We start from the raw sequence: 57,671 nt of genomic DNA on the forward strand, positions 1-57,671 counted from the left end.
CTCCCCTGGCCCAACTGCTCTTCGCCCAAGGCCGGGACTGTCCCGCCCCCGAGGAGGCGGCTGCCGGTTTCATCGACCCCGAGAAAGGGGTAGACAGCATTGAGGCCTCCCTCCAGGGAGCCAGCGATATCATCGCGGAGGAAATTTCTGACGACGCCGCCATCCGCAAGGAGCTGCGCTCGCTGTTCCTGCGCCGGGGTGTGGTGGTGTCCAAGGCGGCGGATAAGGAGCCGGAGGACACGGTGTATCGTCTCTACTATGACTTCAAGTGCCCGGTCAGCCGCATCCAGGGCTATCAGGTGCTGGCCATCAACCGGGGCGAGCGGGAGGACATTTTGAAGGTCTCGGTGGAGCTGGACGCGGAGACCGCCCACGTGGCGGTACGCCGCGCGGTGCTGGTCCCCGGCGCGCCCTCCATGGCCTTTGTCCGCGCCGCGGCCGACGACGCCTACGACCGTCTCATTGAGCCCTCTCTGGAGCGTGAGATCCGCAGCCACCTCACCGACCAGGCCAACGAGGGGGCCATCCACATGTTTGCCCTGAACCTCAAGCCCCTGCTCATGCAGCCCCCGGTCAAGGGCAAGGTGACCATGGGTCTGGACCCGGGCTACCGCATGGGATGTAAAGTCGCTGTGGTAGACGGCACGGGCAAGGTGCTGGATACGGCGGTGGTCTACCTCACCTATGGAGAGCGGCAGAAGCAGGAGGCCATCCAGAAGCTGTCCGCTCTGGTGAAGAAGCACCACGTGGAGCACATCGCCATCGGCAACGGCACCGCCAGCCGGGAGACCGAGAAGATGACGGTGGAGCTGATCCAGAAGCTGGGGGGCGGCGTGTCCTATATGATCGTCAGCGAGGCGGGAGCCAGCGTCTATTCCGCCAGTAAGCTGGCCGCTGAGGAGTTCCCCCAGTTTGACGTAAACCTCCGCAGCGCTGTATCCATCGCCCGGCGGCTCCAGGACCCCCTGGCCGAGCTGGTAAAGATTGACCCCAAGGCCATCGGCGTGGGCCAGTACCAGCACGACATGCCCCAGGCCCAGCTGGGCGAGGCCCTGGACGGGGTGGTGGAGGACTGCGTCAACGCGGTGGGTGTGGACGCCAACACCGCCTCTCCCTCCTGCAGCGGGTGTCCGGTCTCACCGCCACCACAGCAAAGAACGTGGTGAAATACCGGGAGGAAAACGGCGCCTTTACCACCCGCAAGCAGCTTTTGAAGGTGCCCAAGCTGGGCCCCAAGGCCTTTGAGCAGTGCGCCGGCTTTCTGCGGGTGCCCGAGAGCAAGAGCGTGTTGGATCACACCGGGGTCCACCCGGAGAGCTACGCCGCCGCCGAGAAGCTGCTGACCGCCTGCGGCTACACCCTGCAGGACGTGAGCAAGGGGGCCATCGGCGAGCTGAAGCAGCGGGCCGAGCAGAAAGGTCTGGAGAACCTGTCGGAGATCTGCGGGGCGGGTGTGCCCACCCTGGCCGACATCATCAAGGAGCTGATGAAGCCTGGCCGGGACCCCCGTGACGACCTGCCTCCCCCCATCCTCCGCACCGATGTGATGGAAGCCAAGGACCTGAAACCCGGCATGGAGCTCCAGGGCACGGTGCGCAACGTCATCGACTTTGGCGTATTCGTGGACATCGGCGTGCACCAGGACGGCCTGGTCCACATCAGCAAGCTGCCCCGGCGGGTGAAGCACCCCAGCGAGCTTTTGTCCGTAGGGGATGTGGTAACGGTGTGGGTTTTGTCGGTGGACGAGGGGAAAAAGCGTATCAGCCTCACCATGAAAAAGCCCGGCGAGGGATAACCTTCCACACCGGAGCCATAGAATGTGGAAAACCGGAAAGGAGAATCCGCTATGCCCGTCTTTGATCTCCACTGCGATACCCTCACCGCCTTTATGAGCCCTCTGCGCTGCCAGGACACCCTGGACGATCCCTGCTCCGCCTTTGCCCTGTCGAAAGTCCAGACCATCCCCTGGTGTCAGTGCTGCGCCGTCTTTGTCCCCGACGGTCTCACGCCCCAGGAGGCTCTGGGCTACTACCGCTATCACCGCCGCAGCTTCCAGCGGCAGCTTCTGGACCGCGCCTGTCAGGCCTCTGCCTGCACGACCGAGGATGACGTGACCGCCGCCTGGGAGCAAAAGAAAACCGCCCTGGTGCTGACGGTGGAAAACGGCTCCCTGCTGGGGGCTGGGCTGGAGCACGTGGAGGAGCTCCGCCGGGACGGGGTGCGGATGGTGACCCTCTCCTGGAACGGAGAGAACGCCCTGGGCTCCGGCCACGAGACCGACCACGGCCTCACCCCTCTGGGCAAGGAGGCGGTCCGGGCGCTGGAGGAGGCGGGCATTGTGGTGGACGTGTCCCACCTCAACGATGCTGGATTCCGGGACGTACTGGAGGCAGCTCAAAAACCGTTCGCCGCCTCCCACTCCAACGCCCGCGCCGTCTGTGCCCACCGTCGCAACCTGGAGGATTGGCAAATCCGGGAGATGGTGATACGAAACTGTATCATTGGTCTTAATTATTACAGCCCATTTTTACGCTCCGATGAAAATAACGCAGATTTTGACGATTTGTACCGCCACATCTGCCACTTCCTGGAATTAGGAGCCGAGAACTGTCTGGCTCTGGGCTCCGACTTTGATGGGGCTGACCTGCCCCCCTGTCTGGACGACTGCCGCAAGGTGCCCGTCCTGGGGGAGTACCTTCTGGACCGCGGTCTGAGCCATTCTCTGGTGGAAAAACTCTTTTGGAAAAACGCCCTGGATTTTGCCCAAAAAAATTGGCAGTAACGCCTTGCGCCCCCTTTTTCTTCCGAGTATACTGGAGAAAAAGGGGGCGATTTCTGTGCTGGATGAGCTGGACTTTTTGGAGGAGTACCAGGAGGACAACCGCATCGAGGCCAAGCGTGCCCAGGGCGGCCTGCCCCACAGCCTGTGGGAGACCTACTCCGCCTTTGCCAACACCCTGGGGGGTGTCATTCTGCTGGGTGTGGCGGAAGGGGCGGACAAATCTCTCTACTCCGTCCCCCTCTTTGACCCTCAGGAGCTGGTGGATGAGTTCTGGGACATGGTAAACGACCCCACCGTGGTCAACGCCAACATCCTCCAGCCGGAGGACGTGCAGATCTTCCGCAGCGGGAAAAACGACATCGTAGCTATCTTTGTCCCCCGTGCAGAGCAGAAATACCGCCCCGTCTACATCGGCGGCGACCCCTACGCCGGCACCTACTACCGCCGGGGTGAGGGGGACTGGCGCTGTCCCCGCCACGAGGTGGAGGCCATGCTGCAAGATCAAAAGGGATAAAAAAGGGATCTGCCCCGGGCAGATCCCTTTTTCTTATTGGTTGATGAGTTCCAGCAGCTCGGGGCCAATGTGGCCGTTGGCCGCCATCACGCTGCTGGGGCCGTCCAGAGTGAGGGGTGTGCCCTCCGCGGTGGTGATCATGCCTCCCGCCTCCCGGACCAGGAGCATCCCCGCTCCAAAGTCCCAGGGTTTCAGGCCACCCTCCACATAGCCGTCGATCCGCCCCGCCGCCACATAGCACAGGCAGATGGAGGCCGCGCCGATGCGCCGCACGTCGTGGCTGGCGTCATAGATGGCCCGCATCCAGGCAAAGGTGCGGTCGGCCAGGTGCCGCTCGCCGGGGTTGGTGCCCACGTCCACCAAGCTGTCACTGAGGTGCTGAGCCCCGCTGACGTGGATGGGCTGTCCGTTGCAGAAGGCTCCGTGTCCCTTTCGGGCGGTGAACAGTTCCCCGGCGTAGGGGTCGTGGATGAGGGCCATGGTCACTTCGCCCCCCTCGGCCAGGGCCAGAGAGACCGCACTGTGGCAGTAGCCGTGGATCAGGTTGGTGGTGCCATCCACCGGGTCCAGAATCCACACCGCACCGGACAGATCCACCTGGGAGTTGTCCTTCTCCTCTCCCATGAACTGCACCTCCGGGGCGATCTCCGCCAGCCGCTTCTGCAGCATGGTCTGCACCTCCAGGTCCACCTGGGTGACAAAGTCGGTGGCTCCCTTCTGACGGATATGTCCCGCCATATCCCGCCGAGCAAAAAGCTCTCCCGCCTCCCGCACCGCCTGGGACGCCTGCTCCAACAATTTCTCTGTATCCAACGCCATGACCGTCTCCTCCTCGTCTATGCCGGATTCCCGTATGGTTTTCGTGGTCATTATAGCACGTCCCCCTTCTGAGAAAAAGAGGACAAACCGCATATTTCTTCCGGTTTTCGGGCATGCTGGCAAAAAAGGAGGCGGTCATCCTTGGACATCAGCAAGCAGGAATACAATCAGCTTATTCAGGCTCACGCCCGTCCCTCTCCCCTGGTGCGGGATATGCTGTGGGCTTTCTTTGTGGGGGGCGCCATCTGCACCCTGGGGCAGGTGCTGCGCAATCTGTATGAGAGGCTGGGGCTTTCCGGGGACGACGCAGGCACCGCCGTATCGGTGACCCTCATCTTCCTCTCCGCCCTGCTCACCGGCCTGGGTCTTTTTGACAAGCTGGCCAAGCACGCAGGGGCTGGCACCCTGGTCCCCATCACCGGCTTTGCCAACGCCATGGTCTCTCCCGCCCTGGAATTTAAGAGTGAGGGCTATATCACCGGCACCGCCGCCAAGCTCTTTGTAGTGGCTGGACCGGTGCTGGTATTCGGGATCAGTGCCAGCGTGATCTATGGTCTCATCTGCTTTTTCTTTGGTCTTTGATTTTGTTCTGTGCAGAACCAACAAAAATTCTCCCTTTTCACCGGGGGCGTCTTGTGCTAAAATGGGTATAGTTTATTTCCCCTGGAAAGAAAGGAAGATGTTTATGTGGGCGGAAAATAGTGTGTTTTACCAGATCTACCCCCTGGGCTTCTGCGGAGCCCCAAAGGAGAATGACGGCGTCACCGTCAACCGCATCGGCAAAATCGCCGATTGGGCGGACCATATCCAAAAGCTGGGGGCAGATGCGGTATACCTCTCCCCCATTTTTGAAAGTGACCGCCACGGCTACGACACCCGGGACTACCGGAAGATCGACTGCCGCCTGGGCACCAACGAGGACTTCGCCAAGGTGTGTGAGACCCTTCACGCCCATGGCATCCGGGTGGTGCTGGACGGCGTGTTCAACCACGTGGGCCGCGGCTTCTGGGCCTTTAAGGACGTGCAGGAGAAGAAGTGGGACTCCCCCTACAAGGACTGGTTCCACATCCACTTTGACGGCAACTCCAACTACAACGACGGTTTCTGGTATGAGGGCTGGGAGGGCCACTTTGAGCTGGTAAAGCTCAATCTCCGCAACCCCGCCGTGGTGGACTATCTGCTGGACTGCGTGCGCTCCTGGGTGGAGGAATACGACATCGACGGCCTGCGCCTGGACGTGGCCTACTGCCTGGACCACGACTTTCTGCGCCGTCTGCGCCAGTTTACCAACGGACTGAAACCGGAATTTTTCCTGGTGGGTGAGACCCTTCATGGGGACTACAACCAGTGGGTCAACGACCAGATGCTCCACAGCTGCACCAACTATGAGTGCTACAAGGGCCTCTACTCCAGCCTCAACTCTATGAACCTCTTTGAGATCGTCCACAGCTTGAAGCGCCAGTTTGGCCCGGAAAACTGGACCCTCTACAAGGGCAAGCATCTGCTGTGCTTCTGCGATAACCACGACGTGACCCGGGTGGCCAGCATCCTGCAGGAGCCCCGCCATCTGCCCCTCATTTACGGACTGATGTTCGGTATGCCCGGCATCCCCTGCCTGTATTACGGCAGCGAATGGGGCGCCAAGGGAGAGAAACGGCCCGGCAGCGACGACGAGCTGCGCCCCTGCTTTGAGGCGCCCGAGTGGAACGAGCTCACCGACCTCATCGCCGCCATGGCCAAGGCCCACCGGGAGAGCGACGCCCTGTGCCATGGCGACTTCCAGGACGTGGTACTCACCAACCGCCAGACCATCTTCCAGCGTCAGACCGACAAAGAGCGGGTACTGGTGGCCATCAACGCCGACTCCCAGCCCTATGTGGCCCACTTCAACGCAAACTGCGGCCGGGCGGTGGATCTCATCACCGGCAAGGACCACGACTTCGGCGGCGGCAGCGAGCTGCCCCCCTACTCGGTGGCCTTCTGGAAGTGCGAGCGCTGAGTTTTTACCTGTCTTCCGCGGATGCCGGACACGCTCCGGCATCCGCGGATTTTTCTTCCATTTAACAAAATCGCCCTCAACTTTTTAACCTGGCTGTGGTATACTGAAATGGAATATGGATACCGTGCCCTCCACTGGGAACGGCACGTGTGTGGATCGAAAGAAAGAGGGATCACTGTATGCCGAAAATCGTGGATACCCGCTATACCCAGGACCGTGAACTGTCCTGGCTGCGGTTTAACGAACGTGTGCTGGAGGAGGCCAAGGACGAGAGCGTGCCTCTTATGGAGCGGCTGAAATTTGCCGCCATCTTTACCAGCAACCTGGACGAGTTCTTTATGATCCGGGTAGGCTCTCTGTGCGACCTGACCCTGGTGAAGGAGCCCCACTTTGACGCCCGTACCGGTCAGACTCCCGACCAGCAGCTCTCCGCCATCTACCAGGCGGTCACCCCCCTGTACAAAATGCGGGACAAAGTAGTGGATCAGCTGGAAAAGCGGCTGCGCACCTGCAACATCTGCCGTATGACCATGGACGAGATGGACACCAAGGAGCGCAAGCAGGTGGAAAACTGGTTCCGGGACGAGCTGCAGCCCATCCTCTCTCCCCAGGTGGTGGATTCCCGCCACCCCTTCCCCCACCTGTCCAATAAGGTACTTAACATCGTGCTGCGGCTGCAAAGCGATGATCAGGAGGCCCTGGGTCTCATTCCCATCCCCCAGAGCCTGCCCCCCTATTTTGTTCTGCGGGAGCGTGGGGTGCGGTACATCCTCACCGAGGACGTACTGCTGGAGTACGCCAAAAAGCTCTTCCCCACCTTCAGCGTCCAGGGCAAGGCGGTCTGCTCCGTCACCCGCAACGCCGACATCAGCCCTGAGGACGAGGCCTATGACGTGGACGAGGACTACCGTCAGCACATGCGCAAGATTGTGAAAAAGCGCAACCGTCTGGCTCCGGTGCGTCTGGAGATCCAGAGCAGCACCCGGGACGAGAAGGCCATTGAATTTTTGTGCAGCAAGCTCAAACTCACCCGGGAGCAGGTCTTTTTCTCCAAATGCCCCCTGCGCATGAACTACGTCTTCTCTTTGGAGGGGCTGCTGCCCCCGGAGAGCAAATCCGCCCTGTGCTACCCTCCCTACACTCCCCGCTTCCCCGCCTGTCTGCGGCCCGACGAGAAGATCCTGCCCCAGATTCTGCGCCACGACGCCCTGCTGTTCTACCCCTTCGAGTCTATGGACCCCTTCCTCCATCTGGTGCGTGAGGCGTCCTCCGACCCCAACGTGATCTCCATCAAGATCACCATCTACCGTCTGGCCTCCAAGGCCAAGCTGGCCGAGTACCTGTGCGCCGCCGCCGAAAACGGCAAGGAGGTCACCGTCCTCATGGAGCTGCGCGCCCGCTTTGACGAGCAGAACAACATCCAGTGGGCCGAGCGCATGGAGGAGGCGGGCTGCACCATCCTCTACGGCACAGAGGGGTTCAAGGTCCACTCCAAGATCTGCCTCATTACCCGCCGGGAGCGTGGAAAGATCCAGTACATCACCCAGGTGGGTACCGGCAACTACAACGAAAAGACCGCCAAGCAGTACACCGACCTGTGCCTGATGACCGCCCGGCCCGAGCTGGGCGAGGACGCGGCCGTGCTCTTCCGGAACATGGCCATCGCCAACCTGAACGGTGACTACAAGCAGCTGCTGGTTTCCCCCTTCCAGCTGCGGGACAAGGTGATGGAGCTCATGGACCGGGAGATCAAAAAGGGTCCCGAGGGCTACATCTTCCTGAAACTCAATTCCATCACCGACCGCAAGCTCATCGACAAGCTGGCCCAGGCTTCTCAGGCCGGGGTGGAGGTAGTCATGAACGTGCGGGGCATCTGCTGCATCCGTCCCGGCATTCCCGGACTCACCGACCACATCACCATCTTCTCCATTGTGGGCCGCTATCTGGAGCACACCCGCATCTACCGGTTTGGCCGGGGAGACAACGCCGATCTGTTCATCTCCTCTGCCGACTTTATGACCCGGAACACGGAGCGCCGGGTGGAGGTGGCCTGCCCCGTGCTGGACCCCCAGGTGCGCCGCTCCATCTTCCATATCTGCGACGTGCTGGTGTCCGACAACGTCAAGGCCCGCCAGCTTGGCCCCGACGGACAGTGGAGTCCCCGCAAGACCGGCGCCGCTCCCTGCTCCAGCCAGGATGTGTTCCTGGAGGAGGGTATGGGCACCACCTACCAGGAGCCCGCTGCCCGGCCTGCCAAGCGCAAGAAGGGTCTGCTGAGCCGTCTGTTCAAAAAATAAATCTTGTTTCTGCCTGCCGCGTCCGCCGCGGCAGGCTTTTTTTGTATTTTTTCCCGAAAAGGCAAAGACTTCCCCGGAAAAATCCACAATTCCCCGCCGGCTTTGCGTTTGAAAAATCTGCCTTGGCAGCCTTGGAATCTCCGTCCTGTTTGCGCCGGAAAAAAACCGTCCATACTGTCTAAGGCGGCGAAGATGCCGCGCAAAATTGACATGGGGGTGAAATTTTGCAGGAAAAATCAAAACAAACGCCCGGACACCGGCGTCTGGGCAGCGGTGTGTGGACGGCGGCAGTCTGTCTGCTGCTGGTACTGACCCTGTCGGGGGACCGGGCTCTGGCCGCCCCGGCCTGGGACGCCGCCGCCTGCGCCGGCTCGGTGGAGATCGGCGACACGGTCATTCCCCTGGGCCGGGCGGTGGGTATTAAGCTCTTTTCTGACGGTGTGGTGGTTACCGGCTTGTCCGATGTGGAGTCCTCCGGCGGTACTGTGTCCCCCGGACGGACCGGCGGTCTGCGGGCAGGCGATGTAATCACCCACATCAACGGCCAGGAGGTCAACACCATTGAGGGCGTCCAGGCCCTGCTGGCCCAGCAGCAGGGGCAGCCTCTCACCCTCCAGGTCCAGCGGGAGAATCAGTCTCTCCAGCTCAGCGTCCAACCGGTCCAAAACCAGGACGGCGACTATCAACTGGGGGTCTGGCTGCGGGACTCCATGGCGGGCATCGGCACTCTTACCTTCTATGATCCCCAGTCCGGCGTGTTTGCCGCTCTGGGCCACGGGATCAGCGATGTGGACACGGCCATCCTCATGCCCCTGGAAACCGGGAGCATCATGAAGGCCACGGTGTCTGACGTCAAGAAGGGGTTAAGCGGTGAGCCGGGAGAGCTGCACGGCGTGTTTGATCTCCAGCATGACCTGGGTACCCTGTACGCCAACACCCAGCAGGGTATCTTCGGCACCCTGGATGACAAGGCGCTGGTGCAAAACGGCCAGGGCGTGGAGATCGCCTCCCGGGACCAGGTGCACACCGGCAAGGCCACCATTCTCTCCAATATTGCCGGCGACCAGGTGGAGGAGTATGAGATCGAGATTCTGACCCTCTATCCAGAGAGCAGCGGTGACACCCGCAACCTCATGATCCAGGTCACCGATCCCCGCCTGCTGGAAACGACCGGAGGAATTGTCCAGGGAATGTCTGGAAGTCCTATTCTCCAGGACGGGCGGCTTGTGGGCGCGGTCACCCACGTTCTCATCAATGAGCCCTCCCGGGGCTACGGAATTTTGGCAGAAAATATGGTAAAAACCGCCCAAAGCAGCGCAAAAGCCGCCTGACAGATTTAAAAAAGCACAGCCGCCCCGGATGGGAAACGCCCCGATCCGGGGCGGTATTTCTGTTCTCTTTGTGCCGTTTTTTCCTGCAAACGTCGAACTTTGTCGAAAGATGTCGAACTTTTGTTTACCATTTTTTGGTAAAAATATCTTGCGCATACTGTCTGATTATGGTACATTTTATTTGACCGTTTCAGTGTGTGTAACGGTCAGAATGCAAGCCTTGCAAAGAAGGGAGTTTACATTCATGGAAGCAACCGTATCACTGTTGGTAGCGGACGCCAACGAGGAGTACCGGCATCAATTTATCGAGATGCTCCAGGCCGAACCGGACCTACAGGTGGTGGGAGAGACCGGGGACGGACTGGTCCTGCTGGACCAACTGAAGACACTGCGCCCTGACGTAGTGGTGATGGAGATCGTCCTGGGCGGCATCGACGGTATTGAGGTGCTGGAACGGCTGTCTCAGATGGAGCTGGACTACCGTCCCAAGATCCTGATCCTGTCCAGCTATGCCCGGGGCGGAATGGCTGACCTGGCCGCTTCTCTGGGGGCCGATCACTACATGTCCAAGCCCTGCCGGCCCAACGCCGTATGTCAGCGCATCCGCCAGCTAGCGGCTTTTGCCGCGGTCCCTAGTAATTCACAGGAGTCAGCCCGCTCCTTGGAGGCCATGGTCACCTCCATTATCCACGAGGTGGGCGTACCCGCTCACATCAAGGGCTACCAGTATCTCCGGGAGGCCATCATCCTGGCGGTGGAGGATATGGACGTCATTAACGCGGTGACCAAGGTCCTCTATCCGGAAGTGGCCAAGCGCTTTGGCACCACCGCCTCCCGGGTGGAGCGTGCCATACGCCATGCCATCGAAGTGGCCTGGGACCGGGGCGACCTGGAAACCCTGCAAAAATACTTCGGCTACACTGTTTCAAACGTAAAAGGCAAACCTACCAACTCGGAATTTATTGCCATGATTGCCGACCGCCTTCAGCTTCAGCGCCGGGAAGGCTGATCGAAAACGCCGGCGCTTACCCATAAGTATATCCCAACCCCCGTATCCTATGTAGTAGAAATGAGCAGAATCATGATAGTATCCCCTCCAGACGGACCTTTGAGCTGTATCTCTATGGTCCGTCTTTTTTTGCCCTTCTGGATTTTTCTGTCTCCATTTGCTATAATAAGACGAAAAGCGGCCCAGTCAGCCGGGCCGCTTTTTCCATTCCCATTGATACAAAAGGAGCGATATGTATGACTATTGAGTATACCCCCCGCGGGGTTTGTTCCCGTTTCTTCTCCATCAAGGTGGAGGACGGCATCATTCAGTCCGTGCAGATCATCGGCGGGTGTGACGGCAATCTTCAGGGCATCTCCCGTCTGATTGAGGGCATGAAGGTGGAAGACGCCATCGCCCGCATGGAGGGTATTCGCTGCGGCGGCAAACCCACCTCCTGCCCCGACCAGATCGCCAAGGCCCTGCATACCGCACTGCCTCAGGCCTGAGTGGTCTTTTCCGGCTGTCCGTGGAGCAGCGCCTGCCGCTTGAGCCAGGGGATCTTCCGCCAATAAAACAGCACCGTCACCACCGGCGGGATCAGGTCGGAGATGGGCTCGGCAAAGAAGATCGCCATAGCCCCAAAGGCGGCAGGAAGGATAAAGATGGCCACAAAATACACCAGCTTACGGAAGGCAGACAGGGGCAGGGAGTAGCGCATCATGCCCATCCCGGTCAGCCCGTCCACGATCACATACTGCACACCCAGGGGCACAATGCCCATGGAGGTGATGCGGATGGCGGTGACCGCCAGGGCGGACACCTGTACATCGGGGGTGAAGATGCGGGTAAAGGGGGCGGCAAACAGCTGCCCCACCAGGCACAGCACCCCGGTGTACGCCACCGCGATGATCAGGATGTACTTCTGGGCCTCCAGGATACGCTTGGGCTGTCCCGCTCCCAGGTTGTAGCCCAGAATGGAGGCAGTCCCTCCTGTCATGCCGCCCAGAGGCATGGTGACCACCAGCATGAAGCTCTGGGAAATGGTGGCCGCTGCCACCAGCAGATCGCCCTGGCTCTCTCCGCCGTAGCGCTGGAGCAGGGCGTTGAGGACAATGATCATCAGGTTATCCACCGCAATGATCAGGAAGGGCGTCAAACCGGTAAGCAAAATGCGGCCCATCAGCCATGGACGGTAACCGCCAAAGGAGATCCCCACCTGGGGTGCCGGTCCAAACAGGAAGTGGAGCACAAACAGACAGCTGCACAGCTGGCTGAGCACGGTGGCGATCGCCGCTCCCTTGACTCCCATCTTCAGCCCGAAGATAAACAGCGGGTCCAGCACGATGTTCATCACCGCGCCCAAAATTACCGACTGCATTCCCTTTTGGGCAAAGCCCTGGCAGATGACAAACTGGTTCATGCCCGTGGACAGCAGTGCAAAGACGGTACCCGTCAGATACCAGGAGTAGTACTCCATGGCATAGGGCAGAGTCTCAGGGCTGGCGCCGAACAGCATCAAGGCGGGCCGGCGAGTGGCGTAAGCCACCCCCATCAGCGCCAGGGACATGACGATCAGCAGCAAAAAGGCGTTGGCCACAATCTGTTTGGCCTGCTCCCGCCGCCCTTCGCCCAGGCGGATGCTCACCAAGGGTGAGCCTCCTACACCCACCCAGAAGGCTACCGACCCCAGCATGGTCACAATGGGTCCGCACACCCCTGCGCCCGCCAGAGCGAGACTGCCCACCTCCGGGATGTTTCCGATGTAGATTCGGTCCACCACGCTGTACAGCACGCTGACAAACTGGGCCAGCATGCTGGGAATGGCAATACGCAGCACCAGCGGGCGGATTGGATCGTTTCTCAGATCATTTTCCACTCTCATGGTCTATTTTCTCTCCCATTTCTCACACATTTTGCCGGTTTTCCGGCCAAGCAGCGGATATTATAGCACGCAGTTTCCAGACTGTAAAGCCGCCCGTCCATTCTTCCGGACCGGGGCGGAATTTTTTTGCCTTCCCCCCTTGACAGCTGTGTATATGGCATATATACTGTGCATATAGTATATATACACTATAACGGAAGGAAGGCCGCAAACTCCGTCCGACCCATGCGCAGGGCAGACAGGGGCGGGCGGTTTATATGGTGCGCCAAATGGATATCATTCTCAGCAACTCCAGTGGAAAACCCATCTACGAACAAATCTCGGACCAAGTGAAAAGTCAGATCCTGTCCGGCACGCTGGCGGAAGGGGACGCTCTGCCCTCCATGCGTCTGCTGGCCAAGGAGCTGCACATCTCGGTCATCACCACCAAGCGGGCCTATGAGGAGCTGGAACGGGAGGGGTTCTTACAGAACATCCCGGGAAAAGGCTGCTTTGTGGCCCCCCAAAACCGGGAACTGCTGCGGGAAGCCCAGCTGCGCCGGGTGGAGGAGTTTCTCTCCCTGGCTGTGGACGAGGCCCGAAAGGGCGGCTTCACCCTGGAAGAGCTTACGGAAATGCTCAACATATTGTATCAAGGTGAATGATTATGACAAACAGTATTAAAATATCCGGCCTTTGCAAGTCCTACGGCGACTTTGCCCTGGACCACATCGATCTGAAGCTCCCCGGCGGGTCCATCATGGGCCTCATCGGAGAAAACGGCGCGGGTAAAACCACCACCATCAAGTGCATCCTGAATCTGATCCGCCGGGACGCAGGCACCATCACTCTTATGGGCTATGACAACATCGCCCAGGAGCAGCAGGCCAAGGCGGAGGTGGGCGTGGTGCTGGACGAGTGCTACTTCCACGACACCCTGCGCCCCACAGACATCCACACCATTCTCTCCCGGGTCTATGAGAATTGGGATAAAGCGCTCTTTGCCTCCTGCCTGAAAAAGTTTCAGCTGCCTGAGTGCAAATATGTCAAAGAGTTCTCCCGGGGCATGAAGATGAAGCTATCCCTGGCCGCCGCACTGGCCCACCACCCCAAGCTGCTGATTCTGGACGAGGCCACCGCCGGACTGGACCCGGTGGTGCGGGACGAGATCCTGGATGAGTTTCTGAACTTTATCCAGGACGAGGAGCACTCCATTCTCATCTCCAGCCACATCACCAGTGACCTGGAGAAGGTTGCCGACTATATCACCTATCTCCACCAGGGGAAGGTAGTCCTCTCGGAGGCCAAAGACGTGATTCAGGACAGCTACGGCCGCCTGGGCTGTACCGCCGCCGACCTGCTGACCGTTGATTCCAAGGACCTGGTACGGGTGCGGAAGGGCTCCTACGGCTGCGAGGCTCTGGTGAGTGACCGGGCCGCCTTCCGTAAAAAATACCCCCAGCTGATGGTGGAGCCCATCTCCCTGGAGGACATCATGCTCTTCATTGGAAAGGGGGAGTCAGTATGACCGGCCTCATCGTCAAGGATTTTCTGGTCATGCGGAAATCCATCAAAACTTACATTCTGTTTCTGCTGTTCTATTTTGTCATGGCGGCCTTAGGGATTTTTCCGATCTCATTCATCACCGCCATGGTGCAGATCATCATTATGATGCTGCCCCTGAGCGCCTTCTCCTATGATGAGCTGTCCAAGTGGGACCGGTACGCCTTCTCTCTGCCTCTGAGCCGCCGGGCTGTGGCGGGTGCCCGCTATCTCTTCGCTCTGATCCTCACCCTGTTTGCCGCCCTGTTCGGCCTGGTGACCTGCCTGATCTTGTCCCTGGCTTTTCATGACTCCAAGCTGGTGGAAAACTGCATGACGATCATGGTCTCTCTGGGCCTGGGCCTTCTCTACTGCGACATCTTACTTCCCCTGACCTATAAGCTGGGACCGGAGCGCGCCCGTCCCTACTTCTACCTGGTCATCTTCCTGCCCATCGTTCTTCTGGTGGGAGCCTCTAAACTTGGGCTGCTGGATGGACTCTCTTTCCTGGAACAGATCCCTGAATCTACCGCCATCGCATTTGTTCTTCTGCTTCCCCTCCTGCCTCTGCTGGGGATGGGGGTGTCCTATCTCATCTCCTGCCGCATCCTGGAACACAAAGAGTTTTAAGGGGCCCGGCCGGTTTTCCCTTGCACCCCGCTCCCCCTTCGTGCTACAATGTGATTAGAGATATTCGGGAGAGGAAGTGTGTTCTATGACCGCTCATCAGGCCATCAAGGAACTCAAGCAAGTCCGGCAGTACTGCACCGCCAGCGCCATCCCCGCTATCGACTACGCCATCCAGGTGCTTCAGGGCCTGGCCGAGCGTGAGAAGAAGCTGGAGGAGGAAAAGAAGCACCAGCCCTGCGGCCCTGCCGCCGAGAAAATCCCCGATTAACCAACAAAAGGCCCCATCCTTTCGGATGGGGCCTTTCCTTATTCTATGGAATATTTCTTAGTCCTCCACACCGTCGCCGTGGGTACGCATGAAGAACAGGAAGCCCAGCACCAGCACAACGCCCACAGGCAGAGCCAGCAGACCGGGAGCGCCGAAGTGGATCAGCAGACCGGCCAGCACATAGCTGAAGCAGGAGATCGCGGCACAGGCGGTGGCATAGGGCAGCTGAGTCGCCACGTGGTTGACGTGGTCACACTGCGCACCGGCAGAGGCCATAATGGTGGTGTCGGAGATGGGGGAGCAGTGGTCGCCGCACACAGCACCGGCCATGCAGGCGGACACACAGACCACACCCATGGGGTCGTTCAGGGGGAAGATGGCCAGGGTGATGGGGATCAGGATGCCGAAGGTACCCCAGCTGGTGCCGGTGGCAAAGGCCAGCAGGCAACCGATGACAAACACGATGGCGGGCAGGAACAGAGCAAAGCCCTTGGCATACTCATTGACCACATACTCCACGAAGGCGGTAGCGCCAAGGGAGTCAGTCATGGCCTTCAGAGACCAGGCAAAGGTCAGGATCATGATGGCGGGCACCATGGCCTTGAAGCCCTCGGGGATGCAGCCCATCATGTCACGGAAGGACATAGAGCGGCGGATGGAGTAGAAGATCAGGGTGAAAATGAGGCCGAAGGCGGAACCCAGCATCAGGCCAATGGAAGCGTCGGAGTTGGAGAAGGCGTCCACAAAGTTAGTGCCGGAGAAGAAGCCGCCGGAGTAGATCATACCGATCACGCAGCAGACCACCAGCACAATGATAGGCAGCACCAGGTCAATGACCTTGCCCTTGCTGTCGTCGGCGTCCTCCTCGATGAGGCCGGCATAGGGGTTGGAACCGGAGAACAGGTCGCCGGTCTTGATGGCGTTGCGCTCATACTTGAGCATGGGGCCAAACTCCACCTTCATAACCACCATGGAAATCATCATCACGATGGTCAGCAGGGCGTAGAAGTTATAGGGGATGGCCTTGATGAACAGAGCCAGGCCCTGGCCGTCCTCCACGAAGCCGGAGACGGCGGCGGCCCAGGAGCTGATGGGGGCGATGATACACACGGGGGCAGCGGTGGCGTCGATGAGGTAGGCCAGCTTCACGCGGGAGACGTTGTGCTTGTCGGTGATGGGACGCATCACGGAACCCACGGTGAGGCAGTTGAAGTAGTCATCGATGAAGATGAGCACACCCAGCAGAATGGCAGCCAGCTGCGCGCCCACACGGCTCTTGATGTTCTCGGAGGCCCAGCGGCCGAAGGCGGCGGAGCCGCCCGCCTTGTTCATTAGGCACACCATGGAGCCCAGGATAACCAGGAAGATCAGGATGCCCACGTTGTAGCTGTCAGACAGCACCGAGGCGATGCCGTCCTCAAAGACGTGAAGGACGGTGCCCTCGAAGGAGAAGTTGGAGTAAAGCAAGCCGCCCACCAGGATACCGATAAACAGGGAGGAGTAAACCTCCTTGGTGATCAGAGCCAGGGCAATGGCGATGACAGGGGGCAGCAGGGCAAAAGCGGTAGCGTAGAAGTTGCTGGCCGCGGGGACCACACCTTCGCCGCCGCAGGTGGCGCATACGTTGGTCCCTTCACAGACAGCGCAGGCGGGGTCGGTGCCGTAGCACTCCATGCAGATGCCGTAGCCCTGGCAGGCAGAGCACTCCACGGTGGGGCGGCTTCCGCCCTCTCCGGCGGCAAAGGCCACGCTCATCAGGGTCAGAACCAGGATCAGCGCCAGCACGATCCGGCCCAACCAGCGTCGGTTCATTCTCATAGTTCTCATTTCCCTCCAAAAATTAGTTCCACCGGGACGACCAACACACACGACATCTCTCCCGGTGCGCTTGCGCAACAAAAAACCATGAACGCGAAGCGCGCCCATGGCAAAACCGGATGTCCTCTTTCCGCAGAAAACCGCGGCAAGAGGACCTCTGGATAGCGCTCCACAAAAGTGACAGTCCGCAGGATCTTATCCCGCGGCCCAGGTCCGCCGCCCAGGCAGGCGGTGGGGACCTTCGGCGGTTCACCCTCTCCTCCGGAACGGCTGCCTGGCCTTGTCCCGGAGTACGCATGAGAACCGCGCCTCTATCCCTTTTATTTGATTGGGTGTATCCTACCATGCTCCAGGGGGAATGTCAAGGCTGATTCCCGTTTTTCCCCCTAAATCCCCGTTTATTTGGGCACTTTCTCCATCATGAAAAAGGTAAATGTGCCGGTGACCACCAGTTTGCCCTGATCGTTGTACAACTCCACCTGGATGACCGACAGGGTGCGTCCCTCCTTTTTCGGGGTGGCAATGCAGGTGATGCGCTTGCCGCTGGCCGGACGGAGAAACTCCATACTGCTGCTGGCGGTGACACAGCGCCGTCCGGTGGCACAGGCACAGCTGCCCCCCACTGTGTCCGCCAGAGTAGCCAGCGCTCCGCCGTGGACCATGCCGTGGGGGTTGATGCTGTCCGGTCCCACCTCCAGCACGCCCTCCGCCCGGCCGGGCTCCACTTTGGTGACGTAGATCCCGTTCTCATAGGAGAACTGATGGGGCTGATTGACCACACTGGAGATAGGCTGAATTTTTTCTAAGGGTTCCATCAAACTTCCTCCTGAAATTTGCTCAAATTGACACCATAGTAGCACAAACCGGCCCGCCCGGCAAGGCTGCGTTCCCCTTTTCCCTCCCACGGCATAGGATGGGGAGAAATCCCACATGTTTGGAGGCAGAACCATGAAGCAGAAAACACCTGGGCTCACGCTGGAGCCCTTTGACCAGGACACCTTCCAGCGGGTGTGGCGCAGAGTCATGCCAGACCAGGACCTGAGTCCCATCCAGCCCACCGTCCCCGCCTTCTCCCCCGACTCTCCCGGCACGCCGGAGATCCCCACACCCCCAGTCTCGCCCTGTCCCCCCCAGACCTCTCCACCTGCCTGCCTGTGCCCGGATTCTGAGAGCTACGCCCCCTGTCTGGAACAGCTGATGGAGGACACCTGTGCCCTCTCCCGGGCCTATCAGAACACTGCACGGCGCTGCGGCGGGCGCACCGCCCGACTGCTCAGCAGTCTCCTACCCAGCCTGGGTCAGGACCACCGGCGGCTGTGCGCGGCCTATTTCCTCATCACCGGGGAGCGCTACACCCCCGCCTCTCAGGCCGTTCCCCTGTCCGGAGCCGCTCCCTGGCAGCTGCGCAGTCTCTTTTTGCTGGAGCAGCAGCGGGCCGCCAAACTGTCCGACTACGCCGCAGGCACTTCGGGCGACCCCTGTCTGCGGGAGCTGTTCCGGGAGCTGGAGCACGCCGCCCGGCTGCGGGCAGGGCGCATCCGCGCACTGCTGGAGCAGATGTGACGCACCTTGACTACCCTTCTTCCCCTGGGGTAAACTAAGGAAAACAGGCCCTCGGGCCGGAAAGAGGGTAGCAACATGGCACAGCTGCGGGAGTTTACCTATCCGTCCAGCGACGGCGTCCACACCATCCACGCCCAGGAGTGGGTCCCCCAGGGCCCGCTCCGTGGCGTGGTGCAAATCGTCCACGGAGTTGCGGAGCATATAGGCCGCTATGAGGGGGCTGCCGCTTTTCTGGCAGAGCACGGCTATCTGGTGTGCGGCGAGGACCACCTGGGCCACGGCAAGACTGCCGGCCAGGGCGAGGAGGGCTTTTTCGGGGAGAAGGACGGCTGGTCCATGGTGATCCGTGACGTGGCCGCCCTGCGAAAGCTCCAGGGAGAGAAGTACCCGGACCAGCCCTATTTCCTTCTGGGCCACTCCATGGGCTCGTTTCTCACCCGCACCTACCTCATCAACTACCCCGGCACCCTCACCGGGGTCATTCTGTCCGGCACCGGACAGGAGAGCGCTCCCCTGGTTGCCCTGGGCAGGTGGCTGGCCGGGGTGGAGCGCCGCCGCCTGGGTCACCGGGGCATCAGCCCCCTGGTGGACAAGCTATCTTTGGGGGCCTACAACCGGAAATTCGCCCCCAACCGCACCGGTGCTGACTGGATCTCCCGGGATGAGGCCCAGGTGGATGCCTACCTGGCCGACCCCTACTGCCAGTATCAGTCCACCGTGTCCATGTTTGAGGCCATGATGGGCGGCCTTCAGTATATCGCCAAAAGGGAGAACCTGGCCCGTATGGACCCCAGCACCCCGGTTTACTTCTTCTCCGGCGACCAGGACCCGGTGGGCGGCATGGGCAAGGGGGTAAAAAAAGTGGTGGAGATGTTCCGCCAGGCCGGGTGCCGGGACGTGACGCTCCGCCTCTACCCCGGCGGCCGCCACGAGATGTTCCATGAACTCAATGCCCCGGAGGTGCTGGACGACCTGCTCTCCTGGCTGGAGGAACACCGCGGAAACGCTTGACGGAGCCCGCCCTCCGGTTTACAATCGGAGGGAAGAAACAAAGGAGGGGTTTTCGTGACCTATCAGGAAGTTCTGGCCGCCGCCCGCACCTGCAGCGGCCCCTATTGCAAGGCCTGTCCGGTGTGCAACGGCAAGGCCTGCGGCAGCACTATGCCCGGCCCCGGCTCCAAGGGAACCGGCACCGTGGCGGTGCGCAACTACCAAGCCTGGCAGGAGATCTGCCTCAACATGGACACCATCTGTGAAAACGGTCCGGTGGACACCAAATTCAACTTTTTCGGTCAGGAGTACGACCTGCCCGTCTTTGCCGGCCCGGTGGGCGCGGTAAACCTCCATTACGGAGATAAGTACAACGATCTGGAGTACAACAATATCCTGGTTCCCGCCTGCGCCCAGGCCGGCATCGCCGCCTTCACCGGCGACGGCACCAACCCTGAGGTCTTTACTGCGGCCGCCGCCGCCATCGGCGCCAACGGCGGCAAGGGTATTCCCACCGTGAAGCCCTGGGACCGTGACACCCTGTATGCCAAGCTGGACGCCGCCAAGGCCTCCGGCGCCAAGGTGTTCGCTATGGACATCGACGCGGCAGGCCTGCCCTTCCTGAAGGGCCTCAATCCCCCCGCCGGCTCCAAGACGGTAGCCGAGCTGCGGGAAATCATTGAGTACGTAAAGGTGCCCTTTATCATCAAGGGCATTATGACCGTGAAGGGCGCTCAGAAGGCGCTGGAGGCGGGAGCCGCCGGCATCGTGGTCTCCAACCACGGCGGCCGCGTTCAGGACGGCGTCCCTGCCACCGCCAGTGTGCTGCCCGCCATCGCCCAGGCTGTAAAGGGCCAGATGGTGGTGCTGGTGGACGGCGGCATCCGTACCGGCGTGGATGTGTGCAAGGCTCTGGCTCTGGGCGCTGATGCCTGCATCCTGGCCCGGCCCTATGTCACCGCCGTCTACGGCGGCCAGGCCGAGGGCGTGAAGGTGCTTACCGACAAGCTCAAGGGCGAGCTCCAGGACACCATGGCCATGTGCGGAGTCCATAGTCTGAGTGAGATCTCCGGCGATATGATCTTCCGGGGCTGATCGCCCCTCCTTTTACCGGCGTGGGATTCCCCGCGCCGGTTTTTTGCCCCTTTGGTTGACATTGTAGACCATCTAGGATATAATAGGTCTACAAAGTAAACCAGTATAGGAGGCGACGGCATGGAACAGACGCTCACCCACAGCGAGTGGTATGTGATGGACTGCCTGTGGCAGCACAGTCCCAGCACCGTGATGGAGCTGGTCACCGCCCTGCACCAAAAGGTAGGCTGGGCCAAGAGCACCACCATCACCACCCTGCGGCGCATGGAGGACAAGGGTCTGGTGACGGTGGAGGTACATGGCCGCACCAAGTACTACACCCCCGCTCTGGAGCGGGATAAGGCGGTGCGCCGGGAAACCCGCTCCTTTCTGGACCGGGTATACCAGGGCAGTGTAGGGCTGATGGTATCCGCCATGGCCAGTGAGAAAGCCCTCAGTCAGGAGGAAATCGACGCCCTGTATGCCATTTTGAAGGAGGCGGAGAAGCAATGAACACCCTGCTGCAATGGTTTGTGACCTCGTCGGTGCTCATTTTGGCGGTGCTGGCTCTGCGCCGCCTGCTGGGCGGGCGCATCTCTCCCCGGGTGAAGTACGCCTTGTGGGGGGTGGTGCTGCTGCGGCTGCTGGTACCCTTCCAGATTCCCATGCCCAACCTGCCCACAGCGGCGGACCTGACTCCGGAGCCCACCTCCCTCACCCAGACCACCATCCCCATTCTGCCCTCCTCCTACTCCATGGAGGAAGTGGAGGCGGGCCAGGCCCCCAATCTGTATCTTAACGACCAGGGACAGGTCCACACCGCCAACAGTACCGGGACGGTAAAGCCCTCCGCCGACGGACAGCGGGCGGTGTTTTCCCTGGTATGGCTCTCCCCCGCCCAGCTTCTGCTGGGGGTGTGGGGTGCAGGCGCGGTCATCCTCGCCCTGGTGCTGCTGGGCTCCAACCTGCGCTTTTCTGCAAAGCTGCGCCGCAGGAGAACTTCTCTGGACCTGGATGACTGCCCACTGCCGGTGTATACCGTAGAGTCGCTGCCCTCGCCCTGCCTGTTTGGGCTCTTCCGCCCCTGCATCTACCTCACACCCCAGCTGACGTTAGACTCTCCCACCCGCGCCCATGTTTTGGCCCATGAGCTGACCCACTACCGCCAAAAGGACCACATCTGGTCTGCCCTGCGGTGTTTGGCTCTGGCACTGCACTGGTATAACCCCCTGGTGTGGCTGGCGGTGGCACTGTCCAAGCGGGATGGGGAACTCTCCTGCGACGCCGGGGCAGTCAAGGCCCTGGGAGATGAGGAACGCATCCCTTACGGCCGCACTCTAGTCTCTCTGGTTGCTCAGCGGAGCCTGCGTCCAGAGGATCTGCTGTCCTGCTCCACCTCCATGGTAGAGGGGAAGGGGAGCATCCAGGAGCGCGTCGCCCAGCTGGTCAAGCACCCGAAGGCCAAAAAGACGGCCCTCGCTGCAGCAGTGGTCCTGCTGGCCCTGGCGGCGGTATTTACCTTTGGGGGCAGCCAAAACCAGCCGGAGGATGTCAGCCAAGACGGCGATACCTCCTATTGGGATCAGGTCGAAAATGCTCAATCTATCCGCTATTCTCCCCCTCTTTACTCCAGCGCAGCTTTCCCGGATGCGATTGCCGATGCCGATCTTTTGGAGGAAGCAAAAACACTGCTGAGTCAGGCCAAAGCCCCTGATTCTTCCACACTGGATGCCGACTGGACAGAGCCGCTTTTTTCTGCCTCTACCATTGCTCTGGTGAACTCGGATAACAGCATGTCCCGCTATTACCTGTGCAACTTGGATGGACGCGACTACCTGGTTACCCCCGCCCAGCTGAACGCAGAGAAATACACCCCGGTGGCCGTGTTCTCCCAGGACGCTGGCGTAGTAGAGTCCGCTCTGGCCGCTCTGGCTCAGCAGCAGAGCGAGCGCAACGCCAGCACCTGGCGCGTGGAGTACCCGGAATTTAAAAATCAGCTGACCGAGTTGTTTTTGAGTGTGGAGGAATGTGTGCTCCTCAACCAGAGCGAGGACTATGACATGGAAGAGTGGCTGACCAAATACACCTCCTTCTACGAAATCGTCCACGGTGTTCCCTGGTGGCTGGAGGATGCCCCCGAGGGTTGGTATGCCCGGGCCATGGACGCGGGAAGCTGGTATACCATCGTCATCCCCGACTCCATCGTCTCTCAGGTCCAGGCCATCTGCGAGGAGCAGGCCCGATACCCAGAACAGGATTTCTTCTACTCCGTGTTGTATCATGCGGACACAGTCCGGGTTCCCGTGGAGCCTGGAGCGTGGGACCAGATCAAAGACCAGGAGACGGTATCCGCCCTAGCTAACCTTTTCTTGGAGAACCTTACCGTGCCAACCTCCAACTGGCAGCCTGAGCGGGTCTCTGCAAAAGACCAATACCCCTTTACATTTATCACTCCTGGCAGTCAGTGGGTCGAGTTTTATCTCTCTGAGGCGGAAGATGGATACCTGCTGGCTCTGGGTCGTTCGGACGGAGTGTGGGAAAGTGCTCTCCCTGTGCTTGCCCGGATTTCTAAAGATACCATGCAGCAGATCACCCAAACGGTGGAGACCTGGCGTGAAACCCAGCCCGGCTCAGCCAGTTATCCTGCCAATGTGGATACCCTGCGCACCATGGCCAACCTTCAGGCTTCAGACATTCAAACCATTACCTTTATAGGCGCTCCTGCCGCAGACAGTTGGATCCAATCCCTGGACAAAACCGCTCTGGCTGAGCTGATCCGCCAGGCTTCCAAGCAGCCGCTCCTTGCCCCTTCGGAGTATCCCAATGACGAGGCTGGTCTGGATTACGCCCTGTGGAGTCTGGAACTTCGGCTCTCCTCCGGCCAAACCCTGACCCTCATGGCAGGAAGAGAGAAAAATGTGGTCAGTCTCACCGAAACCGCCCGTTTGACCAACTGCGCGGAGCTCTATGACCTCATACGCGAAGGGGTTGACAGTGGCCAGCAGATCGCTGTCACGGACCAGGCCGTTCTGGATACGATGGAGCAGGTTCTGGAAGAAGAGCTGAAAAAGGCCCGCACCCTTCCTGAAACCTCCGACTTTGGTGCGGTCTATCAAAGCGCTCAGCTCACCTCCCTTCATCGCCTGGCCTCTTTTGACAACCTGGTGGACGGGAGCACAGTAAATATCTACGGCTATGATTTCGGCTTTGTGTTGGACGATCTGTTACATGCCCCCTGGGCCGGAGGTCCCTGGGTGGATGGACAGCTGCGTTATCATCCAGACATGGGCTACCAGCACCTCATCACCGTGGAGCAAAATGGAAAAGTTGTCCAGTATGTCACCACAACCAGCGACTTCCCCCTGGACCCGGAGAGCTATGCAGCTTCTACACAATCTCAACTCTCCCTGGGTGAATACGCAGCCCTCCTGCTGGGCTTGAAAGGCTAACGGCCTGTAAGGACCCCCGGCGGCATTGTGCCGCGGGGGGGTTTGTGCATTCCGCCAATTTACTTTTTTACTTTATTTCATTAAAAATTGTTCTTCCAAGGCAGAAATGCACAATTTTCGACCGTTAAAACGGCGTATTTCCTCCCTTTCCGCGCGTTAAGAAAGCGTTAAAATCGTTGTTTTTTCCCCCTTGGGGAAGTATCATAAGTAACGATCGAAATCGGTTCAATTTAGAATTTAGAATGCATGTCAGGAGCTTTTTTCATATGAGTCTGCGCATCGGAATCGACATCGGCTCCACCACGGTCAAAGTGGTGGTGCTGGATGAACAAAATAAGCTGCTGTTCCGCTCCTACGAGCGGCACTACTCCAAGACCCGTGAGCGTGCCTGCGAGACCTTACACTCCATCCAGGAGATGCTCCAGGGCAAGCAGGTAAAGCTGGTCATCACCGGCTCGGCCGGCTTGGGCGTGGCCAACGCCTCGGGCATCGACTTTGTCCAGGAGGTCTACGCCACCGCCGCCGCCGTCAATACATATATTCCCGACACCGACGCTGTCATTGAGCTGGGCGGCGAGGATGCCAAGATCATCTTCTTCGGCGGAGCGCTGGAGGAACGAATGAACGGCTCCTGCGCCGGCGGCACCGGCGCCTTCATCGACCAGATGGCCACCCTCATGAACGTGACGGTGAACGAGCTGGACGAGCTGAGCCTGCGCCACGAGAAGATCTACCCCATCGCCTCCCGCTGCGGCGTCTTTGCCAAGAGCGACATCCAGCCCATCCTCAACCAGGGCGGCCGGAAGGAGGACGTGGCGGCCTCTATCTTCCAGGCCGTGGTGGATCAGACGGTGGCCGGCCTCACCCAGGGCCGGGAGCTCAAGGGCAAGATCGTCTTCCTGGGCGGCCCCCTCCACTTCCTCATGGGCCTGCGGCAGCGGTTCGTGGAGACCCTGAAGCTGGACGCCGACCACGCCGTGTTCCCCGAGGACGGCGACTGCTTCGCCGCTATGGGCGCGGCCCTGTGCTCCTCCGACTACGGCGAGCGCTCCTTTGACGAGGTGCTGGACCGGCTGGAGAAGAGCGTGGACAGCGTGGGCCTGGTGGACACCATGCCCCCCCTCTTTGACAGTCAGGAGGAGTACGACGCCTTCCTGGCCCGTCACAACGCTATGCACCCCCCCGAGGTGGACATACACACCTACACCGGCGCCGCCTGGCTGGGCATTGACGCCGGCTCCACCACCACCAAAATCGCGCTGATCACCGCCGACGGCGGCCTGCTCTACACCTACTACCACTCCAACCTGGGCAATCCGGTGGCCATCGTGCTGGAGCAGCTCCGGGAGATCTACAAGCTGTGCGGCAACCGCATCACCATCAAGGGCGCGGCCGTCACCGGCTACGGCGAAGATCTGATTAAAAATGCCTTCTCCTGCGACGCCGGGCTGGTGGAGACGGTGGCCCACTACAGCGCCGCCCGCCACTTCAACCCCGACGTGGACTTCATCATCGACATCGGCGGCCAGGACATGAAGTGCTTTAAGATCCGCAACGGCGCGGTGGACTCCATCATGCTCAACGAGGCCTGCTCCTCCGGCTGCGGCTCCTTTATTGAGACCTTCGCCAAGGCCCTGGGCTACTCCATCGCCGACTTTGCCAAGCTGGGCCTGTTTGCCCAGCACCCGGTAAACCTGGGCAGCCGCTGCACCGTGTTTATGAACTCCAGTGTCAAGCAGGCCCAGAAGGACGGTGCCAGCGTGGAGGACATCTCTGCAGGCCTGTCCATCTCCATCGTCAAGAACGCCATTTACAAGGTCATCCGGGCTGCCAGTGCCGATGACCTGGGCAAGCACATCGTGGTCCAGGGCGGCACCTTCCACAACGACGCGGTGCTCCGGGCCTTTGAGCAGGAGCTGGGCCGGGATGTGACCCGCCCCACCATCTCGGGCATCATGGGCGCCTTCGGCGCCGCTCTGGCCGCCCGGGACCTGCATCTGGAAAAGAGCGGCATTCTCAATGCCAAGGCTCTGGAAAAGTTTACCCACGTGGCCAAGCCCGCCACCTGCGGCCTGTGCACCAACCACTGCTCCCTCACCATCAACACCTTTGACGGTGGGCGGCGCTTTGTCTCGGGCAACCGCTGTTCCCGTCCCCTGGGCGAGGAACCCAGCCACCTGCCCGACCTGATGCGCTACAAATACGGGAAGCTCCGTGCCCTCCACGGCAAGGGTCAGGGAGACGGCTCCCGGGGCAAGATCGGCATTCCCTTCGGCCTGAACATGTACGAGAACCTGCCCTTCTGGTTTGAGCTGTTTACCCGCCTGAACTTTGAGGTGGTCCTCTCCCCCGAGTCCTCCCGCAAGCTCTATTTGAAGGGCCAGCGCACCATTCCCTCCGACACCGTGTGCTATCCCGCAAAGCTCCTCCACGGCCATGTGGAGGCCCTGGTGGAGGCGGGTGTGGACGCCATCTTCTATCCCTGCATGCCCTACAACTTCAACGAGGGCGTCAGCGACAACAACTACAACTGTCCCGTGGTGGCCTACTACCCCGAGCTGCTGGCCGCCAACGTGCCCAGCCTGAAAAAGGTGTGCTACTTAAACCCCTACTTTGGCCTGCACCGTCCCAAGGACTTTGAGCGCAAGGCCAGTGAGTGGTTCTTCAACGAGTTCCAGGTGCCCAAGCGGGAGACCGTAGCCGCCGCTAAGGCTGCCTACGCCGCCTACGACGCCTACAAAGAAGATCTCCGCGCCACCGGCCGCGCCTACATCGAGCAGGCCCGGGCTGAGAACCGGCCCATCCTGGTGGTGGCCGGACGGCCCTACCACATGGACCCGGAGATCAACCACGGCATCAATGACCTGATTACCTCCTTCGGCTTCATCCTTATCACTGAGGATGCAGTGGCCTACCTGGAGGATAAGGCTCCCCGCCATGTGCTCAACCAGTGGACCTACCACGCCCGTATGTACAATGCGGCCCGGTACGTGTGCACGCAAGAGGACATGGAGCTTATTCAGCTGGTCTCCTTCGGCTGCGGCATCGACGCCATCACCGGCGATGAGATGCGCTCCATTCTGGAGCAGGGCGGCAAGCTCTACACCCAGCTGAAGATCGACGACATCAGCAATCTGGGCGCGGTCAAGATCCGTATCCGGTCCCTGATGGCCGCCATTGAGGCCCGCAAGGCCCAGTAACCCCACTGTTTCAACGTAAAATACGTTTTCATGTAGAAAGGAAACATCTCTATGGCTAAGCTTGTGTATGATGAAACCGGCCGTCTGCTCTTTACGAAGGAGATGAAGGAGGAGTACACCCTTCTGATGCCCCAGATGCTCCCCGTCCACTTTGGCATGATGCAAAAGCTCCTGCAGAATCAGGGCTACAAGGTGGATATGCTCACCACCAACCACCGCGGGATCGTGGACGAGGGTCTCAAGTACGTCCACAACGACACCTGCTACCCCGCCCTGCTGGTCATCGGCCAGCTCATCGACGCGGTGAAGCACGGCGGCTACGACCCCCACAAGGTGGGCCTGCTCATCACCCAGACCGGCGGCGGCTGCCGGGCCAGCAACTACATCCACCTGTTGCGCAAGGCCCTGGAGAAGGCCGACATGGCTTACATCCCCGTGGTGTCCGTCAACCTGTCCGGCCTGGAGAAGAACCCCGGCTTCAACCTGACCCTGCCCTTTATCCGCAAGGCAGTGTACGCCATGATGTACGGCGACATCATCGTCAACGTGGCCAACCAGGTGCGCCCCTACGAGGTCAATGCCGGCGAGACCGATGCTATGATCGATGCCTGGTCCCACCAGCTAGTATCCGGTTTTGAGCAGGGCAAGGGCATGAGCCGCGCCCAGATGCGCAAGATTTTTGCCGAGATTTGCGATGACTTTGCCTCCATCCCCGTTCAGGGCGAGCCTAAGATCCGGGTAGGCATCGTGGGCGAGATCTACGTAAAGTTCGCCCCCCTGGGCAACAACAACCTGGAGAAGTTCCTGCTCAGCGAGGGCGTGGAGCCTGTGGTGCCCGGCCTCACCGACTTCATCATCTTCAAGATCTACAACCGGGTTTCCGACGTGGATCTGTACGGCGGCAAGTGGATCAAGAAGGCGGCCTGCAAGGTCTTTATGTCCTACATTGAGGGCTGCCAGAAGGATATGATCCAGGCTCTGGAGAACTCCCACCGCTTCCGCGCCCCCGGCACCTTCCAGGATCTGCACAAGCTGGTCCACGGCTACCTGGGCGACGGCAACAAGATGGGCGAGGGCTGGCTGCTCACCGCCGAGATGCTGGAGCTCATCCACTCCGGCACCAACAACATCGTCTGCACCCAGCCCTTCGGCTGCCTGCCCAACCACATCGTGGGCAAGGGCATGATCCGTAAGCTGAAGGACGACTACCCCACCAGCAACATCGTGGCCATCGACTACGATCCCAGCGCAACCAAGATCAACCAGGAAAACCGTATCAAGCTCATGCTGGCCAACGCCAAGGGCCTCTCCCACCAGGAGAGCGCCGCGCCCCGTGCCGCCGCCCAGGAGGGCAGCCGCACCCTTACCCACGCCGGCGCCCACGCTTGATTTGTATTTCAGCTTCAAAACGGCAGACCGCAAGCGGTCTGCCGTTTTTTTGCCTCTCTTCGGCCCTGAGAAGCCCTCTCACGCCCTTGACGGTCCAGGGGTATTCTGATATACTGAGGCACAAGACAGCGCCATCCGTGCCCACGGGCCCGTCGATCCCCACGGATGGATATTTCAGTTGGTAACACGGGCTCCCAGGGGGGAGCTCGTGTTTTTTTATTCAAAAGAAAGGAACGAGATCTCATGGAACAACACAACAACATCCTGGGCACCATGCCGGTGCGGAAGCTGGTGCTTACCATGTCCTCGCCCATCATGCTCTCCATGCTCATGGGTGCCATCTACAACCTGGTGGACAGCATCTATGTGGCTCAGGTCAGCGATCTGGACTTTCTGGCTCTGTCCTACGCCTATCCGGTGCAGCTGATGATCGTAGCCTTCTGCGCCGGCCTGGGAGTGGGATTCAACGCCATTCTGGCCAAGCGCCTGGGAGAAGGCCGCCTGGAGGATGCAGTAAATGCGGCCTGCCACGGCTTTTTGCTCTACGGCGCGGTCTGGCTGCTGGCTCTTATCTTTGCCCTGGTAGGCTGTACTCCCTTCTTCCAAAGCTGCTCGGACAATCCGGTGGTGGTTCAGTCGGGCATTGCCTATCTCACCATCTGCTGCGGACTGTCCATCGGCCTTTGCATGCAGTTTCTCTGTGAACGTATTCTCCAGTCCACCGGCCACCCCGCTGGATTTATGATCGTTCAGGGCTCGGGCGCGCTGCTGAACATCGTGCTGGACCCCATCTTCATCTTTATCTTTGATATGGGTGTGGTAGGCGCCGCGGTGGCCACCGTGATCGGACAGATTTCCGGCGCCTGCATCGGCTTTTTCCTTCTGTGGCGCCTTCGCCACAGCTTTCCCATCTCTCCCCGCCGTTTCCACTTCTCTTCCCCGCTTACCGGTGAGATCCTCCGCATTGCCGCCCCAGCCATCGTCATGCAGTCTCCCTCCAGCTTTATGACTCTGGGACTCAATCAGATCATGAACCTGTGGTCGGAGACCGGGGTATTCGTCCTGGGGGTCTATTTCAAGATCCAGTCCTTTGTATTCATGCCCATCTTTGGCGTGAACAGCGGCCTCATCCCCATCATCAGCTACAACTACGGCGCGAAAAACGCCCCCCGCATCTCCCAATCCATCCGGTTTGGCCTCCAGCTGGGGGTGTGCACCGGTCTGGCCGGTACGGCAATCCTTTCGCTGGCCGCTTCCCCTCTGCTGCGCTGGTGCTTTCAGGCGCCGGAGGAGGCCATTATTATGGGCGTACCCGCCCTGCGGATGACCGCCCTGGCTTTCGCCGTGGCCTCCGTGAGCATTGTTCTCTCCGCCGCTTTCCAGTCCCTGGACCGCAGCAGCTGCTCGCTGCTGGTCTCCCTGCTGCGCCAGATCATTTTCCTGCTCCCCATCGCCCTGCTTCTGATCCGTGTGAAGCCGGAACTGGTGTGGCTGTGCTTCCTTCTCGCTGAGCTGCTCACCCTGGCCATCGCCATCCCCCTCTACCGCAAGACTGTGGTCCCCCGCATCCGCGCCCTGGAAGGGTAAAAAAGAGCGCAAAAAAGCTGTCCCCCGTTGGGGGGACAGCTTTTTTCATTTTAAATCATCTTGACGGTGTAATACACCAGCAGAGCAAACAGCCAGGCCACCATGGCGTACAGCAGGTAGTAAGCCATAGAACCGCCCACAAAGGCGGCCAGCGCGATCACCACCAGGCTGACCACAAAGCTGAGGAAAATCAGGGAGTAGTTGGCCTCAGCGGGGAGCAGACGGGCTTTGCCCTTACCCAGCTGGAACAGGCCGTCCTTCTTCTTGAGCAAAAACAGACCCAGAGTCAGCAGCACCAGCACGACCACCACCAGGATGGTGTACAGGCCCAGAGGGCTGGCGTGGCGCACAAACCACAGGCCCAGCAGTCCCAGACCGCTGATCACAGCGGAGAAGAAGAATTCACGCTGATAGAGATAATACACCAGAGCCAGAGCAGCCCAGGCAGGAACCATCCAGAACATCATCCGCAGACCGGCGTCCCGGAAGTTCAGGATCACATGGCTGCACAGCAACAGCCCGCCGGCCGCAATGGCCAGCACACCGGGCAGCACCGCATTTCCGTTCTTGGACAGCTGAACCAGCATCCAAACCACACAGACAACCAAAGCAGCCAGGCTGGCCCACCGCAGACCGACCAGTGCGGCCTGAATCGCCAAAACCCGATTGATGGACTCAGTACTCGTATTGTAGTTAATGTAGTAACGATTTACCAGTACCAGCAAAAATTCCAGAACGATGGCCACGCCCACCCAGATCAGAGCCTTATTCAGAGCTCGGTCCTCCTGGTGGCGGCGGGCCTCTCTCTCATTTCTATCCATGTGTTTTGATTCTCCTTGCCTAACAGGGCAAAGTGCCCTTAATCCAAAGAAAGCAAGTTGCCTTGCTTTCCATAATGCACGTTAGTTATCCAGTCGATTTATTATTTTACCAGAAGTCCTTATTTTTTGCAACACAAAAAAAGGAAAAAAACGCTTGGATTCCGCACTTTCGGCAAAAAAATTGATTTTTTAAAGAATCCGCCCCATTTTTCTTGAAAACAGGATGGGAAACTATGCACTTCCACAGTTTCCCATCCCGAAAATTCAATATAGACCTGTTTTTGGATCAGTTGGCGCTTCCGAACTCGTTGAAGAAGCGGTCGTGGATGGCCTGAACAGCCCGGTCAGCCTCCCGCTCATCCACCAGGACGGAGACCTTGATCTCGCTGGTGGAGATCATGTTAATGTTGACTCCGGCAGAGGAGAGGGCCTCAAACATCTTGCAGGCCACGCCGGCGTTGTTCACCATGCCGGCGCCCACGATGGACACCTTAGCCACCTGGTTGTTGACTTCAATGGCCTTAAAGCCGATGTAATCCTTGTTCTCCTCCAGGATCTTCTGGGCCTCCTCGCTGTCGCCGCGGGCCACGGTGAAGCTGATGTCCTTGCTCTCATCCCGGCCGATGGACTGGAGAATGATGTCTACGTTGATGTTCTTCTTAGCCAGCAGAGAGAAGATCTTAAAGGCGATGCCAGGCTCGTCAGCCAGGCCGATGAGGGCCAGGCGGGCCACATTCTCATCCTTCGCAACGCCGCTGACGTGAGTCTTTTCCATGGTTTTGACAACCTCCTTGACTTTTGTACCGGGATTTCCCGTGAGACTGGAGAGAACCTCCAGATTGACGTTATAGCGCTTGGCCATCTCCACAGAGCGGTTGTGAAGCACCTGGGCGCCCAGGCTGGCCAGCTCCAGCATCTCATCAAAGGTGATCTCCTCCAGCTTCTTGGCGCCCTTGACCAGGCGGGGATCGGCGGTGTACACGCCGTCCACGTCGGTGTAGATCTGGCACAGGTCGGCATGGAGGGCGGCAGCCAGCGCCACAGCGGAGGTATCAGAGCCGCCGCGGCCCAGAGTGGTGATGTCGCCGTACTTGTTGATGCCCTGGAATCCAGCCACCAGAACGATCTTCTTCTTGTCCAGCTCATTCTGGATGCGCTCGGTCTGGATGCGCTTGATCCGGGCGCTGCTGTAAGCCGAGTCGGTGTTCACACCGGCCTGCCAGCCGGTGAGAGAGATGACCTGGTAGCCCATGGCCTCGATGGCCATGGCGCACAAAGCGATGGAGATCTGCTCGCCGGAGGACAGGAGCATATCCATCTCCCGCTTGGACGGGTGACGGTTGATCTCCTGGGCCTTCTCGATAAGATCGTCGGTGGTGTCGCCCTGGGCAGAGAGCACCACCACTACGCTGTGGCCCTTGCGGTAGGTCTCGGTGATGATCCGGGCGACGTTGCGCACCCGGTCCGCGTTGGCGACGGAGCTGCCGCCAAATTTTTGTACAATCAGTGCCATATATTCTATCCCTCCAAGGTTGATGAAATCACAGGACTGCCCTGTATTCTATGCGCACGCTTACAGTACGCGGAACACCGAGCAGGTCTCCACCCCCGCCAGACGATCCATGAGCTGAGGATAGGTCATGGGCTGGGTGAGGAATGCGGCCTCCTGAGCGGGGGCGCCGCTGCGGGCCAGAGGCAGGATCTCTCCGCAGGCCAGACGGGCCTGGTCCATGGAGAGGTTGGCCCGGACATACCACCGGGAGGTCAGCGAATCGCTGGAGACCACCAGGTCCTCGCTGCCGGGACCCCACTGGTTGCCGCGGTCCCGCTTGGGGTCCCGGGCAATGTCGATGACGTCGGCCACCACAGCGGAGGCGGTGGGCAGCTTGCCGGCGCCGCGGCCGTAGAACATCACGTCGCCCACGGCGTTGCCGGTGACGGCGATGGCGTTGAACACGTCCTCCACGCCGGCCAGAGGATTCTCACAGGAGACCAGGTGGGGGGCCACAAAGGCACACACCTTGCCCTCAGGCTCCCGCAGGCAGCGGCCCAGAAGCTTGATCTTATAGCCGCAGGAATCAGCGTAAGCCACGTCAGCCAGGGTCACCTCCCGGATGCCCTGGGTGGGCACCTGCTGGGGGTAGACGTGCTGGCCGCAGGCCAGAGCGGACAGGATGCAGATCTTGCGGCAGGCGTCGTGACCGTCCACGTCGGCGGTGGGGTCCTTCTCGGCATAGCCGTTGTCCTGGGCCTCCTTGAGTGCCTGCTCAAAGGTGAGACCCGCCTTGATCATGCGGGTGAGGATATAGTTGGTGGTGCCATTGAGGATGCCGGTGATCTGCTCCACCTCGTTGGCAGACAGGCAGTTGGTCAGGGGGCGCAGGATGGGGATACCACCGCCCACGCTGGCCTCAAAGAGATAGCTGACTCCGTTGGCCTTGGCCAGCTGCAGCAGCTCGTAGCCGTGGGTGGCCACCAGCTCCTTGTTGGAGGAGACCACGCTCTTGCCCGCCTTCAGGGCGCGGGTGGTGAACTCCAGAGCCACCTTGGCTCCGCCGATGGTCTCCACCACCACTTCCACCTCGGGGTCGTTCTCAATGATGGAAAAGTCCTTCACGAAGCAGTCCTTAAAGGGGCTGTCGGGGAAATCCCGCACGTCCAGGATGTATTTGACCTGGATCTCGCCGCCGGAGCGCCGGGCAATGCCCTGGCTGTTCTTACTGAGCACCTCGGCCACGCCGGAACCGACGGTGCCGAAGCCTAGAATCGCTACCTTTGTCATTCCAACTCACCTCATAAAAAACACAGAGTTTCTTTCTTAACCGGCCAGAACCTCACAGCGGATCACGCCGGTGCTGTCCGCGGCGGCCTGGAGCATATCCTCCAGGCTCAGGTGCATCTGAGAGGTCTCAGCCGTAATGGTCACCACAGCACAGCCGTTGACGGGGATATTCTGATTGATGGTCAGAATATTCATCCCTGTGCCGGCCAGTACGTTGAGCAGTCCTGAGAGTACCCCCGGCTCATCCCGCAGCATGGTCTGGAACGTGACGATCCGTCCATGGAGCATATCCTGAAATGGCCGTACCGCGTCTTTGTATTTGTAAAAGGCGCTGCGGCTGATGCCTACGGCATGCGCCGCGCCGTTCACTGTGGTCTCCTCCCCGGTCTCCAGCAGCCGCTTGGCCTGAGCCACCTTGCGGAAGATCTCCGGCATGGAAGACGCCTGAACGATAAAATAGCCCTCGGATTGATTCACCTTCTGTTCCTCCGTCCCGTTGTCCGTGTGTCATGGTCATTTGTACTTGCGATGTGGTCTATTTTAGCACACCAAAGTCCGGGATGCAATGGGCAGGCGGTCAATCAACCGGTCAATTTTTCACCGGTCCACCCTGCTGTTATTCGTCATTTTCCACAATTTTTCGGGTGGCCATGCACTGACGCAAAGAGAAGGGCCGCCTGCGGCGGCCCTCTCCTCGGTGGTGATCACTATCTTACGGAGTTGGTTACGTTCTCCGGCTGGCTGGTTTCTCCTCCGCCGCCCTCCTGAGAGCCGCCCTCCGGATCGGTCGGTTCCTCCCCGCCGTCGGGGTTCTCCGGGTTCTCAGGGTTGGAAGGATCATCGGGATCGGTGGTTTCTCCTCCTTCCGGAGGCACCACTGCCTCGCCGGTGTGGACGGTACACACGCCTACGTTAGGCAAGTTGGAGTAGAAATACTGGCTGTCTTCCGCCCAGGCGCCGCCCACGCTCTCCCGATCCAGGTTGAGGTAGGCATAGGTGCGGATGCTGATCTCGGGACAGTAGGGACCGGCCAGATGGTAGCTGCCGGTAAACTCTCCGTTCTCATCCAGCACCGGATCATCCACGCAGACCCGGACCAGAGAGTTGGAACCCTCCTCCAGAGAGTGGCAGGAACACGACGTGGAAGGCGCGTCCTCAGGCATCACATAGCCTGTGGCCACCCGGGATCCCCGGGGATCGGCCTGACAGGCAGCGGTGGCCAGGCCGCCGCAGTCCTTACAATAAGAGACCTGCACCAGGCCGCTGGGCTTGCTGAATCCGGTGTTTTCCAGCCCGTCATGGATGGGAGACATGACCTTTTTCCACAGCTGGGCCGCCGGGTTGCCCGAAGCGGGCACACGCTCGTTGTACTCATAGCCCACCCACACCGCAGCGGTGTAGTAGGGGGTGTAACCTACGAACCAACGGTCAAACTTACTGTCGGTGGTACCCGTCTTACCGGCAACGGACATGCCGCTGATACGGGCCTCGGTACCGCCGCCGTTCTGCACCACATTCTGCAGCATGGTGTTCATATAATAGGCTGTGGACTCCTTGATGGCAGTCTCGTCCTCCCGGCTGTTGTCCAGGATCACATTGCCGTCGCTGTCCTCCACCTTGGTGTAGGTGCGGGCCTCCCGGTAGATGCCGTTCTCGGGGAACACGGCAAAGGCGTTGGCCATCTGCCGGGTGGTGACGCCGTCGGTCAGACCGCCCATGGCCAGAGGAGCCAGGTTAATGTCGCTTTGCATCTGTCCATTGACCATCCGGCCGCTCTCCAGGTTCAGATGGAAGTGCTGGGTGGCAAATTCATAGGACTTGGCCGGGGTGACCATCGCTATGGTCCGCACGGCCACGGTGTTGTAGGACCACTGCAGCGCCTCGGTTACGGTCACCTGGCCACGGTAGCGTCCGTCTACGTTCACCGGCCAGGCTTTGCCGTCCAGCACCTGATAGGGGTAGTCGGGCAGCACCGAAATGGGGCTGAGCAGTCCCATCTCCATGGCGGGAGCATAAGCGGTCAAAGGTTTGATGGAAGAACCGGGCTGGCGCAGAGCGCCGGTGGCCAGGTTGGTGCCGCGGTTGATGGTCTTTTCTCCGATACGGCCCACCAGACCGGCAATGTCGCCAGTGGAGTTATCAATGATGGTAATGGCCGACTGGAGCTGCTGACCTGTTTTGGAAGAGGTGTAGTTCAGGTTGGAGCGGTCATAGTAGATGGCCTCCGCCGCCGCCTGGACCTGGGGGTCCACACAGGTGTAGATGCGCAGGCCGCCGTTGGAGAGCATCTGGCTGACATACTGGCTGGAGTAGCCGTACTCCTCCTTCAGGTCGTTCATCACATCGGTGATGACCTGCTCCTCATACCAGGAGTAGATATCCGAGGTGCTCTGGCCGGACTCGGAATTGCTGCCCACAAAGACCAGCTCCTGGGCCACCGCCTCGTCGTACTCCTCCTGAGAGATCTTGCCCTGTTCCAGCATCTGGCCCAGAATGACCTCCTGGCGGTACTTGTTCCACTGCACCGCACTCCACATCTCGCCATTGCTGTTTTCCACCTGGGCGGTGGAATAAGGACCATACTTGGAGGGGTTGTTGGTGATGCCGATGAGGCTGGCACACTCGGCCAGGGTCAGATCGGACACCGACTTGCCGAAGTACTTTTCGGCCGCTGCGCCCACGCCCTCACAGCCGCTGCCCAGAGGGATCACGTTGAGGTATAGCTCCAGAATATCCTCTTTTTCATAGTGGGAGTCTACATACAGGGCGCGGAAGATCTCGGTGACCTTTCGCTTGACGGTGGTCTCATTATAATCGGTCAGGTTTTTAATGAGCTGCTGGGTGATGGTGGAGCCGCCCTGGATATCGCCGCCGGTAAACATGCTCACCACCGCCTGGGTGGTACGCCACCAGTCCACGCCGTTGTGCTTCCAGAACCGGCGGTCCTCGATGGCCACGGCGGCGTCCTTGAGGTACTGGGGCATATCCTCATAGTCCACCCACTGGGAGTTGGTGACGCTGAGTACCTGGCGCAGTTCTTTATACTCTCCGGTACTCTTGTCCTGATAGTACATCACACTGTTCTCGTCCACATTGAAGCTGGAGAGATCCATGTTGGCCTGAGGGAGAATCACGTTGACAATATACACTGCCGCAAAGCAGGCCAGGAAAGCGCTGGTGGTCAGGAAAATCAGCAACAGCGTGCCGATGATCCGCATCACGCCGCCCTTTTTCTTTTTGCTCTTTTTACGGCGGCGCGCAGGCTGGTCCCCGTTCTGGCTGGAACGAGCACCTTCTCGTCTGGAATGGGAAGAATAATTTTGTTCAGACACAGCAAATACCTCCGAACTGGCAGGCGCGCAGCGCACCGGCCCGCCCTGAGCACCGGAACAAGTGCCAGGCTGCCATGCGCTTTGGCGCAGTTGTTTCGCATGTCCGGCGCTCCGCTCCCGCGGCCAGCGCCCCTTTTGCCCTGCCGCCTCTGCCGGCGCATTTCTTTGGCGATGCACCCTTTAAACAGAAGCATGACGGCAAAAAATCAGTATATATTATACCATATTATCCCCATTTGTCTATCCCAGGATTTCTTTTGCGCAACGGCCGGTAAAAATTTACCTCGCTCCCTACTTGCATTTTTTCCGCACACAGGGTACAATATGGTCAGTACATAAGCAGGAGGGATCTCCCCTATGAGCGAAGAATTCGGCCCTGATTTCATCACCGTGACCGACGAGGACGGCAATGAATTTGAGCTGGAACTGGTGGATACACTGGAACATAACGGCATCACCTACCACGCCCTGTTTCCCGCAGTCGCTGAGGATGAAGAGACCGGCGAGCCGGTGGATGTGGACGCGGATGACGAGGAGTACGGCCTGGTCATTATGAAGGTCGTGGAGGAAAACGGCGAAGAGCTGCTCTCCACCCTGGACAATGACGAAGAGGTGGAAACCGCCTACAATCTCTTTATGGAACGCTTCTTCGAGGAAGAAGAGGAAAATTAAATCGCAGACTCAGGTGAGTTTTCCTGCTCGGTGCGTGATGGGCTCTTTTAAACCCACATTTTTTAAACGGGACGCCCACCTCACGGCGTGGCTTGCAGGCCTCCCAGCCCCCATCGAGGTCGGCTGGAAGTTGGAAGCAGATAAGCGTCGTGGAGGCGACCCACCTGCCATTTCGTGCAGGTTTTAAACGGGTTCACACGGCCAGAGCGGGGTATATAAAGCTCATTTGGAACTGGGCCGCGGCTTATGCCGCGGTCTTTTTTTCGTTTTCTTTTCAAATAACCTTCACTTTTTCCATGAACATTCTGTAAAACCTTCCCTTCTTGTCTCTTTTGCCCCTTGAATCCCATGGAAGTTTTTTATATAATAATGCGGAATCTTCTTCCGCCCGGCTGAGCCGGGTGACTTTTCAACAACGAGAGGACGGAATCAACTGTGAGTGCATCCAGAGAAAAGAAGACCCGCCAGGGCTCGACTTATGCCCAGCGGCGCAACAACAAAGCGGAGGAAAAAAGCAGCCGCATGCACGTGGTCTATGGCGTGGTCGGCGTTGTCATCGCCGTTTTGGCCATCGCCCTGCTGGTGTGGGACAGCGGCTTTTTCCAGAAGCGGACCACCGCTGTGACCATTGACGGCGAGGACTTTACTCCCGCTGTCGTTCAGTATTATTACCACAACGCCATGACTGAGACCCTGTACTATGCTCAGATGGGCATGAACACCGGTTTTGACTCCAGCGTGGACCCCAAGGACCAGGTCAAGGACGAGGAGTCCGGCACCACTTGGTATGACTACTTCCTGGATCAGGGCCTGACCAGTCTGACTCAGGTCACCATGCTCAACCACGCCGCCGAGAAGGAGGGCTACACTCTGCCCGCCGCTGGCCAGGCCTATGTTGATGCCAGCATAGAGCAGACCGCTCAGTCCGTACGTGCCAGCGGCTATTCCAGCCTGGAGCACTATCTGCGCACCAACTTTGGCTCCTACATGACTGAGAAACTCTACAAGGAGATCCTCACCGCTCAGACCATCGCCACCTACTATCAGCAGGATCACCAGGATAACCTGACCTACTCCGACGAGGAGCTGGAGGCCTACTATCAGGAGAACAAGAACAACCTGGACACCTTTAATTACTCTGTCTTCACTGTTCAGGCCTCCATTGAGACCACCACCACCGACGAAGAGGGCAATTCTGTGGACCTGACCGACGAGGAGAAGCAGGCCGCCTTTGATACCGCCAAGGCTCAGGCCCAGGCTACCGCTCAGGAGATCCAGAACAAGCTGGCCGCCGGCAGCGACGCCGCTGACCTGGCTGAGGAGTACTCCGATAAGGTCTATTCCTCCACCGTGCATCAGAGCCAGATGGGCTCCTCCTTCTCCAGCAGCAGCTATGCCGAGTGGCTCTATGACGCCGCCCGCCAGGCCGGTGAGACCACCATCGTGGAGAACGACCAGAGCGACAGCTACGTCTTCAACTACTATGTGGTTCAGATCGACAGCCGCACCCGCGATGAGGCCGCTACCGCCGACGTCCGTCACGTCCTGGTCTCCGCCGGCTCCAATCCCACCGACGAGCAGTTCACCCAGGCTGAGGAGAAGGCCCAGAGCCTGCTGGACGGCTGGAAGTCCGGCAGCGCTGACGAGGAGTCCTTCGCTGTGATGGCGGTCCAGAACACCGCCGACCGCGGCTCTCAGAGCAGCGGCGGTCTGTACACCGGCGTGTCCCGCTATGACGGCTTTATCGAGGATTTCACCAACTGGTGCCTGGACAGCAGCCGTCAGCCTGGTGACACCGGACTGGTGAAGAACACCGGCAGCTCCACGCAGGGCTGGCACATCATGTACTTCGTGGGCTGGAACGATCCCGCCTGGAAGGTCACCGCCAAGAACGCCCTGGCTTCCGAGGCCACCAACGAGTGGGCCGAGGGCCTGTACGGTGATGTGGAGGCCCAGCAGGGCTCCGGCATCCAGTACGTAAAATAAACCTTTCTCTGCCCCCGAACCCCAGCGGTTCGGGGGCATTTTCCCGCCCGATTGCAGGCATATGTTGTGTTGTGTGGTAAAAACATTTGGGAGGCTCTTGGTATGACATCCACCCATTCTCTGTGGCAGTTTATCCGGCGTGAGCCGGTGCTGTCCATCTCCTTTGTGTGTGCCCTGGTCTCCGCCTTCTTTGTCCCCCCCTCCGCCGCCTATGTGGACTATATCGACCTGCGGGTACTGTGTCTGCTGTTTTGTCTGATGGCCGTGGTGGCGGGGCTTCAGGAGTGCGGATTGTTTTTGGTGCTGGCCCAGCGGCTGCTGGCGGGAGAGCGGCCGGTACGGCTCATTTCTCTCACCCTGATCCTGCTGCCCTTCTTCTGCTCCATGCTGGTGACCAACGATGTGGCCCTCATCACTTTCGTCCCCTTCGCCATTCTGGTGCTGGAGATGGTGGGCCGCCGGGATTTGCTTATTCCTATTATTTCCCTTCAGACGGTGGCCGCCAATCTGGGCAGCATGGCCACCCCGGTGGGCAACCCGCAAAACCTGTTTCTCTACGCCCATTTCTCCCTGTCCATGGGCGATTTTCTCTCTCTGCTGCTGCCCCTGACCCTCATCAGTCTGGTGGGCCTGGCGGCGGCAGGGCTGTACTTTGGCGGCAAGGGATGGATCTCCGTCTCCTTTCCGGAGCAGGTGCGCCTCACCAGTCCCAAACATCTGGCTCTTTACCTGGTGCTGTTTGGCCTGTGCCTGCTGTCGGTGTGCCGCATCCTGCCCTACGGCATCCTCACCGTCCTTGTGATCGTCTCCCTGCTGCTGGCCCGGCGGCAGCTGCTGGGCCAGGTGGACTACATGCTGCTGCTCACCTTTGTGTGCTTCTTTATTTTCAGCGGCAACCTGGGCCAGATGCCCGCCGTGCGCGCCGGTCTGGGCAGTCTGCTCTCCCGCAGCCCCCTGCTGTGCTCTGCTGCCGCCAGCCAGATCATCAGCAATGTCCCCGCCGCCGTACTTCTCTCCGGCCTTACCGAGGACTGGAAGGGACTGCTGGCCGGAGTGGATGTGGGCGGCCTGGGAACCCCGGTGGCCTCTCTGGCCAGCCTCATTTCCATGAAGTTCTATCTGCGCTCGCGGGAGGCAAAGCCGCTGCCCTACTTCCTGTGGTTCACTGCCGCCAACGTGGTAGGTCTGCTGGTGCTGCTGCCCGTGGCCGCCCGGTTGGTCCATTAAAGGAGGTCCACGATGATCCAATGGGACCCCAGAGCTCTGGAGGTACTCACCCGCCTGCGGACGTCCGGCTATCAGGCTGTACTGGTGGGCGGCTGTGTGCGGGACTTTCTGCGTGGGAAAGAGCCCCACGACTATGACGCCGCCACCTCCGCCCGACCGCAGGAAATCATGTCCGCCTGCGCCGACCTCACCTGCGTACCCACCGGGCTGCGCCACGGGACGGTGACAGTGCTTTGTCAGGGACTGCCGGTGGAGGTGACCACCTTCCGCCGGGAAGGGACGTACTCCGACGGCCGCCACCCCGACCAGGTGTCCTTCACCACCAGCCTGACGGAGGACTTGGCCCGGCGGGACTTTACCATCAACGCCATGGCCTGGGACGATGACGGGCTGGCCGACCGCTTTGGCGGCCAGGCCGACCTGGATGCCGGGCTCATCCGCTGTGTATGGGAACCGGAGCGCCGCTTTCAGGAGGACGCTCTGCGCATCCTCCGGGGACTTCGGCTGGCCGCTCAGCTGGACTTTGCCATCCATCCGGACACCGCCCAGGCCATCCGGACTGAGACGCCGCGGCTGGCCATGGTGGCCCGGGAGCGCATCGGCGTGGAGTTTCTCCGCCTGCTTTGCGGTCCCGGTGCTGGCCGGGTCCTGCTGGACTTTCCACAGACCGTGTGTGAAATTGTGCCCCAACTGGTCCCCACGGTGGGATTTGACCAGAAAAATCCCCACCACGCCTGGGATGTGTACACCCATCTGGTAAAAACGGTGGAAAAGGTGCCGCCGGAGCCAGCCCTGCGGCTGGCGGCGCTCCTTCACGATGTGGGCAAGCCCGCCACCTTTTTTATGGATGAGGGCGGCACCGGACACTTCTACGGCCACGCAGAAGAGAGCGCCCGGCTGTGTGAGGACGTTGCCGGGCAGCTGCGCCTGGACAGCGCCACCCGAAACCGGGTGGTCACACTGGTGCAGCGTCACCACCTGCCTCTCCAGCCTACCCAGGCCTGTGTGGGCCGGTGGCTGCGTCGGTTGGGACCGGAGCTCTTTTTTCAGCTTATTGATCTTATGAAGGCGGACGCTGCCTCCTGTCTCCCCGGACAGCCTCCCCGTCCGGAGCTGGACCAGGCCGCCGACCTGGCCCGCACCATTCTGGCCCAGGCTCCTTGCCTGACGTTAAAAGATCTGGCAGTGAACGGCCGGGACGCTATGGCGGCGGGACTGTCCGGCCCGGCCATCGGCCGCGCTCTCAACCGCCTGCTGGATCAGGTGGCGGAGGGAATTCTCCCCAACGACCGGGATATTTTGCTGGAACATCTGACAGACTAAAAACGCGGCGGCGTGACGAAAAAACTCGTCACGCCGCCGCGCTTCACTTTTTTCTTACTTCACCGGGCAGGTAAGCACCGCCGTCTGGGCGGGGGTGTCTGCAGTGAGTTCCAGGGTGTTGCTGGGATAGCGCACCACATCAGAGCACAGGGCCAAATAGTCCTCCAGCGGACCAATGACATCGTAGCCGAAGTTCTCCCCACGGTAGTGCATAGGGACGGCCACCCGGGGCTTCAGCTGCTCCACCACCTTGCGGGCCTGCTGAGCGTCAATGGTGTAAAAGCCGCCCACTGGGAAGAGAAGGGCGTCCAGTCCGGCAAGGCGCTGGATCTGCTCGGCCGTCAGCTCACAGCCCAGGTCGCCCAGATGGGCCACCCGCAGGCCCTCGGCGATGAAGATACGGATGGTATTCTTGCCCCGCAGAGCCCCCTGCTCCGGGTCGTGGTAGGTCTCGATCTCCTCCACCTGGACGGTGTGGCCCCGTCCGGAGAGGGTCACCAGCTCCGCGCCGGCGTGGTCGTCGTGCTGATGGCTGCAGTAGACGCCGTCTGCCTCCAGCTTCAGGTCGGGCAGCCCGGGCACCGAGCCGGGCCGATAGGGGTCCAGCACCAGCTTGCCCTGCTGAGTCTCCAGAGTAAAACAGGAGTGTCCATTCCATGTCAGATGCATAAGTCCATCCTTCCTTTCTTTTTTGTGAATATTATACCATAGCAAATGAAAAATTTGGAGCGTTCTTTTTTTCAGCCCGGTCATTGTCCGGTTATTTCTCTGCGTTTTTCCCTTTTACTCCACTCTTCTGTCCTTTCGCCGTCTTTTACCCTTCCCTTCTTTTCCCCAAAGTTCGGCACAATGCCCGATTCTCCCCCATTCCGCCCCCCTTGAATTTCCCAATTTCACAAAACCATTGTCCTTCCCTGCGATTTCTCCCGGTTTTTTAATTTTTTTGTAATTTTTCGACCATTTTATAGTTGAATTTCTCGCCCATTTGGAATACAATGATACCCGACACGCGAGGAGGGTCTAAGTTGCTGAATATCGTCTTAGTTGAACCTGAAATTCCCCAAAATTGCGGCAACATTGCCCGTACCTGCGCCGCCACCCGCAGCCGCCTGCACCTCATTGAGCCTCTGGGCTTTGACATCAGCGAAAAAGCGGTGCGCCGGGCCGGGCTGGACTACTGGCCCATGGTGGATCTGCGTGTATACCGAAACCTGGAGCACTTCTTCGCTGAGAACCCCAACCCCGACCTGTGGCTGGCCACCACCAAGGCCCCGCAGGACTATACCGGAGCCACGTTCCGCGACAACTGCTACCTGTTTTTCGGCAAGGAGACGGCAGGCCTGCCGGAGGAGTTCCGTCTGGCCCACTATGACCGCTGTATCCGAATTCCCATGCGGGCGGACGCCCGCAGCCTCAACCTGTCCAACTCCGTAGCCATTCTGGCCTACGAGGCGCTGCGCCAGCAGGGGTTCCCCCAACTGTCCGGCGTGGGTGAGATGGCAGGAGGGCGGGATGGTTCCCTCCCGTCCGGGGCACGCTGAACATTGGACGAGTCTCACCGCGCCGGTCCCCCGAGCCGCGGGTGATTTCGGAAAGTTTTTCCCTGTTCCATTTATTTGCGAAGAGAGGAGCGTTTTCCCATGAATTACAACAAGAAAACTGTCAAGGACATCGAGGTCGCCGGCAAGAAGGTTCTGCTGCGCTGCGACTTTAACGTGCCCATGGCCAAGGACGGCAGCGGCGTCATCACCGATGACAAGCGTATCCGCGCCGCTCTGCCCACCATCCAGTACCTGCTGGATCAGAATGCCGCTGTGATCGCCTGCTCCCACATGGGCAAGCCCAAGGGTGAGGTCGTCCCCTCCCTGAGCCTGAAGCCCGTGGCCAAGCGTCTGAGCGAGCTGCTGGGCAAAGAGGTCATCATGGCCGACGACGTGGTGGGTCCCGACGCCCAGGCCAAGGCCGCTGCTCTGAAGCCCGGTCAGATCATGCTGCTGGAGAACACCCGCTTTGAGAAGGGTGAGACCAAGAACGATCCCGAGCTGGCCAAGGCCATGGCTTCCATGGCTGAGGTGTATGTGTCCGACGCCTTCGGCGCTGTGCACCGCGCTCACGCCTCCACCGCCGGCGTTGCCGATTACCTGCCCGCTGTCAGCGGCTTCCTGATCCAGAAGGAGCTGGAGATCATCGGCGGCGCTCTGGCCAACCCCAAGCGTCCTCTGGTTGCCATCCTGGGCGGCAGCAAGGTCTCCTCCAAGATCGGCGTCATCAACAACCTGCTGGAGATCGCCGACACCATCATCATCGGCGGCGGCATGACCTACACCTTCCTGAAGGCTCAGGGTGGCTCCATCGGCAAGTCCCTGCTGGAAGAGGATTGGCTGGACTACTGCAACGACATGATGAAGAAGGCTCAGGAGAAGGGCGTAAAGCTGCTGCTGCCTGAGGACACCATCTGCGCCAAAGAGTTCTCCGCCGACGCTGAGCCCATCCTGGTAGACAGCATGAACATCCCCAACGACTGCCTGGGTATGGACATCGGCCCCAAGGCCATCGAGGCCTATTCCAACGCCGTGAAGGATGCCGGCACCGTGATCTGGAACGGCCCCATGGGCGTGTTTGAGTTCCCCGCCTTCGCTAAGGGCACCCAGGCTGTGGCCGAGGCCCTGAGCAACAGCAACGCCATCACCATCATCGGCGGCGGCGACAGCGCGGCTGCCGTGCAGCAGCTGGGCTATGCCGACAAGATGACCCACATCTCCACCGGCGGCGGCGCCAGCCTGGAGTTCATGGAGGGCAAGGAGCTGCCCGGCGTGGCTTGTTTGCTCGACGCCTAATTTCTCCATTCGTCTTGTTTGATTATTCCGAACTCCCCCGCCCCGGCCTGTGTGCCAGGGCGGCGGGCAGTCCGGTTCTATATCATCTCCCACAGCACCCGTATAAAGGAAAGGAAGAAAAAGAACATGAATCGTCGTTACCGTAAGACTATCATCGCCGGCAACTGGAAGATGAACAACACCCTGTCCCAGACCAAGGCTTTTGCTGAGGAGCTCAAGCCCATCATGCCCCGCGGCAAGTGGTGCAACGTGGTGCTGTGTGTGCCCGCCACCAACATTCAGTCCGCCGTCCGCCTGTTCAAGGACTGCCACATCGCCATCGGCGCTGAGACCTGCCACTATGAGGATCACGGCGCTTACACCGGTGAGATCACCGCTGAGATGATCAAGGAGGCCGGCGCCAAGTACGTCATCATCGGCCACTCCGAGCGCCGCCAGTACTATAACGAGACCGACTTCACCGTCAACAAGAAGGTCCACGCCGCCATCAATGCCGGCCTGTTCCCCATCATCTGCGTGGGCGAGAGCCTGGAGCAGCGTGAGCTGGGTGTGACCATGGAGCTGATCGCTTACCAGGTCAAGTGCGCTCTGGCCGGCGTGCCCGCCGACAAGATGCGTCACGTGGTCATCGCCTACGAGCCCCTGTGGGCTATCGGCACCGGCAAGACCGCCACTGCCGAGCAGGCCGGCGAGGTCTGCCAGGCCATCCGTGCCGTCATCCGCAAGCTGTACGGCGCTCACGTGGCCCGCTCTGTCACCATCCAGTACGGTGGTTCCATGAACGCCAAGAACGCCGCTGAGCTGCTGGCTCAGCCCGACGTGGACGGCGGCCTGATCGGCGGCGCCAGCCTGAAGCCCGCTGACTTCGTGCAGATCATTAACTCTGCTAATCAAGAGTAAGTACTACGGTGTGGAGCAGACAGGATGCCTGTCATGCTGTCTGCTCCAACTTTGATCAGAATTGAGGAAACATTTTTCATGAAAACTCCTACCACTTTGATCATTATGGACGGCTTTGGTCTCACCAGCCCCGACGCTGGCAACGCGGTGGCCAACGCCTCCACCCCCAATCTGGACCACATCTTCCGGGACTGCCCCGGCTGTAAGCTGTCTGCCTCCGGCCTGGACGTGGGTCTGCCTGAGGGCCAGATGGGCAACAGCGAGGTCGGCCACACCAACATGGGCGCTGGCCGGGTGGTCTTCCAGGACCTGCCCCGCATCACCCGGGACATTCAGACCGGGGACTTTTTCAAGAACAGCGCCTTCCTGGAGGCCATGGACAACTGCCGTGAGTGGGGTTCTTCCCTGCACCTGATGGGCCTTCTGTCTGACGGCGGTGTTCACAGCCACATCACTCACCTGTTCGCTCTGCTGAAGATGGCCAAGGAGCAGGGTCTGAAGAAGGTCTATGTCCACTGCTTCCTGGACGGCCGTGACGTGCCCCCCAGCTCCGGCAAGAGCTACGTGGAGCAGCTCCAGGCCAAGATCCAGGAGCTGGGCATCGGTGAGATCGCCACTGTTATGGGCCGCTACTACGCCATGGACCGTGACAAGCGCTGGGACCGCCTGCAGCGGGCCTACGACGCGATGGCCTGCGGCATCGGCCCTGTTGTTGAGGACGCTGCTCAGGCTGTTCAGGCCTCCTATGACGCCGGCGTGACCGACGAGTTCATGGAGCCTGTGGTCTGCTGCAAGGACGCCAAGGTCCACGACAACGACTCCATTATTTTCTTCAACTTCCGTCCTGACCGCGCCCGTGAGATCACCCGCTGCTTCGTGGACGAGGACTTCACCGACGTAGAGCGCAAGACCGGCTTCCTCTCTGTGGACTTTATCTGCACCACCGAGTATGACGCCACCATGCCCAACGTCACTGTGGCTTATCCCCGTCAGAAGCTGGAAAACATTTTTGGCGAGTATATCTCCAAGCAGGGTATGACCCAGCTGCGCATTGCCGAAACTGAGAAGTACGCCCATGTGACCTTCTTCTTCAACGGCGGCGTGGAGCAGGTGTTCCCCGGCGAGGATCGGGTGCTCATCCCCTCCCCCAAGGTTGCTACCTACGACCTGCAGCCTGAGATGTCCGCTTATGCGGTCACTGAGGAGGCTGTGCGCCGCATCGAGAGCGGCAACTATGACGTGATCATCCTCAACTTTGCCAACTGCGACATGGTGGGCCACACCGGCGTGTACGAGGCCGCTCTGAAGGCCGTGTCCACTGTGGACGAGTGCGTGGGCAAGGTTGTGGAGGCCACCTCCAAGATGGGCGGCGTGTCTCTCATCACCGCCGACCACGGCAATGCCGAGCACATGGTGGACGAGAAGGGCGATCCCTTCACCGCTCACACCACCAATCTGGTTCCCTTCTATATCGTGGGCGCCAGCGTGAAGCTGCGTGACGGCCGTCTGGCTGACATCGCTCCCACCATGCTGGACCTCATGGGCCTGGAAAAGCCCAAGGAGATGGATGGAGAGACCCTGATTCTCAACTAATTGCTTAATCTGGTTTTTCTGTCACATTACCCGGGCTTTTCCGGCCCATGTCCCCGCCAACGGCGGGATGGCGCTTGCGCCGTACAAGCGTTTTGCCTAAAGGGCAAAACCTTGGCGGAGGGCGAATTCATTTCGCCCGAGCATTTAAAATTTATGGGAACCCAAACGGGCTGGTCCGTTTGGGCCCTGGAAAAGCCCAAGGAGATGGACGGAGAGACCCTGATTCTCAACTGATAACTTAGTTCCCCTATAAGCGGGGACACGCCCCGCGTTTTAATAATCCATTTTCCCCTTGGCGGACAAGCTCCGCCGCATTTTGGAAAGGAGATTGATTCCCATGAAGCAGATGATCGAGATCGTTGACGTCCTGGGCCGTGAGATCCTGGACAGCCGCGGCAACCCCACCGTTGAGGTCGAGGTGTACCTGGAGGACGGCACCATGGGCCGTGCCTCCGTTCCCTCCGGCGCTTCCACCGGTATCTATGAGGCCTGCGAGCTGCGTGACGGCGACAAGAGCCGTTACATGGGCAAGGGCGTTGAGAACGCTGTGAAGAACGTGAACACCGAGATCGCTGAGTGCCTGATCGGCATGAACGTTCTGGACCAGGTCGCCATCGACAAGGCCATGATCGAGCTGGACGGCACCCCCAACAAGAGCCGTCTGGGCGCCAACGCCATTCTGGGCGCTTCCCTGGCTTGCGCCAAGGCTGCTGCCGAGTCCCTGGGCGTGGCTCTGTACAACTATATCGGCGGCGTTAACGCCAAGCAGCTGCCTGTTCCCATGATGAACATCCTCAACGGCGGCGCTCACGCCACCAACAACGTGGAGATCCAGGAGTTCATGATCATGCCTGTCTCCGCTCCTTCCTTCCGCGAGGCTCTGCGCCGCTGCGCTGAGGTCTTCCACACCCTGAAGACCGTGCTGAAGGAGAACGGCACTCCCGCCGCCGGTGTTGGCGACGAGGGCGGCTATGCTCCCAACCTGAAGAAGGACGAGGACGCTCTGAAGGTCATCGTTGAGGCCATCGAGAAGGCCGGCTACAAGCCCGGCGAGGACTTCAAGATCGCCATCGACGCTGCTTCCTCCGAGTGGTGGGACGACGAGCAGAAGTGCTACGTCCAGCCCAAGTCCGGCAAGAAGCTGACTCAGCAGCAGCTGGTCAACATGTGGAAGAAGTTCGCCGACAACTACCCCATCATCTCCCTGGAGGACGGCATGGCCGAGACCGACTGGGAAGGCTGGGCTATGCTGACCAAGGCCATCGGCGACCGCGTGCAGCTGGTTGGCGACGACCTGTTCGTGACCAACGTGGAGCGCCTGGCTACCGGCATTGAGAAGAAGGTTGGCAACGCCATCCTGATCAAGGTCAACCAGATCGGCACCCTGACCGAGACCCTGGACGCCATCCAGATGGCCAACCGCGCTGGTTACACCGCCATCGTCTCTCACCGTTCCGGCGAGACCGAGGACGCCACCATTGCTGACATCGCTGTGGCTCTGAACGCTGGCCAGATCAAGACCGGCGCTCCCAGCCGTACTGACCGTGTGGCCAAGTACAACCAGCTGCTCCGCATCGAGGAGGAGCTGGGCGAGATCGCTCAGTATCCCGGCATGAAGGCTTTCTTCAACCTGAAGTAATTCCTTCCAACTACAAGCAGGACCGCTTTTGCGGTCCTGCTTTTTTCTTGCCCAGCTCCTCCGGGGTCCCCGCCACGGGCGGGGCGCGCCTTACGGCGCGTACAAGCGTTTTGCCCAAGGGGCAAAACCTTGGCGCAGGGCGAATTCACTTCGCCCGAGCATATAAAAACAGCGGGTACCCATGGTGTGCCTGAGCACACCATGGGAGGCTGGGCGAGATCCTCAGTATCCCGGCATGAAGGCTTTCTTCAACCTGCGCTAAGTTTATTTAAACTTTCAAAGCAAAGCCGCCCTTAGGGGCGGCTTTGTTTTTCCCGCTTTCTTGAAAGAAAGCTTGGCAAAGAACTTCCTGCAAAGCTTCGCCTCTGCGCGCTCAGATAAGACTTCTACAAAAAAATTTGATAAAATGGAACCGAATCTCTTTCCCGTGCATCTATAAGACGTCCGGACAACAAGAGACGAGGTGAACCCCATGGAGAACAACCAGGACAACCGGCAGCGTTTCGCCGCCCTGATACGGGAACACAGCCATTCCATGTTCCGCGCCGCCCGTGCCATTCTGGACTGCGACGCCGACGCGGAGGATGCGGTAGGCGAGGCAGTTTTGCTGGCCTGGCAGGCCCTTCCCAAACTGAAAAACCAGGCTGCCGCCCGGCGCTGGCTGCTGAAGATCACCGTCAACTGTGCCTATGGCCAGCGGCGAAGCCAGCAGCGGGTGGTCTATATGGACGATCTGAGCCAGGCGGCAGGGAGTGCGCCGCTCCCGGAGCCATCCGGTCTGTGGGATGCGGTTTTGCGCCTTCCGGAGGACCAGCGGCTGGCTGTGATGTTCTACTATTATGAGGACATGCCGGTGGCGGAGATCGCCAAGACTTTGGGGGTTGCCCAGGGAACGGTAAAATCCCGGCTGAGCCGAGGGCGGGAACGTCTGAGAGCGCTGCTGCGCGAGGAGGAAGCATATGGATTTTGATTGGAAGGACTTTGACGCCCAAATGAAAGGGCGTGCAGGGATAGAGGTCTGCCCCATTCCCCAGGACTTTGAGGAGCGGCTGGAGAAGCGCCTGGAGGAGCTGCCTGCCCAGGCCAGGAGCAAAAAACGACTGGGGCGGCGGATCATCGCCATTATGGCTGCTGTGCTGATTCTGACCGGCTCCGCTCTGGCTATCTCTCCCACGCTGCGGGAAAAGCTTAGCCGGGCTCTGGGTCTTTTCGAAGCCTATACCACGCCATTTGAAGACGCTTCTGCCGTGGACCAGGGAGTGGAAATCCGCCTGCTATCTGCTATGGCAGACGAGTACACCGTCCGCATCTACCTGGAAGTGCAGGATCATACCGGGACGCAGCCCATGGAAAACATCTGTGACATCTTAATCGATTTCCTCACTCCAAAGGAAGGCACTGAGATTCGAGGCATGACCTCCGGGACCAAACTCCTTGGATATGAGGAAGATACCCACACCGCATTGGTCGAATTGCATGCGGCAGGTGAGAATTACAGTCAGATGAGAGACTGGAATCTCTGTATTGACGGGATTGCTTTTTATTATGGAGGCAGACGGGAATCCATTTACGGGACTTGGGAGATTCCCTTCACACTCACTCCTCTGGAAACCAGAACAGTCTCCCTGGACGCAGGCGATCACTCCGATTTCCACACCCTGAAAATCAGCCCCATCGGCATCGTTCTGGAGGGCGGCCCAGATAGTTTTATCCAAACGGATAATATGAATGTCGTATTTGCAGATGGACATACGGAAACCGCTGAAAAAAGCGTTGGCACAGGCGGCACCGGACACACCACAAGCACTTGGTACTTCTCAGAGCCTGTATCTCCCGAAGACATCGTCCGTTTGGAGCTGCCCTGTTGGACCATTACGTTGAACACTTCAGACCAGGGAAGTGTGATTCGGAAATAATTAAATTCGTCCTATTTCTACCAGGGCCGGTTCGCAAGTGAACCGGCCCTTCTCTTCCCCTTGCGGCTTTCCACAAGACAGGCTATAATGGGGAAAGAATCCTTTCTCCTACGCGAGAAAGCCCTGTGAGAACCTGCGCTTTTGGAAAAACGAGCAACAAGAAAGGGTGTATCTGTTTGGATCAGGCACTGTATGAGAATCATTTGACCATTCTGCGCTCGGAGCTGTCCATGGCCCTTGGGTGCACCGAACCCATTGCCATCGCCTACGCCGCCGCCAAGGCCCGCCAGCTGCTGGGAGAGATGCCCGAGCACTGCACTGTCCATTGCAGCGGTAATATTGTCAAAAACGTCATGGGCGTCACCGTCCCCAACTCCGGCGGCCTGCGGGGTATCGACGTAGCCGCCACCCTGGGCATTGTAGGCGGCAACCCCGAGTTGGAGCTGGCCGTGCTGGAGGGTATCACCGACGAGCACCGCGCCAAGGTGCGGGAACTGCTGAAGGGCGACTTCTGCTCCTGCAAGCTCATTGAAAATGTAGCCACCCTGTACATCGTGGTGGAGCTCACCGCCGGGGAGCACTCCGCCCTGGTGGAGATCCAGAATACCCACAAAAATATTACCCGGATGCAGAAGGACGGGGTGGACTGCCCCGGTGTCATCGTCACCAAGGAGGAGAAGATCCAGCAGAGCGGCGACCGCAGCCTGCTGACGGTGAAAAACATTCTGGAGTTTGCCGACGAGGTGAAGCTCTCCGAGGTAGAACCCATCCTCACTCCCCAGATCGAGTGCAACATGGCTATCTGCCGGGAGGGTCTGGAGCACTCCTACGGCGCCGAGGTGGGCCGTGTCCTGCTGGAGGGCTACACCGATCCTCCCGTCCACATCCGCGCCCGCGCCTACGCCGCCGCCGGCTCTGACGCTCGGATGAACGGCTGCCCCATGCCGGTGGTCATCAACTCGGGCAGCGGCAACCAGGGCATCACGGTCAGTGTGCCGGTAATCATCTACGCCCAGGAGCACAGCGTCCCCCGGGAGAAGCTGCTGCGGGCGCTGGTGGCCGCCAACCTCATCTCCATCCACCAGAAGAGCTATATCGGCAGCCTGTCCGCCTACTGCGGCGTGGTCAGCGCCGCCTGCGGAGCCGCCTGCGGCATCTGCTACCTGCTGGACTACCCCTATGAGGTGCTGTGCGACACCATCACCAACACCATTGCCACCGTGGGCGGCATGGTGTGCGACGGAGCCAAGTCCTCCTGCGCCGCCAAAATCGCCACCGCCGTGGAGACCGCCCTGCTGGGCATGAAGATGGGACTGCACAACCGCACCTTCCAGCCCGGTGAGGGTCTGGTCAACGAGGACGTGGAGGAGACCATCAGCAACATCGGCCGTATGGGCCGGGTGGGCATGAAGTCCACCGACAATGAGATTTTGAATATCATGCTGGGTAACTGATAAATAAACGCCGGGCAGGTACTGTGTACCTGCCCGGCGTTTGTTCTGTGTAAAGAAAGTTTTTTGAACCGATCCCAAAACGGCCCTTCTGGGCCGCGGCGCTTATGCGCCGTACAAGTGTTTTCGCCCTTGGCGAAAACCTTGGCGCAGGGCGAATTCACTTCGCCCGAGCATTTTAATCGCCGAAGGGTGGAGGCGGCCTCTGGCCGCCGGAACCCAAAAAGAAAGACATCTGCAATATGCAGATGTCTTTCTTTTTGGTACGCCCGAAGCCGAAGCGCAGCCCGGTGCGCCGGAGGCGCGCCGGGCCGCTGCGGGTCCCTTCCCAAGAAGGCGAGTGCATGGCACGAAGCCTGATTGGCAACAGAGCGCAGCAGTTATAAAAATAAAAAAGCTAGGATAGGCCTTACGACCTATCCTAGCCTGGTACGCCCGAAGGGACTCGAACCCCCAACATTCAGAACCGGAATCTGACGCTCTATCCATTGAACTACGGGCGCATCTCTTAAGTTTCTCCGTTATTATAGCAGATTCTCATCTCCTTGTAAAGGGTTAATTTCCTTTCCCAGTCCGCTTACCCACTGGATTTCCTGGGGGGGAACCTCCATACCGCAGGCCGCTCCCCGCCAATTTTCCCCCAGATAGACACGAAATTGGATCTCTCCCAGGGTGTAGATCTGCCCGGGATCATAGGGCTCCCCCAGCGGGGGCACAGGCACCGCCTGACGGCTGGGCGGGTAGGGCAGGCCGTAGCCTGTCTGCTTGCCTGCGCTCTCCTTCAGCGCCCAGAGCTGGGCAAAGTCCTCTCCCCGATCTCCCAGGCTGGCCAGCCAGGCCCGCTCTTCCGGACGACAGGTACGCTCCACCAAAGAAGGCCGCCAGGCGGCCCGCATCTCCTGGATATCCACCCCCACCTCCCCGTCGGCCAGGGCACACAGGGCCAGCTTTCCGCTGTGGCTCAGGTTAAAGTGACGCTGGGGATGGGCGGGAAACCAGGGCTTTCCCCGCTCCCCTGCCGCGATCTGCGGCAAGGGAGACAACCCCCAGTACCGCTCTGCTCCCCAGGCCAGCAGCTCTCTGGCCTGCTCCCGCCGGGCCAGATCGTTGATCCCCAAAAGTATCATGTGGAGGTACTCCTTCTCTCTACTTCATTTGCTGCCCGCTCTCCTGGGAGAAATCGGCAAACAGAACTCCCTGAGGCGGGCGGAAGGTAAAGCACACCATGGCCGTCACCAGCAGCGCCGCCAACAGAGCAGGCAAATGCCACCGCAGGCCCTGGAACGGTCCGGCCATGCGGGTGGGCAGCCAGAAGCCCAGAGCCATCAGCACACCGTACAGCACCAGGTCCGCTGCTAGGCTGTTCCAGCCCAGCACCACATGGAGAAGGTATCCCACCGCCAACATGGCCAGGCTGATCCCCACTCCCGTCAGCAGCCAGGGGCGCAGGCCGGTGGGCCTCCCCCAGGTGAGCCACACCGCCGACACCAGATAGGGCCAGAATAAAATTTTGGTGTGCTCCCAAATACTCTCGTTCACCGGTGAAAACAGGGCTGTGACCCCGTTGGGACACAGCCCGTAGACAAAGTGCAGCCCTGCTCCTGCCAGTACCGCCAGCACAAAGGCCAGGAGCAGCTGCTTTTTTTCATATACCATAAGGTCTCACCTCTCTCGGAGAAACCTTATGCCGCCGTTTCAATTTTTATGCGCTTATCCTACCAGTTCAAACAGACAGCCCCACAGCCGGTCCAGCCCCTCAAAGGGGGTATCCGGTCCCAGGCGGCATACCGCCAAGCCGTCTTCCACCTGGATTTGAATGTTCCAGCGCTCCCCCAACTGCTGCTGAAGCCAGACGCTGTCCTTCCCAGGCACCCGGAAACGGACCGTTCCGGTGGCCTGGTCCGCCTGGACCACCTCCGGTCCTCCCGGACCAAAGTCCTCCAGACGTGCCTTCAGATGTCGGGTCAGCCGTGCCACACGGGGCGCCTGGGCCGATGTGGGCACGATATTGCGTGTCAAATCCATGGCGTAACTCCTTACAATCTGGTCTCCAGGGGTACGCTGACCCCGTAGCCCTCTGCGGATAGGCGGCGCAGCAGAGTGGGCAGCACCCGGGCCGTCTCACTGCTGCCATCCAGCGTGAGGTACACCCGGGCATGGTTTCCGCTGATGCGGCTGAGCACCTTGTTTGCATAGGTACTGGCGCTCACACCCTGATCCGGGACCGCCGAAGCCGTCTCGTTCCAACAGATCCACCCCTCTTGCTCCAGCTCCTCCCGCTGGTTCTCCGGCACCAGGACCACCGAGGCGCGGGTATAGGCCACCTCACTGAGGGTCTCGTTGGCCTGCTCCAACAGGCGGCGGGCACCGGCCGCCGTGCGGCCCTGTGCAATCAGCCCGATGCTGTGTCCGCTGCCCAGAATCCGGAAGATCAGATCGTCCTCCCGCTCCAGGCCCTCTGCGTCAAAGAAAAAAATCGCCCTTTGACTGTAGCTGTCCAGCGTATCCAGGATCTCACTCAGCCCCTGGGCATCCTCACAGGAAAAACCAAGATAGGCGGGGATCACACTGGTGTCATCCGGATCGTCTGGCACAGTGATCTCGGGCTGGGGATCCTCCGTATTGTTGGTGGGGGGCAGTACGCCGGGGGTGGGCTGGCTCTGGTTGGCCTGGTTGTAATCCCGGATCCGGCTGCGGATGGAGTTCTGGGCCGCGTCCACAAACCAGGCATCGCTGAGCACCACCGCCGAGCTTTTGATGCGCACGATATACCCCTCGTCAATATCAATGACCGAGTAGGACAGGCCAAAAAAGCTGCACACGGTAGCAACCGGCACATAGGGTCTTCCGTTGCGCAGAATGGCTCGGCCGGAGATGGTCTCTTCCGTGATGGGATTATAGCATGTCCCCCGGTTCAGATCGAAGATCATCATCTGCTGCAGGTTATACAGGGTGACGGTCCCGCCGTCCCGGCTGTAACTGCTGCTGATACCTAAATTGATGCCGGTATAGCTGCTGTCAAAGACGGTGTAGGGCACGTACAATACGCCCCCCGACCAGGTTGGCATAGTATCCGATGTGAGCTCCAGCACGCTCTCATTGACTGCCGTCAGATAGATATTTCCCGCTGCCTGAGCGGTGTTCAGCAGCGCCACCAGCAGAGTCAGTACCAGGGCCAGCGCCGTCCGCTTTTTCCATTTCTTCACCGTCTTTGCCTCCTTTCCGGCACTTGCTAGCGAAATTATATCATAGTATAATCAGTTGGGCAAGACAGCCCCCCTTTAACCCATTTTTAAGAAAGGGTAAAGTACCCTTCAACCCGCGTGTGGTATCCTTATGGCACAATCTGGGGAAAGGAGCTAACACCATGGAAATTACCCTGGAGCAGGTGGAACGCCTGCGTGAAAAAGCCGACGTGTCCTACGGCCAGGCCAAGCAGGCCCTGGAGTACAGCGGCGGCAATCTGTTGGACGCCCTGATCTATCTGGAGGAGCAGGGCGCCATTCCCCGTCCCCAGGGGGCCTACTACTCCACACGAAATGAAACGCCTCCGCCGCCTCCCTCCCAGGAGGAGCTTGCCCCTCTGGGGGAGAAAACGGACGGGACGGAAAAAGGAAAGAAAAAGAAGTTTAAGGGCATAGGGGTGAAGGTAGTCAGCGGCAAGACCCTGTTCGGAACCCTGCGCCGCTGGCTCATTGACAATGAGCTGGAGATCTGGCGGCGGGGCCAGCCGGTGACCTCTCTGCCCATTTTGGTGCTGATTGTACTGGTACTCTTTGCTCCCTGGGTCTCGCTGCCCCTGCTGCTTCTGGGCCTGTTTTTTGGCTTCCGGTATCAGATCTCCGGCCCGGATCTGGAGGACGAGACCATCAACGGCGTGATGGGCAGTGTGGCCGATACCGCCGCCGACTTGGGCCGCCAGGTGATGGAAGAGCTGAAAAACCAGCACGATAAGTATAACAACCGCAAGAAATAACTATTTGGAATCAAAATTTTCAACGTAAGGGAGCGAACTCAATGGCAGAGAAGATCCTTCTGGTGGAGGACGAGGAGAAGCTGGCCCGGATGGTGGAGATGGAACTGCGCTATGAGGGCTATGAGGTGACCAAGGCCTTTGACGGGCGCAGCGGGCTGGAGCAGGCTCTAAGCGGCAAGTACGATCTGGTGCTGCTGGACATCATGCTGCCCCAGCTTTCCGGGATGGAGGTGCTGCGCCGTCTGCGCCGGGAGAGCGACCTGCCCGTTATCATGCTCACCGCCCGGGACAGCGTCATCGACAAGGTATCCGGTTTGGATTCCGGGGCGGACGACTATATCACCAAGCCCTTTGCCATCGAGGAGCTGCTGGCCCGGATCCGGGCTGCTCTGCGCAAACGGGCTGTCCACACCGGCAGCATCCTCACCGCCGGAGAGCTGGCTATGGATGTGGAGCGCCACCAGGTAAGCGTCCGGGGACAGAGTGTGGAGCTGACCAAGAAAGAATTTGATCTTCTGCACCAGCTGCTGGAGAACAAGGGCCGGGTACTCACCCGGGAGGCCCTGCTGGACAGCGTATGGGGCTTTGACTTTGTGGGAGAGACCAACTCGGTGGATGTGTACATCCGCTTTCTCCGCAGCAAGATCGACGAGGCCTTCTGCATCAAGCTCATCCACACCGTGCGCGGCGTGGGCTATGTGATCCGGGAGTCCTGACGCCACACAGAAAGGAAGTTATTGCAATGGTAATCGTCTACCAGTCTCACACCGGCTTTACCAAGGAGTACGCCCAGATGCTGGGCAAAGCAGAAAAGATGAAGACCTACACCTTGGCCGAGGCGGAGCGCCAGCTCCTGTCCGACGCCCAGGTGTTTTATATGGGACCTCTCACCGCCGGACACATCGGCGGTCTGGACCGGTCTATGAAGCGCTGGAAGATCCAGGGCGTATGCGGCGTGGGCATGTCCCAGCCCGGCGAGGGCACCATGGCCTCTCTGCGCCGGTCCAACTATGTGGGGGACGCGCCCCTGTTCTATCTTCAGGGCGGCTGGGCTCCCAAAAAGGTGGGATGGCTCAAGCGGCGGATGGTGAACATGGTCACCCGCTCCACCC

49 protein-coding genes, 1 tRNA gene, 1 other RNA gene, 1 pseudogene and 1 riboswitch (1 of these 53 running past the window's edge) are annotated in these 57,671 nt (G+C 59.8%); of the genes and pseudogenes, 37 read left to right on the top strand and 15 right to left on the bottom strand.

The features are described 5' to 3' along the window. The 3 genes and pseudogenes from ACLTXB_RS08050 to ACLTXB_RS08060 form a co-directional block, all read left to right on the top strand. Positions 1-1,795, top strand: a pseudogene (locus tag ACLTXB_RS08050) (helix-hairpin-helix domain-containing protein); the annotation flags it as partial. A 51-nt stretch (positions 1,796-1,846) separates the two neighbouring features. After that, a complete protein-coding gene (locus ACLTXB_RS08055) occupies positions 1,847-2,782 on the top strand; it encodes a dipeptidase (RefSeq protein ID WP_428226595.1) in 936 nt (311 codons plus the stop codon). A gap of 55 nt (positions 2,783-2,837) precedes the next feature. After that, positions 2,838-3,296 (top strand): AlbA family DNA-binding domain-containing protein, encoded by a 459-nt coding sequence (locus ACLTXB_RS08060; protein WP_428226596.1) that lies wholly within the window; start codon positions 2,838-2,840, stop codon positions 3,294-3,296. 33 nt (positions 3,297-3,329) lie between these two features. Here ACLTXB_RS08060 and ACLTXB_RS08065 read toward each other — a convergent pair whose 3' ends face one another. Next, a complete protein-coding gene (locus tag ACLTXB_RS08065) occupies positions 3,330-4,166 on the bottom strand; it encodes an inositol monophosphatase family protein (protein ID WP_428226597.1) in 837 nt (278 codons plus the stop codon). Between the two features lie 90 nt (positions 4,167-4,256). Here ACLTXB_RS08065 and spoVAC point away from each other — a divergent pair, with 90 nt between their 5' ends. From spoVAC to ACLTXB_RS08095, 6 genes are all read left to right on the top strand, one after another. Beyond that, positions 4,257-4,697, top strand: coding sequence for a stage V sporulation protein AC (spoVAC, locus tag ACLTXB_RS08070; RefSeq protein WP_428226598.1), 441 nt, complete (start codon positions 4,257-4,259; stop codon positions 4,695-4,697). Between the two features lie 103 nt (positions 4,698-4,800). Beyond that, positions 4,801-6,114 carry an alpha-amylase family glycosyl hydrolase gene (locus tag ACLTXB_RS08075; protein WP_428226599.1) on the top strand — a complete coding sequence of 438 codons (1,314 nt, stop codon included), beginning with the start codon at positions 4,801-4,803 and terminating at the stop codon, positions 6,112-6,114. Between the two features lie 179 nt (positions 6,115-6,293). Next, positions 6,294-8,411, top strand: coding sequence for a polyphosphate kinase 1 (gene ppk1, locus ACLTXB_RS08080; RefSeq protein WP_428226600.1), 2,118 nt, complete (start codon positions 6,294-6,296; stop codon positions 8,409-8,411). 224 nt (positions 8,412-8,635) lie between these two features. Continuing rightward, a complete protein-coding gene (gene spoIVB, locus ACLTXB_RS08085; RefSeq protein ID WP_428226601.1) occupies positions 8,636-9,742 on the top strand; it encodes a SpoIVB peptidase in 1,107 nt (368 codons plus the stop codon). Positions 9,743-9,986: 244 nt separating this feature from the next. Next, positions 9,987-10,751 (top strand): sporulation transcription factor Spo0A, encoded by a 765-nt coding sequence (spo0A, locus tag ACLTXB_RS08090; RefSeq protein WP_020989880.1) that lies wholly within the window; start codon positions 9,987-9,989, stop codon positions 10,749-10,751. A 236-nt stretch (positions 10,752-10,987) separates the two neighbouring features. Next, entirely contained in the window at positions 10,988-11,239 is a 252-nt protein-coding gene (locus tag ACLTXB_RS08095) for a TIGR03905 family TSCPD domain-containing protein (protein ID WP_428226602.1), read from the top strand. Here the strand turns inward: ACLTXB_RS08095 and ACLTXB_RS08100 are convergent. Continuing rightward, a complete protein-coding gene (locus ACLTXB_RS08100) occupies positions 11,230-12,615 on the bottom strand; it encodes an MATE family efflux transporter (protein WP_008981560.1) in 1,386 nt (461 codons plus the stop codon). The two genes, ACLTXB_RS08095 and ACLTXB_RS08100, sit on opposite strands and share 10 nt — an antisense overlap. A 269-nt stretch (positions 12,616-12,884) precedes the next feature. Here ACLTXB_RS08100 and ACLTXB_RS08105 point away from each other — a divergent pair, with 269 nt between their 5' ends. From ACLTXB_RS08105 to ACLTXB_RS08120, 4 genes are all read left to right on the top strand, one after another. After that, complete coding sequence (locus tag ACLTXB_RS08105; RefSeq protein WP_040649881.1) at positions 12,885-13,259, top strand: GntR family transcriptional regulator; 375 nt, start codon at positions 12,885-12,887, stop codon at positions 13,257-13,259. Positions 13,260-13,261: 2 nt separating this feature from the next. Next, positions 13,262-14,122, top strand: a complete 861-nt coding sequence (locus tag ACLTXB_RS08110; RefSeq protein ID WP_428226603.1) for an ABC transporter ATP-binding protein — start codon at positions 13,262-13,264, stop codon at positions 14,120-14,122. Beyond that, positions 14,119-14,766, top strand: coding sequence for an ABC-2 transporter permease (locus ACLTXB_RS08115; protein ID WP_428226604.1), 648 nt, complete (start codon positions 14,119-14,121; stop codon positions 14,764-14,766). Before ACLTXB_RS08110 ends, ACLTXB_RS08115 begins: the two co-directional genes overlap by 4 nt. A gap of 85 nt (positions 14,767-14,851) precedes the next feature. Beyond that, on the top strand, positions 14,852-15,034 hold the full coding sequence (locus ACLTXB_RS08120) for a hypothetical protein (RefSeq protein ID WP_008981556.1): 183 nt from the start codon (positions 14,852-14,854) through the stop codon (positions 15,032-15,034). 57 nt (positions 15,035-15,091) lie between these two features. On the opposite strand, the gene ACLTXB_RS08125 is transcribed toward ACLTXB_RS08120, so the two are convergent. Next, positions 15,092-16,846 carry a Na+/H+ antiporter NhaC family protein gene (locus ACLTXB_RS08125; RefSeq protein WP_110442059.1) on the bottom strand — a complete coding sequence of 585 codons (1,755 nt, stop codon included), beginning with the start codon at positions 16,844-16,846 and terminating at the stop codon, positions 15,092-15,094. Positions 16,847-17,006: 160 nt separating this feature from the next. Next, positions 17,007-17,174: riboswitch (Lysine riboswitch) on the bottom strand. A gap of 76 nt (positions 17,175-17,250) precedes the next feature. Further along, a complete protein-coding gene (locus tag ACLTXB_RS08130) occupies positions 17,251-17,667 on the bottom strand; it encodes a PaaI family thioesterase (RefSeq protein WP_008981554.1) in 417 nt (138 codons plus the stop codon). Positions 17,668-17,800: 133 nt separating this feature from the next. Between ACLTXB_RS08130 and ACLTXB_RS08135 the strand changes: the two genes are divergently transcribed. From ACLTXB_RS08135 to ACLTXB_RS08170, 8 genes are all read left to right on the top strand, one after another. Next, positions 17,801-18,415, top strand: coding sequence for a hypothetical protein (locus tag ACLTXB_RS08135; RefSeq protein WP_428226605.1), 615 nt, complete (start codon positions 17,801-17,803; stop codon positions 18,413-18,415). A gap of 75 nt (positions 18,416-18,490) precedes the next feature. Beyond that, positions 18,491-19,426 carry an alpha/beta hydrolase gene (locus tag ACLTXB_RS08140; RefSeq protein WP_428226606.1) on the top strand — a complete coding sequence of 312 codons (936 nt, stop codon included), beginning with the start codon at positions 18,491-18,493 and terminating at the stop codon, positions 19,424-19,426. Positions 19,427-19,480: 54 nt separating this feature from the next. Then, positions 19,481-20,500, top strand: a complete 1,020-nt coding sequence (locus ACLTXB_RS08145; RefSeq protein ID WP_008981551.1) for an alpha-hydroxy-acid oxidizing protein — start codon at positions 19,481-19,483, stop codon at positions 20,498-20,500. Positions 20,501-20,620: 120 nt separating this feature from the next. Further along, positions 20,621-20,992 carry a BlaI/MecI/CopY family transcriptional regulator gene (locus tag ACLTXB_RS08150; RefSeq protein ID WP_428226607.1) on the top strand — a complete coding sequence of 124 codons (372 nt, stop codon included), beginning with the start codon at positions 20,621-20,623 and terminating at the stop codon, positions 20,990-20,992. Continuing rightward, the gene (locus ACLTXB_RS08155; protein WP_428226608.1) at positions 20,989-23,928 is read left to right on the top strand and encodes a M56 family metallopeptidase; all 2,940 of its coding nucleotides are present in this window, start codon (positions 20,989-20,991) and stop codon (positions 23,926-23,928) included. The genes ACLTXB_RS08150 and ACLTXB_RS08155 overlap by 4 nt, the downstream gene beginning before the upstream one ends. Positions 23,929-24,194: 266 nt before the next feature. After that, the gene (locus ACLTXB_RS08160) at positions 24,195-27,128 is read left to right on the top strand and encodes an acyl-CoA dehydratase activase (RefSeq protein ID WP_428226609.1); all 2,934 of its coding nucleotides are present in this window, start codon (positions 24,195-24,197) and stop codon (positions 27,126-27,128) included. Between the two features lie 51 nt (positions 27,129-27,179). Beyond that, positions 27,180-28,517 carry a 2-hydroxyglutaryl-CoA dehydratase gene (locus ACLTXB_RS08165; protein WP_428226610.1) on the top strand — a complete coding sequence of 446 codons (1,338 nt, stop codon included), beginning with the start codon at positions 27,180-27,182 and terminating at the stop codon, positions 28,515-28,517. A gap of 243 nt (positions 28,518-28,760) precedes the next feature. Further along, the gene (locus tag ACLTXB_RS08170; protein WP_428226611.1) at positions 28,761-30,104 is read left to right on the top strand and encodes an MATE family efflux transporter; all 1,344 of its coding nucleotides are present in this window, start codon (positions 28,761-28,763) and stop codon (positions 30,102-30,104) included. 50 nt (positions 30,105-30,154) lie between these two features. Here ACLTXB_RS08170 and ACLTXB_RS08175 read toward each other — a convergent pair whose 3' ends face one another. From ACLTXB_RS08175 to ACLTXB_RS08195, 5 genes are all read right to left on the bottom strand, one after another. Beyond that, positions 30,155-30,925, bottom strand: a complete 771-nt coding sequence (locus ACLTXB_RS08175) for a hypothetical protein (protein WP_428226612.1) — start codon at positions 30,923-30,925, stop codon at positions 30,155-30,157. A 286-nt stretch (positions 30,926-31,211) separates the two neighbouring features. Further along, a complete protein-coding gene (locus ACLTXB_RS08180; RefSeq protein WP_428226613.1) occupies positions 31,212-32,438 on the bottom strand; it encodes an aspartate kinase in 1,227 nt (408 codons plus the stop codon). A 60-nt stretch (positions 32,439-32,498) separates the two neighbouring features. Beyond that, positions 32,499-33,707 (bottom strand): homoserine dehydrogenase, encoded by a 1,209-nt coding sequence (locus tag ACLTXB_RS08185; protein WP_428226614.1) that lies wholly within the window; start codon positions 33,705-33,707, stop codon positions 32,499-32,501. A gap of 36 nt (positions 33,708-33,743) precedes the next feature. Then, positions 33,744-34,184 carry an ACT domain-containing protein gene (locus ACLTXB_RS08190; protein ID WP_008981542.1) on the bottom strand — a complete coding sequence of 147 codons (441 nt, stop codon included), beginning with the start codon at positions 34,182-34,184 and terminating at the stop codon, positions 33,744-33,746. A 230-nt stretch (positions 34,185-34,414) separates the two neighbouring features. Next, a complete protein-coding gene (locus tag ACLTXB_RS08195) occupies positions 34,415-37,039 on the bottom strand; it encodes a transglycosylase domain-containing protein (RefSeq protein ID WP_428226615.1) in 2,625 nt (874 codons plus the stop codon). A 357-nt stretch (positions 37,040-37,396) separates the two neighbouring features. Here ACLTXB_RS08195 and ACLTXB_RS08200 point away from each other — a divergent pair, with 357 nt between their 5' ends. The 5 genes from ACLTXB_RS08200 (at position 37,397) to ACLTXB_RS08220 (ending at position 42,247) form a co-directional block, all read left to right on the top strand. Continuing rightward, positions 37,397-37,711 carry a DUF1292 domain-containing protein gene (locus tag ACLTXB_RS08200; protein ID WP_428226616.1) on the top strand — a complete coding sequence of 105 codons (315 nt, stop codon included), beginning with the start codon at positions 37,397-37,399 and terminating at the stop codon, positions 37,709-37,711. A gap of 17 nt (positions 37,712-37,728) precedes the next feature. Beyond that, positions 37,729-37,928, top strand: a non-coding RNA gene (ssrS, locus tag ACLTXB_RS08205) — 6S RNA. A 218-nt stretch (positions 37,929-38,146) separates the two neighbouring features. After that, on the top strand, positions 38,147-39,697 hold the full coding sequence (locus tag ACLTXB_RS08210; RefSeq protein WP_428226617.1) for a peptidylprolyl isomerase: 1,551 nt from the start codon (positions 38,147-38,149) through the stop codon (positions 39,695-39,697). Between the two features lie 102 nt (positions 39,698-39,799). After that, positions 39,800-40,924 (top strand): SLC13 family permease, encoded by a 1,125-nt coding sequence (locus tag ACLTXB_RS08215; RefSeq protein ID WP_428226618.1) that lies wholly within the window; start codon positions 39,800-39,802, stop codon positions 40,922-40,924. Positions 40,925-40,936: 12 nt separating this feature from the next. Next, complete coding sequence (locus ACLTXB_RS08220; RefSeq protein ID WP_428226619.1) at positions 40,937-42,247, top strand: CCA tRNA nucleotidyltransferase; 1,311 nt, start codon at positions 40,937-40,939, stop codon at positions 42,245-42,247. 54 nt (positions 42,248-42,301) lie between these two features. On the opposite strand, the gene ACLTXB_RS08225 is transcribed toward ACLTXB_RS08220, so the two are convergent. Then, positions 42,302-42,916, bottom strand: a complete 615-nt coding sequence (locus ACLTXB_RS08225; RefSeq protein WP_428226620.1) for an MBL fold metallo-hydrolase — start codon at positions 42,914-42,916, stop codon at positions 42,302-42,304. Positions 42,917-43,272: 356 nt separating this feature from the next. Between ACLTXB_RS08225 and ACLTXB_RS08230 the strand changes: the two genes are divergently transcribed. From ACLTXB_RS08230 to ACLTXB_RS08265, 8 genes are all read left to right on the top strand, one after another. Then, a complete protein-coding gene (locus ACLTXB_RS08230; RefSeq protein ID WP_008981534.1) occupies positions 43,273-43,788 on the top strand; it encodes a tRNA (cytidine(34)-2'-O)-methyltransferase in 516 nt (171 codons plus the stop codon). A 99-nt stretch (positions 43,789-43,887) separates the two neighbouring features. Beyond that, positions 43,888-45,084 carry a phosphoglycerate kinase gene (locus tag ACLTXB_RS08235; protein WP_428226621.1) on the top strand — a complete coding sequence of 399 codons (1,197 nt, stop codon included), beginning with the start codon at positions 43,888-43,890 and terminating at the stop codon, positions 45,082-45,084. A 126-nt stretch (positions 45,085-45,210) separates the two neighbouring features. After that, positions 45,211-45,984 (top strand): triose-phosphate isomerase, encoded by a 774-nt coding sequence (tpiA, locus tag ACLTXB_RS08240; RefSeq protein ID WP_020989873.1) that lies wholly within the window; start codon positions 45,211-45,213, stop codon positions 45,982-45,984. Positions 45,985-46,062: 78 nt separating this feature from the next. Continuing rightward, positions 46,063-47,577, top strand: a complete 1,515-nt coding sequence (gpmI, locus tag ACLTXB_RS08245) for a 2,3-bisphosphoglycerate-independent phosphoglycerate mutase (protein WP_428226622.1) — start codon at positions 46,063-46,065, stop codon at positions 47,575-47,577. Between the two features lie 337 nt (positions 47,578-47,914). Continuing rightward, positions 47,915-49,216, top strand: coding sequence for a phosphopyruvate hydratase (gene eno / locus ACLTXB_RS08250; protein WP_428226623.1), 1,302 nt, complete (start codon positions 47,915-47,917; stop codon positions 49,214-49,216). Between the two features lie 472 nt (positions 49,217-49,688). Continuing rightward, positions 49,689-50,186: an RNA polymerase sigma factor gene (locus ACLTXB_RS08255; protein ID WP_110442041.1), complete on the top strand. Its 498-nt coding sequence runs from the start codon at positions 49,689-49,691 to the stop codon at positions 50,184-50,186. After that, a complete protein-coding gene (locus tag ACLTXB_RS08260; protein ID WP_428226624.1) occupies positions 50,176-51,132 on the top strand; it encodes a DUF4179 domain-containing protein in 957 nt (318 codons plus the stop codon). The genes ACLTXB_RS08255 and ACLTXB_RS08260 overlap by 11 nt, the downstream gene beginning before the upstream one ends. 176 nt (positions 51,133-51,308) lie before the next feature. Then, entirely contained in the window at positions 51,309-52,586 is a 1,278-nt protein-coding gene (locus tag ACLTXB_RS08265) for a serine dehydratase subunit alpha family protein (protein ID WP_428226625.1), read from the top strand. A gap of 424 nt (positions 52,587-53,010) precedes the next feature. On the opposite strand, the gene ACLTXB_RS08270 is transcribed toward ACLTXB_RS08265, so the two are convergent. The 5 genes from ACLTXB_RS08270 to ACLTXB_RS08290 form a co-directional block, all read right to left on the bottom strand. Then, positions 53,011-53,086, bottom strand: a tRNA-Arg gene (locus ACLTXB_RS08270). Between the two features lie 21 nt (positions 53,087-53,107). Continuing rightward, positions 53,108-53,710 carry a 4'-phosphopantetheinyl transferase family protein gene (locus ACLTXB_RS08275; protein WP_428226626.1) on the bottom strand — a complete coding sequence of 201 codons (603 nt, stop codon included), beginning with the start codon at positions 53,708-53,710 and terminating at the stop codon, positions 53,108-53,110. Between the two features lie 19 nt (positions 53,711-53,729). Further along, positions 53,730-54,239 (bottom strand): DUF6512 family protein, encoded by a 510-nt coding sequence (locus tag ACLTXB_RS08280; protein ID WP_428226627.1) that lies wholly within the window; start codon positions 54,237-54,239, stop codon positions 53,730-53,732. 54 nt (positions 54,240-54,293) lie between these two features. Continuing rightward, positions 54,294-54,608: a hypothetical protein gene (locus ACLTXB_RS08285; RefSeq protein WP_110442036.1), complete on the bottom strand. Its 315-nt coding sequence runs from the start codon at positions 54,606-54,608 to the stop codon at positions 54,294-54,296. An 11-nt stretch (positions 54,609-54,619) separates the two neighbouring features. Further along, the gene (locus ACLTXB_RS08290; protein ID WP_428226628.1) at positions 54,620-55,789 is read right to left on the bottom strand and encodes a hypothetical protein; all 1,170 of its coding nucleotides are present in this window, start codon (positions 55,787-55,789) and stop codon (positions 54,620-54,622) included. A gap of 161 nt (positions 55,790-55,950) precedes the next feature. Between ACLTXB_RS08290 and ACLTXB_RS08295 the strand changes: the two genes are divergently transcribed. The 3 genes in view from ACLTXB_RS08295 to ACLTXB_RS08305 are tightly spaced (at most 41 nt apart) and all read left to right on the top strand, a layout consistent with a single transcriptional unit that may run on beyond the window. Further along, positions 55,951-56,559: a ubiquitin gene (locus ACLTXB_RS08295; protein ID WP_110442034.1), complete on the top strand. Its 609-nt coding sequence runs from the start codon at positions 55,951-55,953 to the stop codon at positions 56,557-56,559. A gap of 41 nt (positions 56,560-56,600) precedes the next feature. Further along, positions 56,601-57,275 (top strand): response regulator transcription factor, encoded by a 675-nt coding sequence (locus ACLTXB_RS08300; RefSeq protein WP_428226629.1) that lies wholly within the window; start codon positions 56,601-56,603, stop codon positions 57,273-57,275. Between the two features lie 26 nt (positions 57,276-57,301). After that, positions 57,302-57,671, top strand: the 5' portion of a protein-coding gene (locus tag ACLTXB_RS08305) for a hypothetical protein (protein ID WP_008981520.1). 137 nt of this gene lie beyond the right edge of the window; 370 of the gene's 507 nt are visible here — the first part of the coding sequence; its start codon is at positions 57,302-57,304; its stop codon lies off the right edge, out of view.

Source organism: Flintibacter sp. (assembly GCF_046973065.1).

What these genes read in the sequence shown, in the direction of transcription:
- ACLTXB_RS08055 (WP_428226595.1), top strand. Translation starts at nt 1,847, where the DNA reads ATGCCCGTCTTTGATCTCCACTGCGATACCCTCACCGCCTTTATGAGC.
- ACLTXB_RS08065 (WP_428226597.1), bottom strand. Translation starts at nt 4,166, where the DNA reads ATGACCACGAAAACCATACGGGAATCCGGCATAGACGAGGAGGAGACG.
- ACLTXB_RS08075 (WP_428226599.1), top strand. Translation starts at nt 4,801, where the DNA reads ATGTGGGCGGAAAATAGTGTGTTTTACCAGATCTACCCCCTGGGCTTC.
- ppk1 (WP_428226600.1), top strand. Translation starts at nt 6,294, where the DNA reads ATGCCGAAAATCGTGGATACCCGCTATACCCAGGACCGTGAACTGTCC.
- spo0A (WP_020989880.1), top strand. Translation starts at nt 9,987, where the DNA reads ATGGAAGCAACCGTATCACTGTTGGTAGCGGACGCCAACGAGGAGTAC.
- ACLTXB_RS08095 (WP_428226602.1), top strand. Translation starts at nt 10,988, where the DNA reads ATGACTATTGAGTATACCCCCCGCGGGGTTTGTTCCCGTTTCTTCTCC.
- ACLTXB_RS08100 (WP_008981560.1), bottom strand. Translation starts at nt 12,615, where the DNA reads ATGAGAGTGGAAAATGATCTGAGAAACGATCCAATCCGCCCGCTGGTG.
- ACLTXB_RS08105 (WP_040649881.1), top strand. Translation starts at nt 12,885, where the DNA reads ATGGATATCATTCTCAGCAACTCCAGTGGAAAACCCATCTACGAACAA.
- ACLTXB_RS08110 (WP_428226603.1), top strand. Translation starts at nt 13,262, where the DNA reads ATGACAAACAGTATTAAAATATCCGGCCTTTGCAAGTCCTACGGCGAC.
- ACLTXB_RS08115 (WP_428226604.1), top strand. Translation starts at nt 14,119, where the DNA reads ATGACCGGCCTCATCGTCAAGGATTTTCTGGTCATGCGGAAATCCATC.
- ACLTXB_RS08120 (WP_008981556.1), top strand. Translation starts at nt 14,852, where the DNA reads ATGACCGCTCATCAGGCCATCAAGGAACTCAAGCAAGTCCGGCAGTAC.
- ACLTXB_RS08125 (WP_110442059.1), bottom strand. Translation starts at nt 16,846, where the DNA reads ATGAACCGACGCTGGTTGGGCCGGATCGTGCTGGCGCTGATCCTGGTT.
- ACLTXB_RS08130 (WP_008981554.1), bottom strand. Translation starts at nt 17,667, where the DNA reads ATGGAACCCTTAGAAAAAATTCAGCCTATCTCCAGTGTGGTCAATCAG.
- ACLTXB_RS08135 (WP_428226605.1), top strand. Translation starts at nt 17,801, where the DNA reads ATGAAGCAGAAAACACCTGGGCTCACGCTGGAGCCCTTTGACCAGGAC.
- ACLTXB_RS08140 (WP_428226606.1), top strand. Translation starts at nt 18,491, where the DNA reads ATGGCACAGCTGCGGGAGTTTACCTATCCGTCCAGCGACGGCGTCCAC.
- ACLTXB_RS08150 (WP_428226607.1), top strand. Translation starts at nt 20,621, where the DNA reads ATGGAACAGACGCTCACCCACAGCGAGTGGTATGTGATGGACTGCCTG.
- ACLTXB_RS08155 (WP_428226608.1), top strand. Translation starts at nt 20,989, where the DNA reads ATGAACACCCTGCTGCAATGGTTTGTGACCTCGTCGGTGCTCATTTTG.
- ACLTXB_RS08160 (WP_428226609.1), top strand. Translation starts at nt 24,195, where the DNA reads ATGAGTCTGCGCATCGGAATCGACATCGGCTCCACCACGGTCAAAGTG.
- ACLTXB_RS08165 (WP_428226610.1), top strand. Translation starts at nt 27,180, where the DNA reads ATGGCTAAGCTTGTGTATGATGAAACCGGCCGTCTGCTCTTTACGAAG.
- ACLTXB_RS08170 (WP_428226611.1), top strand. Translation starts at nt 28,761, where the DNA reads ATGGAACAACACAACAACATCCTGGGCACCATGCCGGTGCGGAAGCTG.
- ACLTXB_RS08175 (WP_428226612.1), bottom strand. Translation starts at nt 30,925, where the DNA reads ATGGATAGAAATGAGAGAGAGGCCCGCCGCCACCAGGAGGACCGAGCT.
- ACLTXB_RS08180 (WP_428226613.1), bottom strand. Translation starts at nt 32,438, where the DNA reads ATGGCACTGATTGTACAAAAATTTGGCGGCAGCTCCGTCGCCAACGCG.
- ACLTXB_RS08185 (WP_428226614.1), bottom strand. Translation starts at nt 33,707, where the DNA reads ATGACAAAGGTAGCGATTCTAGGCTTCGGCACCGTCGGTTCCGGCGTG.
- ACLTXB_RS08200 (WP_428226616.1), top strand. Translation starts at nt 37,397, where the DNA reads ATGAGCGAAGAATTCGGCCCTGATTTCATCACCGTGACCGACGAGGAC.
- ACLTXB_RS08215 (WP_428226618.1), top strand. Translation starts at nt 39,800, where the DNA reads ATGACATCCACCCATTCTCTGTGGCAGTTTATCCGGCGTGAGCCGGTG.
- ACLTXB_RS08220 (WP_428226619.1), top strand. Translation starts at nt 40,937, where the DNA reads ATGATCCAATGGGACCCCAGAGCTCTGGAGGTACTCACCCGCCTGCGG.
- ACLTXB_RS08225 (WP_428226620.1), bottom strand. Translation starts at nt 42,916, where the DNA reads ATGCATCTGACATGGAATGGACACTCCTGTTTTACTCTGGAGACTCAG.
- ACLTXB_RS08235 (WP_428226621.1), top strand. Translation starts at nt 43,888, where the DNA reads ATGAATTACAACAAGAAAACTGTCAAGGACATCGAGGTCGCCGGCAAG.
- tpiA (WP_020989873.1), top strand. Translation starts at nt 45,211, where the DNA reads ATGAATCGTCGTTACCGTAAGACTATCATCGCCGGCAACTGGAAGATG.
- gpmI (WP_428226622.1), top strand. Translation starts at nt 46,063, where the DNA reads ATGAAAACTCCTACCACTTTGATCATTATGGACGGCTTTGGTCTCACC.
- eno (WP_428226623.1), top strand. Translation starts at nt 47,915, where the DNA reads ATGAAGCAGATGATCGAGATCGTTGACGTCCTGGGCCGTGAGATCCTG.
- ACLTXB_RS08255 (WP_110442041.1), top strand. Translation starts at nt 49,689, where the DNA reads ATGGAGAACAACCAGGACAACCGGCAGCGTTTCGCCGCCCTGATACGG.
- ACLTXB_RS08260 (WP_428226624.1), top strand. Translation starts at nt 50,176, where the DNA reads ATGGATTTTGATTGGAAGGACTTTGACGCCCAAATGAAAGGGCGTGCA.
- ACLTXB_RS08275 (WP_428226626.1), bottom strand. Translation starts at nt 53,710, where the DNA reads ATGATACTTTTGGGGATCAACGATCTGGCCCGGCGGGAGCAGGCCAGA.
- ACLTXB_RS08280 (WP_428226627.1), bottom strand. Translation starts at nt 54,239, where the DNA reads ATGGTATATGAAAAAAAGCAGCTGCTCCTGGCCTTTGTGCTGGCGGTA.
- ACLTXB_RS08285 (WP_110442036.1), bottom strand. Translation starts at nt 54,608, where the DNA reads ATGGATTTGACACGCAATATCGTGCCCACATCGGCCCAGGCGCCCCGT.
- ACLTXB_RS08295 (WP_110442034.1), top strand. Translation starts at nt 55,951, where the DNA reads ATGGAAATTACCCTGGAGCAGGTGGAACGCCTGCGTGAAAAAGCCGAC.
- ACLTXB_RS08300 (WP_428226629.1), top strand. Translation starts at nt 56,601, where the DNA reads ATGGCAGAGAAGATCCTTCTGGTGGAGGACGAGGAGAAGCTGGCCCGG.